General features: G+C 72.8%; 53 protein-coding genes and 1 pseudogene (2 of these 54 running past the window's edge). 29 read left to right on the plus strand and 25 right to left on the minus strand.

The features are described 5' to 3' along the window. Window positions 1-82, plus strand: the final stretch of a protein-coding gene (gene pip, locus AB0M30_RS17030; RefSeq protein WP_364584973.1) for a prolyl aminopeptidase. It extends 866 nt beyond the left edge of the window; 82 of the gene's 948 nt are visible here — the last part of the coding sequence; its start codon lies beyond the left edge, outside the window; its stop codon occupies window positions 80-82. On the opposite strand, the gene AB0M30_RS17035 is transcribed toward pip, so the two are convergent. Then, window positions 72-1,232, minus strand: a complete 1,161-nt coding sequence (locus tag AB0M30_RS17035) for a Glu/Leu/Phe/Val dehydrogenase dimerization domain-containing protein (RefSeq protein ID WP_364585158.1) — start codon at window positions 1,230-1,232, stop codon at window positions 72-74. The genes pip and AB0M30_RS17035 overlap by 11 nt on opposite strands. A gap of 140 nt (window positions 1,233-1,372) precedes the next feature. Here AB0M30_RS17035 and AB0M30_RS17040 point away from each other — a divergent pair, with 140 nt between their 5' ends. The 7 genes from AB0M30_RS17040 (at window position 1,373) to AB0M30_RS17070 (ending at window position 9,013) form a co-directional block, all read left to right on the plus strand. Next, window positions 1,373-2,299 (plus strand): LysR substrate-binding domain-containing protein, encoded by a 927-nt coding sequence (locus AB0M30_RS17040; protein WP_364584974.1) that lies wholly within the window; start codon window positions 1,373-1,375, stop codon window positions 2,297-2,299. A gap of 120 nt (window positions 2,300-2,419) precedes the next feature. Beyond that, window positions 2,420-3,682 carry a glutamate-cysteine ligase family protein gene (locus tag AB0M30_RS17045; protein WP_364584975.1) on the plus strand — a complete coding sequence of 421 codons (1,263 nt, stop codon included), beginning with the start codon at window positions 2,420-2,422 and terminating at the stop codon, window positions 3,680-3,682. Continuing rightward, window positions 3,679-5,016, plus strand: a complete 1,338-nt coding sequence (gene egtB, locus AB0M30_RS17050) for an ergothioneine biosynthesis protein EgtB (RefSeq protein ID WP_364584976.1) — start codon at window positions 3,679-3,681, stop codon at window positions 5,014-5,016. Before AB0M30_RS17045 ends, egtB begins: the two co-directional genes overlap by 4 nt. Window positions 5,017-5,020: 4 nt before the next feature. Continuing rightward, window positions 5,021-5,839 (plus strand): ergothioneine biosynthesis protein EgtC, encoded by an 819-nt coding sequence (gene egtC, locus AB0M30_RS17055; RefSeq protein ID WP_364584977.1) that lies wholly within the window; start codon window positions 5,021-5,023, stop codon window positions 5,837-5,839. Next, window positions 5,836-6,813 (plus strand): L-histidine N(alpha)-methyltransferase, encoded by a 978-nt coding sequence (gene egtD, locus AB0M30_RS17060; protein WP_364584978.1) that lies wholly within the window; start codon window positions 5,836-5,838, stop codon window positions 6,811-6,813. Before egtC ends, egtD begins: the two co-directional genes overlap by 4 nt. A 46-nt stretch (window positions 6,814-6,859) precedes the next feature. Beyond that, window positions 6,860-7,282, plus strand: a complete 423-nt coding sequence (locus AB0M30_RS17065; RefSeq protein ID WP_364585159.1) for a nitroreductase family deazaflavin-dependent oxidoreductase — start codon at window positions 6,860-6,862, stop codon at window positions 7,280-7,282. A 138-nt stretch (window positions 7,283-7,420) separates the two neighbouring features. Then, window positions 7,421-9,013: an alpha/beta hydrolase gene (locus tag AB0M30_RS17070; RefSeq protein ID WP_364585160.1), complete on the plus strand. Its 1,593-nt coding sequence runs from the start codon at window positions 7,421-7,423 to the stop codon at window positions 9,011-9,013. Between the two features lie 54 nt (window positions 9,014-9,067). On the opposite strand, the gene AB0M30_RS17075 is transcribed toward AB0M30_RS17070, so the two are convergent. Then, window positions 9,068-9,646, minus strand: a complete 579-nt coding sequence (locus tag AB0M30_RS17075) for a TetR/AcrR family transcriptional regulator (RefSeq protein ID WP_364584979.1) — start codon at window positions 9,644-9,646, stop codon at window positions 9,068-9,070. A 91-nt stretch (window positions 9,647-9,737) separates the two neighbouring features. Between AB0M30_RS17075 and AB0M30_RS17080 the strand changes: the two genes are divergently transcribed. Both AB0M30_RS17080 and AB0M30_RS17085 read left to right on the plus strand, forming a co-directional pair. Next, a complete protein-coding gene (locus AB0M30_RS17080) occupies window positions 9,738-10,592 on the plus strand; it encodes an alpha/beta hydrolase (protein WP_364584980.1) in 855 nt (284 codons plus the stop codon). A gap of 201 nt (window positions 10,593-10,793) precedes the next feature. Next, a complete protein-coding gene (locus AB0M30_RS17085; protein WP_103342629.1) occupies window positions 10,794-11,501 on the plus strand; it encodes an MgtC/SapB family protein in 708 nt (235 codons plus the stop codon). On the opposite strand, the gene AB0M30_RS17090 is transcribed toward AB0M30_RS17085, so the two are convergent. The 3 genes and pseudogenes from AB0M30_RS17090 to AB0M30_RS17100 all read right to left on the minus strand — a co-directional run bounded on the left by AB0M30_RS17090 (window position 11,498) and on the right by AB0M30_RS17100 (window position 15,202). Beyond that, complete coding sequence (locus AB0M30_RS17090) at window positions 11,498-12,079, minus strand: alpha/beta hydrolase (RefSeq protein ID WP_364584981.1); 582 nt, start codon at window positions 12,077-12,079, stop codon at window positions 11,498-11,500. The two genes, AB0M30_RS17085 and AB0M30_RS17090, sit on opposite strands and share 4 nt — an antisense overlap. A 61-nt stretch (window positions 12,080-12,140) precedes the next feature. Next, window positions 12,141-12,317: pseudogene (locus tag AB0M30_RS17095) on the minus strand (hypothetical protein); the annotation flags it as partial. Between the two features lie 71 nt (window positions 12,318-12,388). Continuing rightward, window positions 12,389-15,202 carry an aconitate hydratase gene (locus AB0M30_RS17100; protein WP_364584982.1) on the minus strand — a complete coding sequence of 938 codons (2,814 nt, stop codon included), beginning with the start codon at window positions 15,200-15,202 and terminating at the stop codon, window positions 12,389-12,391. Between the two features lie 344 nt (window positions 15,203-15,546). Here AB0M30_RS17100 and AB0M30_RS17105 point away from each other — a divergent pair, with 344 nt between their 5' ends. Genes AB0M30_RS17105 through AB0M30_RS17115 form a run of 3 tightly spaced genes read left to right on the plus strand, consistent with a single transcriptional unit; the run spans window position 15,547 to window position 18,188 of the window. Next, window positions 15,547-16,875 (plus strand): NlpC/P60 family protein, encoded by a 1,329-nt coding sequence (locus AB0M30_RS17105; RefSeq protein ID WP_364584983.1) that lies wholly within the window; start codon window positions 15,547-15,549, stop codon window positions 16,873-16,875. A gap of 44 nt (window positions 16,876-16,919) precedes the next feature. Next, on the plus strand, window positions 16,920-17,633 hold the full coding sequence (locus tag AB0M30_RS17110) for a class I SAM-dependent methyltransferase (RefSeq protein ID WP_364584984.1): 714 nt from the start codon (window positions 16,920-16,922) through the stop codon (window positions 17,631-17,633). Between the two features lie 9 nt (window positions 17,634-17,642). Beyond that, on the plus strand, window positions 17,643-18,188 hold the full coding sequence (locus tag AB0M30_RS17115; RefSeq protein ID WP_103342633.1) for an NTP transferase domain-containing protein: 546 nt from the start codon (window positions 17,643-17,645) through the stop codon (window positions 18,186-18,188). Window positions 18,189-18,776: 588 nt separating this feature from the next. Here the strand turns inward: AB0M30_RS17115 and AB0M30_RS17120 are convergent. Further along, window positions 18,777-19,379 carry a hypothetical protein gene (locus AB0M30_RS17120; protein ID WP_364584985.1) on the minus strand — a complete coding sequence of 201 codons (603 nt, stop codon included), beginning with the start codon at window positions 19,377-19,379 and terminating at the stop codon, window positions 18,777-18,779. Between the two features lie 200 nt (window positions 19,380-19,579). Here AB0M30_RS17120 and AB0M30_RS17125 point away from each other — a divergent pair, with 200 nt between their 5' ends. The 3 genes from AB0M30_RS17125 (at window position 19,580) to AB0M30_RS17135 (ending at window position 22,659) form a co-directional block, all read left to right on the plus strand. Next, window positions 19,580-20,653 (plus strand): AAA family ATPase, encoded by a 1,074-nt coding sequence (locus tag AB0M30_RS17125; protein ID WP_103342634.1) that lies wholly within the window; start codon window positions 19,580-19,582, stop codon window positions 20,651-20,653. Window positions 20,654-20,660: 7 nt separating this feature from the next. Beyond that, a complete protein-coding gene (locus AB0M30_RS17130; protein ID WP_103342635.1) occupies window positions 20,661-21,605 on the plus strand; it encodes a DUF58 domain-containing protein in 945 nt (314 codons plus the stop codon). Between the two features lie 73 nt (window positions 21,606-21,678). Beyond that, complete coding sequence (locus tag AB0M30_RS17135; protein WP_364584986.1) at window positions 21,679-22,659, plus strand: VWA domain-containing protein; 981 nt, start codon at window positions 21,679-21,681, stop codon at window positions 22,657-22,659. A gap of 1 nt (window position 22,660) precedes the next feature. On the opposite strand, the gene AB0M30_RS17140 is transcribed toward AB0M30_RS17135, so the two are convergent. The 7 genes from AB0M30_RS17140 to AB0M30_RS17170 form a co-directional block, all read right to left on the minus strand. Further along, complete coding sequence (locus tag AB0M30_RS17140; protein ID WP_364584987.1) at window positions 22,661-23,170, minus strand: hypothetical protein; 510 nt, start codon at window positions 23,168-23,170, stop codon at window positions 22,661-22,663. Window positions 23,171-23,179: 9 nt separating this feature from the next. Then, window positions 23,180-23,647: a tRNA (cytidine(34)-2'-O)-methyltransferase gene (locus AB0M30_RS17145; RefSeq protein WP_364584988.1), complete on the minus strand. Its 468-nt coding sequence runs from the start codon at window positions 23,645-23,647 to the stop codon at window positions 23,180-23,182. A 4-nt stretch (window positions 23,648-23,651) separates the two neighbouring features. Continuing rightward, on the minus strand, window positions 23,652-24,074 hold the full coding sequence (locus tag AB0M30_RS17150) for a thioesterase family protein (protein WP_364584989.1): 423 nt from the start codon (window positions 24,072-24,074) through the stop codon (window positions 23,652-23,654). A gap of 116 nt (window positions 24,075-24,190) precedes the next feature. Further along, the gene (locus tag AB0M30_RS17155; RefSeq protein WP_364584990.1) at window positions 24,191-25,135 is read right to left on the minus strand and encodes a TAXI family TRAP transporter solute-binding subunit; all 945 of its coding nucleotides are present in this window, start codon (window positions 25,133-25,135) and stop codon (window positions 24,191-24,193) included. Next, window positions 25,132-26,526, minus strand: a complete 1,395-nt coding sequence (locus AB0M30_RS17160) for a HAMP domain-containing sensor histidine kinase (RefSeq protein WP_364584991.1) — start codon at window positions 26,524-26,526, stop codon at window positions 25,132-25,134. Before AB0M30_RS17160 ends, AB0M30_RS17155 begins: the two co-directional genes overlap by 4 nt. 3 nt (window positions 26,527-26,529) lie before the next feature. Further along, window positions 26,530-27,207 (minus strand): response regulator transcription factor, encoded by a 678-nt coding sequence (locus tag AB0M30_RS17165; protein WP_364584992.1) that lies wholly within the window; start codon window positions 27,205-27,207, stop codon window positions 26,530-26,532. A 7-nt stretch (window positions 27,208-27,214) separates the two neighbouring features. Further along, window positions 27,215-28,537: an MFS transporter gene (locus AB0M30_RS17170; protein WP_364584993.1), complete on the minus strand. Its 1,323-nt coding sequence runs from the start codon at window positions 28,535-28,537 to the stop codon at window positions 27,215-27,217. A 322-nt stretch (window positions 28,538-28,859) separates the two neighbouring features. On the opposite strand from AB0M30_RS17170, the gene AB0M30_RS17175 reads away from it, so the two are divergent. Continuing rightward, a complete protein-coding gene (locus tag AB0M30_RS17175) occupies window positions 28,860-29,564 on the plus strand; it encodes a beta-ketoacyl-ACP reductase (protein WP_364584994.1) in 705 nt (234 codons plus the stop codon). Window positions 29,565-29,599: 35 nt separating this feature from the next. After that, window positions 29,600-30,367: an enoyl-ACP reductase FabI gene (gene fabI / locus AB0M30_RS17180; protein WP_103342645.1), complete on the plus strand. Its 768-nt coding sequence runs from the start codon at window positions 29,600-29,602 to the stop codon at window positions 30,365-30,367. A gap of 3 nt (window positions 30,368-30,370) precedes the next feature. On the opposite strand, the gene AB0M30_RS17185 is transcribed toward fabI, so the two are convergent. Together AB0M30_RS17185 and AB0M30_RS17190 are read right to left on the minus strand one after the other, a co-directional pair. Next, a complete protein-coding gene (locus tag AB0M30_RS17185; protein ID WP_364584995.1) occupies window positions 30,371-31,531 on the minus strand; it encodes a Cmx/CmrA family chloramphenicol efflux MFS transporter in 1,161 nt (386 codons plus the stop codon). Between the two features lie 73 nt (window positions 31,532-31,604). Beyond that, the gene (locus tag AB0M30_RS17190) at window positions 31,605-32,189 is read right to left on the minus strand and encodes a TetR/AcrR family transcriptional regulator (RefSeq protein WP_364584996.1); all 585 of its coding nucleotides are present in this window, start codon (window positions 32,187-32,189) and stop codon (window positions 31,605-31,607) included. A gap of 86 nt (window positions 32,190-32,275) precedes the next feature. Between AB0M30_RS17190 and AB0M30_RS17195 the strand changes: the two genes are divergently transcribed. Continuing rightward, a complete protein-coding gene (locus AB0M30_RS17195) occupies window positions 32,276-33,319 on the plus strand; it encodes a ferrochelatase (protein ID WP_364584997.1) in 1,044 nt (347 codons plus the stop codon). Here the strand turns inward: AB0M30_RS17195 and AB0M30_RS17200 are convergent. Both AB0M30_RS17200 and AB0M30_RS17205 read right to left on the minus strand, forming a co-directional pair. Continuing rightward, window positions 33,316-34,086 carry a methyltransferase gene (locus AB0M30_RS17200; RefSeq protein WP_364584998.1) on the minus strand — a complete coding sequence of 257 codons (771 nt, stop codon included), beginning with the start codon at window positions 34,084-34,086 and terminating at the stop codon, window positions 33,316-33,318. The genes AB0M30_RS17195 and AB0M30_RS17200 overlap by 4 nt on opposite strands. Before the next feature lie 11 nt (window positions 34,087-34,097). Next, complete coding sequence (locus AB0M30_RS17205) at window positions 34,098-34,895, minus strand: hypothetical protein (RefSeq protein WP_364584999.1); 798 nt, start codon at window positions 34,893-34,895, stop codon at window positions 34,098-34,100. 100 nt (window positions 34,896-34,995) lie between these two features. On the opposite strand from AB0M30_RS17205, the gene AB0M30_RS17210 reads away from it, so the two are divergent. Then, window positions 34,996-36,393, plus strand: coding sequence for an ATP-binding protein (locus AB0M30_RS17210; RefSeq protein WP_364585000.1), 1,398 nt, complete (start codon window positions 34,996-34,998; stop codon window positions 36,391-36,393). Beyond that, window positions 36,390-38,351: a VWA domain-containing protein gene (locus AB0M30_RS17215; protein WP_364585001.1), complete on the plus strand. Its 1,962-nt coding sequence runs from the start codon at window positions 36,390-36,392 to the stop codon at window positions 38,349-38,351. Before AB0M30_RS17210 ends, AB0M30_RS17215 begins: the two co-directional genes overlap by 4 nt. A gap of 31 nt (window positions 38,352-38,382) precedes the next feature. Here AB0M30_RS17215 and AB0M30_RS17220 read toward each other — a convergent pair whose 3' ends face one another. Beyond that, the gene (locus tag AB0M30_RS17220; protein ID WP_364585002.1) at window positions 38,383-38,730 is read right to left on the minus strand and encodes a hypothetical protein; all 348 of its coding nucleotides are present in this window, start codon (window positions 38,728-38,730) and stop codon (window positions 38,383-38,385) included. Further along, the gene (locus AB0M30_RS17225) at window positions 38,727-39,995 is read right to left on the minus strand and encodes an amidohydrolase family protein (protein WP_364585003.1); all 1,269 of its coding nucleotides are present in this window, start codon (window positions 39,993-39,995) and stop codon (window positions 38,727-38,729) included. The genes AB0M30_RS17220 and AB0M30_RS17225 overlap by 4 nt, the downstream gene beginning before the upstream one ends. A gap of 54 nt (window positions 39,996-40,049) precedes the next feature. Between AB0M30_RS17225 and AB0M30_RS17230 the strand changes: the two genes are divergently transcribed. Then, window positions 40,050-40,826: a MerR family transcriptional regulator gene (locus AB0M30_RS17230; protein ID WP_364585004.1), complete on the plus strand. Its 777-nt coding sequence runs from the start codon at window positions 40,050-40,052 to the stop codon at window positions 40,824-40,826. 24 nt (window positions 40,827-40,850) lie between these two features. Next, entirely contained in the window at window positions 40,851-42,089 is a 1,239-nt protein-coding gene (gene mshC, locus AB0M30_RS17235; protein WP_364585005.1) for a cysteine--1-D-myo-inosityl 2-amino-2-deoxy-alpha-D-glucopyranoside ligase, read from the plus strand. A gap of 51 nt (window positions 42,090-42,140) precedes the next feature. Here the strand turns inward: mshC and AB0M30_RS17240 are convergent, their stop codons facing one another. Both AB0M30_RS17240 and AB0M30_RS17245 read right to left on the minus strand, forming a co-directional pair. Beyond that, window positions 42,141-43,772 carry an ABC-F family ATP-binding cassette domain-containing protein gene (locus AB0M30_RS17240; protein WP_364585006.1) on the minus strand — a complete coding sequence of 544 codons (1,632 nt, stop codon included), beginning with the start codon at window positions 43,770-43,772 and terminating at the stop codon, window positions 42,141-42,143. A 155-nt stretch (window positions 43,773-43,927) separates the two neighbouring features. Continuing rightward, entirely contained in the window at window positions 43,928-44,404 is a 477-nt protein-coding gene (locus AB0M30_RS17245) for a MarR family transcriptional regulator (RefSeq protein WP_364585007.1), read from the minus strand. A gap of 146 nt (window positions 44,405-44,550) precedes the next feature. On the opposite strand from AB0M30_RS17245, the gene AB0M30_RS17250 reads away from it, so the two are divergent. Both AB0M30_RS17250 and AB0M30_RS17255 read left to right on the plus strand, forming a co-directional pair. Continuing rightward, window positions 44,551-45,138 (plus strand): helix-turn-helix domain-containing protein, encoded by a 588-nt coding sequence (locus AB0M30_RS17250; RefSeq protein ID WP_364585008.1) that lies wholly within the window; start codon window positions 44,551-44,553, stop codon window positions 45,136-45,138. Beyond that, on the plus strand, window positions 45,135-46,373 hold the full coding sequence (locus AB0M30_RS17255; RefSeq protein ID WP_364585009.1) for an MFS transporter: 1,239 nt from the start codon (window positions 45,135-45,137) through the stop codon (window positions 46,371-46,373). Before AB0M30_RS17250 ends, AB0M30_RS17255 begins: the two co-directional genes overlap by 4 nt. Here the strand turns inward: AB0M30_RS17255 and AB0M30_RS17260 are convergent. Together AB0M30_RS17260 and AB0M30_RS17265 are read right to left on the minus strand one after the other, a co-directional pair. Beyond that, window positions 46,277-47,665 (minus strand): serine hydrolase domain-containing protein, encoded by a 1,389-nt coding sequence (locus AB0M30_RS17260; RefSeq protein WP_364585010.1) that lies wholly within the window; start codon window positions 47,663-47,665, stop codon window positions 46,277-46,279. The two genes, AB0M30_RS17255 and AB0M30_RS17260, sit on opposite strands and share 97 nt — an antisense overlap. Continuing rightward, a complete protein-coding gene (locus AB0M30_RS17265) occupies window positions 47,662-47,934 on the minus strand; it encodes a hypothetical protein (protein ID WP_364585011.1) in 273 nt (90 codons plus the stop codon). Before AB0M30_RS17265 ends, AB0M30_RS17260 begins: the two co-directional genes overlap by 4 nt. Before the next feature lie 137 nt (window positions 47,935-48,071). Between AB0M30_RS17265 and AB0M30_RS17270 the strand changes: the two genes are divergently transcribed. Both AB0M30_RS17270 and AB0M30_RS17275 read left to right on the plus strand, forming a co-directional pair. Further along, the gene (locus AB0M30_RS17270; protein WP_364585012.1) at window positions 48,072-49,052 is read left to right on the plus strand and encodes a helix-turn-helix domain-containing protein; all 981 of its coding nucleotides are present in this window, start codon (window positions 48,072-48,074) and stop codon (window positions 49,050-49,052) included. Continuing rightward, the gene (locus AB0M30_RS17275; protein ID WP_364585013.1) at window positions 49,016-49,849 is read left to right on the plus strand and encodes a metallophosphoesterase; all 834 of its coding nucleotides are present in this window, start codon (window positions 49,016-49,018) and stop codon (window positions 49,847-49,849) included. The genes AB0M30_RS17270 and AB0M30_RS17275 overlap by 37 nt, the downstream gene beginning before the upstream one ends. 110 nt (window positions 49,850-49,959) lie before the next feature. Here AB0M30_RS17275 and AB0M30_RS17280 read toward each other — a convergent pair whose 3' ends face one another. Beyond that, on the minus strand, window positions 49,960-50,505 hold the full coding sequence (locus AB0M30_RS17280) for a CGNR zinc finger domain-containing protein (RefSeq protein WP_364585014.1): 546 nt from the start codon (window positions 50,503-50,505) through the stop codon (window positions 49,960-49,962). 38 nt (window positions 50,506-50,543) lie between these two features. Between AB0M30_RS17280 and AB0M30_RS17285 the strand changes: the two genes are divergently transcribed. Further along, window positions 50,544-51,476: a phosphotriesterase gene (locus AB0M30_RS17285; RefSeq protein ID WP_364585015.1), complete on the plus strand. Its 933-nt coding sequence runs from the start codon at window positions 50,544-50,546 to the stop codon at window positions 51,474-51,476. A gap of 17 nt (window positions 51,477-51,493) precedes the next feature. Here AB0M30_RS17285 and AB0M30_RS17290 read toward each other — a convergent pair whose 3' ends face one another. Further along, window positions 51,494-52,399, minus strand: coding sequence for a PAC2 family protein (locus tag AB0M30_RS17290; protein ID WP_103342666.1), 906 nt, complete (start codon window positions 52,397-52,399; stop codon window positions 51,494-51,496). Between the two features lie 38 nt (window positions 52,400-52,437). Between AB0M30_RS17290 and metH the strand changes: the two genes are divergently transcribed. Beyond that, on the plus strand, window positions 52,438-55,903 hold the 5' portion of the coding sequence (gene metH / locus AB0M30_RS17295) for a methionine synthase (protein ID WP_364585016.1). The gene runs 89 nt beyond the window's last position; the window shows 3,466 of its 3,555 coding nt (coding positions 1-3,466); it begins with the start codon at window positions 52,438-52,440; the stop codon falls past the right edge of the window.

Below are 55,903 nucleotides of genomic sequence, written 5' to 3' on the forward strand. Positions count from 1 at the left end.
CGACGTCGGGCACACGGTGTCGGCCGCGTCGATGCAGGAGGTCCTGCTCGGCGCGACCGACCGCTTCGCCCTCAGGGGATGAGCAGCGCCGGCTCGCTTTCCGGGGCGAGCGCGGGTGCGCGGTTCGCCTCGGCGAGCCGGAGCCCGGTCAGGCGCAGCGGCAACCGGTCCATGTTCCACTCCGCCAGCAGCAGGGCGATCTTCGCCTGCATTTCCGTGCGCAGCCGCAGGAACGAGTCGGCCGGGTCCGCCCCGACTTCGCCCAGCAGCAGCCACCACGCCCAGGCCGCGGCGCCCGCGTTGGCGACGAAGTCCGGCACCACCGCGACCCCGCGGGCCGACAGCGCGGCCTCCGCTTCCGGCGTCGTCGCCGCGTTGGCCGCTTCGACGACCACCTTGGCCTTCACGACGCTCTCGTTGTCCGGTCGCAGCGCGTAGGAGATCGCGGCCGGCACGAAGATGTCGGCGTCGATGCCGACGATCGTCTCGCGCGGCAGCGAACGGACTCCGGCGGGCAGCCGGGAGCGGTCCACCTCGCCGAAGCGGTCGCGCAGGTCGAGCAGCGCCGGGACGTCGAGGCCGGTGGGGTCGTACAGGGTGCCCGCGGCGTCGGCCACCGCGACCACCTTCACGCCGGCTTCGTGCAGGTACCAGGCCGCGCCGCCGCCCATGGTGCCGATGCCCTGGATGGCCACCGTCGTTGCGCGCACGTTCCAGTCCCACGCCGCCGCGACGCCCAGGCACGCCTGCGCCACGCCGTAGCCGCCAACGACGTCGCCGAGCAGCAACCCGCCGGGGACCGGTGCGTTGAGGCCCGCCTGCACCCGGCGCAGGGTCCGCGCCGGATCGGCCGAACGGCGGATCGCCGCGTGGTACGACTGTTCCAGCCCCAGCTCGGCGAACACCGAGTCGATCAGGTGCTGGGGCACGCCCAGGTCCTCGGCCGTCACCCAGTGCGCGTCCAGCCACGGCCGCAGGAACGCGCAGAAGCGCTTCAGCACGTCGAACGCGCGCGGGTCCTTCGGGTCGAAGTCGATGCCGCCCTTGGCCCCGCCGACGGGCAGGTTGAAGGTCGCGGTCTTGTTGGCCATGCCCCGGGCGAGGTCCTCGACCTCGGTCATCGTGCAGCCGGCCCGCATCCGGGTGCCGCCGGTGGCGACGCCGGAGACCAGGCTGTGCACGACCAGGTAGCCGGGCGCGCCGGTCACGGGATCGGTCCACGTGAGCCGCATCAGCGGCTGGACGGGGGTCACCGGGCCACTCACCTCCAGGGAAGTCCGGGGCGGCCTGGTGACCGCCACCACGAGCGTGCGCCCCGGGTGGCCCGCCCGTCCATTTAACGCTGCTGCACGATCTCGTTTAAGTTTTGTGTATGGAGCTTTCGCTGCACCGCTTGCGGATGCTGCGCGAGCTGCACCGCCGGGGCACCGTGACCGCGGCGGCCGCCGCGCTGCACTACACCGCTTCGGCGGTGTCGCAGCAGCTTGCGCAGCTCGAGCGGGACGTGGGCGCGAAGCTGTTCGAACGGCTCGGCCGGCGCGTCCAGCTGACCGAGCTGGGCACCTTGCTGACCGAGCACGCCGAAGAGATCCTCGGTTCGGTGGAGCGCGCGACCCTCGCGCTGGAGGAGGCCCAGGAAGCCCGCAAGGTCCGGTTGATCGCCGGGGTGTGGGCGTCGGTGGCCTCCGGGCTGCTGCCGACGGCGCTGACCGCACTGGCCGGCACGCATCCCGGCATCGAGGTGCGCACCCGCGAGCTGGCCCCGGAGGACACCGCCGACGCGGTCCGCGACGGCACGCTCGACCTCTCGTTCGTGATCGAGTACTCCGACGCGCCGACGACGTGGGACGCCGGGCTGGAACGCGCGGTCGTCGCCGTGGAGCGGCTGCACGCGGCGGTGCCGCGGGGCGCCGTGCCGTCGGGGGCGGCGGCGCTGGACGACCTCGCCGAGCACCCGTGGATCCTGGCCGGCGCCAAGTCGCACTTCGGCCGGGCGATGCGCACCGCCTGCCGGCGGCACGGCTTCGCGCCGAAGATCAACCACGAGGTCGAAGAGCAGTCGACGGCGATGGCGATGGTGGGCGCCGGGCTGGGCGTCACCCTCGTGTCCGACCTCGGCCTGCGCCTGCTGCGGCCGCCCGGGATCGACGTCGTCACGCTCACCACGCCGCTGCTGCGGACCGTGTCGATCGCCTACCGGCGCACCGCGTTCCGGCGCCCCGCGCTGCACCTCGTGATTGACGCCGTGCGGGCTTCCGCGGCCGAACTCGGACTCGGCACCGAACCGGCTTTGCCCTGATCAGGCACTTCTTACGGAGTGGTGACCGCCTCCCGGTGCGCAGGATCCACCCTGAATTTGTCGTACCCCGCGTGTAGCGTCCGAAGGCGAGAAGTTCCCTACACGGAACAGGAACGACACATGCAAGCGGTGCACGATTTTCCCGAAAAGTCGGGTAGTGCGTCGAACCGCACCGCGCGGGTCCTGGCGGACCGCGCGGCCGGCGAGGCGTACGTCGCATCGGTGTGTTTCAAGCACGGGCCACCCCGCCTGACCGGCGTGGAGCTGGAGTTCACCGTGCACCATGCCGACGACCCGGCCAGACCCCTCGATCCCGACGCCCTCGCCACGGCGCTGGGTCCGCACACCCCGCGGACGCTCCGCCCCGACAGTCCCGCCGCCCCGCTCCCGGCCGGCTCACCCGTGAGCCTCGAACCCGGGTGCCAGGTCGAGATCTCCGCCCTTCCCCAGGCCTCGCTGCGTGAGCTCGACGCAGTCGTCACGGCCGACCTCCACCACCTGCGTGACCGCCTCGCCCGGCACAGCCTCGTGCTGGGCGAATCGGGCATCGACGCGCACCGCGCGCCGCGGCGGCTCCTGCACACACCGCGGTACGCGGCCATGGAGCGCCGGTTCGCGCCGATCGGTCCCGGCGGTCTCACGATGATGTGCAGCACCGCCGGCCTGCAGGTCTGCCTCGACGCGGGGGAGCCCGAGCACTACGCCGCGCGGTGGGCGGCCGCGCACGCGATGGGCCCGCCGCTGCTCGCCCTCTTCGCCAATTCCCGCGTCCACGCCGGGCGCGACACCGGGCACGCCTCCGCCCGCTGGCTGGCGGTGCACGACACGGAAGCGGTGCGCACGCGCACGGCCGCCGTGGCGGGCCATGATCCCGCCGGCGCGTGGGCCGCGCGCCTGATGGACGTCCCCCTGATGGTGCTGCCGCGCGGCGAGCGGCCGTGGGACGCGCCGGAGGGGCTGACGTTCGCCGACTGGATCGACGGCCGGGGCGCGGGCGCCATGCTGCCGAGGCCGACGGTGGCGGACCTGGACTACCACCTCACGACCATGTTCACGCCGGTCCGCCCGCAGGGGTACCTGGAGATCCGGTACCTCGACGCGCAACGGCCGGACGAGTGGCTGGCTCCGGTGGCGCTGGTGTCCGCGCTGCTCGCCCGGCCGGCCACCGTCGACAAGGTGCGCGAAGTCTGCGCGCCGGTCGCGGACCGGTGGACCACGGCGGCGCGGCGCGGCCTGGCCGACCCGGCGCTGGCGGCCGTCGCGGCGGCCCTGGCCGACCTCGGCTGCGCCGAGCTGGGGGAGACCGGGCTGGCGGAGGAGTCGATCACCGAGATCAGCGAGAGCGTGCAGGGGCGCGCGTACCGATCGAGGAGCGAAGCATGAGCACAGAGGCACTGGGTGAACTGAGCGAGCAGGACCTGCGCGCCCGTGCGGCGGAGGCGCTGACGCGGGCCCGGGCGCGCAGCGTCGCGCTGACCGACGCGGTCGACGACGAAGACCTGGTCCGCCAGCACTCCAAGCTGATGTCGCCGCTGGTCTGGGACCTGGCGCACATCGGCGTCCAGGAGGAGCTGTGGCTGGTCCGCGACGTCGGCGGCCGGGAACCGCTGCGGCCGGACATCGACGACATCTACGACGCGTTCCAGCACGCCCGCGCCGACCGGCCGGAGCTGCCGCTGCTCGGGCCGGCCGAGGCGCGCGCGTACGTCAAGCAGGTCCGCGAAAAGGCCTTCGACGTGCTGGAGCGGGCGCCGATGACAGGCCGGCGGCTGACCGAGCAGGCGTTCGCCTTCGGCATGATCACCCAGCACGAGCAGCAGCACGACGAGACCATGCTGGCCACCCACCAGCTGCGCCGGGGCGAGCCGGTGCTGCACGCGCCGGAGCCGCCACCGGCGCGGTCGGGCACCCTGCCGGCCGAGGTGCTGGTGCCGGGCGGCGCGTTCACGATGGGCACGTCGGCCGAGCCGTGGGCGCTGGACAACGAACGCCCGGCGCACGAGATCGCCGTCGACGCGTTCTGGATGGACACCGTCCCCGTGACGGGCGGCGCTTACGCCGAGTTCCTCGACGGCGGCGGCTACGCCGACGAGCGCTGGTGGAGCCCGGCCGGCTGGGCCTACCGCACGGAGCACTCGATCACCGCGCCGCGGTTCTGGAAGCGGGAGCAGGACGGCTGGTGGCGGACCCGGTTCGGTGTCTACGAGCGGGTGCCCGCGGACGAACCGGTCGTGCACGTCTCCTACTACGAAGCCGAGGCGTACGCGGCCTGGGCCGGGCGGCGGCTGCCGACCGAGGCGGAGTGGGAGAAGGCGGCCCGGTTCGACCCGGCGACCGGCCGGTCGCGCCGGTTCCCCTGGGGCGACGAGGAACCGTCCGCCGAGCACGCCAACCTCGGCCAGCGGCACCTGCGCCCGGCGCCGGCGGGGGCGTACCCGGCCGGCGCGTCGCCGACCGGCGTGCACCAGCTGATCGGCGACGTCTGGGAGTGGACGAGCACCGACTTCCACGGCTACCCGGGCTTCGCGCCCTTCCCGTACCGGGAGTACTCGGAGGTGTTCTTCGGCCCCGAGCACAAGGTGCTGCGCGGCGGGTCGTTCGGCACGGACTCCGCGGCGATCCGGGGGACGTTCCGCAACTGGGACTACCCGATCCGGCGGCAGATCTTCGCCGGCTTCCGCACCGCCCGTGCCGCGGCGCCCGGCGAGGTGGGGTAGGCGCATGTGCCGCCACATCGGCTACCTCGGCGAGCCGCTTTCGCCCGCCGAGGTGCTTTTCCGTGCCCCGCATTCCCTGCTGGTGCAGTCGTACGCGCCGGCGGACATGCGCGGCGGCGGTTCGGTGAACGCCGACGGGTTCGGCCTGGGCTGGTACCCCGGCCCGGGCTCGCCGCCGCTGCGCCACCGGCGCTCGACTCCACTGTGGACGGACGAGACGCTGCCGCCGCTGGCCGCGGCGGTGACTTCGGGCGCGTTCGTCGCCGCGGTCCGCAACGGCACCACCGGCCTGCCGGTGACCGAGGCGGCCGCGGCGCCGTTCACCGCCGGGCGCTGGCTGTTCAGCCACAACGGCGTCGTCCGCGGTTTCCCGGGGTCGCTGGCCGAACTGGCCAAGACCCTGCCGGTCACCGAACTCCTGACGCTGGAGGCGCCGACGGACTCGGTGGTGCTCTGGGCCCTGCTGCGGGCCCGGCTGGCCACGGGGGAGGACCCGCTGACGGCGGTGGCGGCGCTGACCGCCGCCGTCGAGGCGGCCGCACCCGGCTCCCGGCTCAACTTCCTGCTCACCGACGGCGAAACCCTGATCGGCACGACCTGGACGCACGCGCTGTCCGTGCTGGAGACCCCGGCCGGCAGTGTTGTGCCGGGGCTTCGCCCCGGGCCGGGGGCTCCGCCACCCGGAACCCCCGGAAGCAACGTGTGGCTGGCGTCCGAACCCCTCGACGGCGACCCGCGCTGGCGGCCCGTCCCCGACCACCACGCCGTGCGCGCCACCGCGGCCGGCGTCGACCTGCTTCCCCTGACCCAGGAGCTGTCATGACCGAAGTCGATCTCGACCACCACCGCTCCGGCGACGCCGTCACCGCGGAACTGCGCGCCGACGTCGTCGCCGGGCTCACCGCGGCGCAGAAATGGCTGCCGCCCAAGTGGTTCTACGACGCCGACGGCAGCGAGCTGTTCGAGAAGATCACCCAGCTGCCGGAGTACTACCCGACCCGCAGCGAGCGCGAGGTGCTGGCCGCGCACGCCGGCGACGTCGCGGAGCTGACCGATGCGCACACGCTCGTCGAACTCGGCTCGGGGTCGAGCGAGAAGACCCGGCTGCTGCTCGACGCGCTCACCGCGCACGGCACCCTGGAGGCGTTCGTCCCGCTCGACGTGTCCGAATCCGCGCTGGCCGAGGCCGCCGAAGCGATCTCGAAGGACTACCCGGGACTGACCGTCCGCGGGGTCGTCGGCGACTTCACCCAGCACCTGGCCCTGCTGCCCGGCGGCCAGCCGCGGGTGGTGGCCTTCCTCGGCGGCACGATCGGCAACTTCCTGCCCGCCGAGCGCGCGGCCTTCCTCCGCTCGGTCCGGGAGGTCCTGGACGAGGGGGAGTGGCTGCTGCTCGGCACCGACCTGGTCAAGGACGCGGGCATTCTCGAACGGGCCTACGACGACGCGGCCGGCGTCACGGCGGAATTCGACAAGAACGTGCTGCGGGTGATCAACGCCCGCCTCGGCGCGAACTTCGACCCCGACGAGTTCGACCACGTCGCGCACTGGGACGCGGAGAACGAGTGGATCGAGATGCGCCTGCGGGCGCGCCGGGAGCTGATCGTCGAGATCCCCGGCGCGGACCGCACGGTGACCTTCGCCGCCGGCGAGCACATCCGGACGGAGATCTCGGCCAAGTTCCGCCCGAGCGGCGTCGAGGCCGAGCTGGCCGCGGCCGGGTTCGCCCTCGAGCACTGGTGGACCGACTCCCAGCAGCGGTTCGGGGTGAGCCTGGCAAGATCCGTGCGTGGCTAATCCTCTCCGGGCCCTCGCCCGGGCCGCCGGCACGAGACCGTGGCTGATGCGCACGGCTCGCTTCGTCGTGTGGGCGGACAAGAAACTGCACAAGGCGTTCGGCGGCCGGGTGAGCCTCGTGGCGCTCGCCGGGCTGCCGTCGCTGCGCCTGACCACCACCGGCCGCAAGAGCGGGCTGCCCCGCAGCACCAACCTGCTCTACTACCCGCGCGGCGCCGACTTCGTGCTGACGGCGTCCAACTGGGGCCGTCCGAACGACCCGGCGTGGGCGCTCAACCTGCGGGCGCACCCCCGCTGCGAGGTCGCGCTGGCGGGAAGGCCGGTCGACGTCCTCGCGCGGGAGCTGCACGCCGAGGAGTACGAGCGGATGTGGGGTGAGCTGCTCGCGTTCTGGCCGGGGTATGCGATGGAGCAGCGCGAGGCGGCCCGGCCGTTGCCGGTGTTCGTCCTCACGCGGGTGGCCGGATAAGTTCCGACCATCCGTTCGGCCGGTGCCGGGATTCACCGGTTTGTGCCAGTCTCCCCGGGTAAGGCGCCGTGACGGCGTGATCTCGCGGCGTAGTGCCTCACCTAGGGAGGAACCGTCTTGCCGAGAACTCAGAGCCGGGTGCGGTCGTTCGCGCTGGTGGGGGCGCTCGTGGCCGGCGTGGGGCTGGCCGGGCCGGCCGGCACCGCCGCCGCGACCGAAGACTCGGCGGTCAAGCCCGCCGTCGTCGGCGTGACCCCGGCCGTCGCCTGGGGGACCTGCTCGAGCGACACCCTCGCCGGCGTGCCCGCGGACCAGGTCCAGTTCTACAGTTGCGCGCGCTACCGCGTCCCGATCGACCACGACAACGCATCGCTGGGCACCATCGACATCGCCTTGCTCAAACGGGCCGCCCGCACGCCCGGCACCCGCGTCGGCTCGCTGTTCCTCAACCCCGGCGGCCCCGGCGGTCCCGGGCTGACGATGCCGATCTCCGGTCAGTACTACTTCCGGCCGCAGGTCCTCGACCGCTTCGACCTCATCGGCTTCGACCCGCGCGGGGTCGGCGAGAGCAACCCGCTGCGCTGCTTCACCACGCAGGAGGACGCGGACGAGGTGTTCGGCGCCCAGGTCGGGGTGCCGCTGTCGCGCGCCGAAATTTCGGGAACCCTGGCCGGCTACCGCGATTACGGCCGGTTCTGCAAGAACAACGCCGGTTCGCTGCTGAACCACATGTCCACCAAGGACGTCGTGCGCGACCTCGACACCCTGCGCGCGGCGGTCGGCGACCGGAAGCTGAACTACGTCGGCTTCTCGTACGGGACGCTGATCGGCTCGACGTACACGGCGATGTTCCCGAAGCAGTCGCGGGCGATCGTGATCGACGGCAACGTCGACCCGGCGCTGCGCACCGACGACGGCGTCGAATACGACCGCGAGCGAGCTCAGGGGTTCGAGATCTCCCTGGACGGGTTCCTGAAGCGCTGTGATCAGGTGGGCGCGAAGTGCGCGTTCGGCGACGGCGACCCGCGGGCGAAGTTCGACGAGCTCCGCGAGTACCTGCGCAAGCAGCCGATCACCCTGCCGGGCGCCGACCCGCTCGACATCAGCATGTTCACCGCCACCGTGGGCGGCATCCTCTACAGCCCGGGTGCGTTCGCCGCCCTGGCCGAATGGCTGCAGACGTACTACACCGCGATCCACCCGTCCGCGCAGGCACAGTCGCTGCAGGCCCGGCCGCTGAAGGCGCCCGCCATCGGGCACCGGGGCCTGGCCGACCTGAAGCCGGACAGCCCGTACACCAGCGACGACTCGTACTTCGCCGTCAACTGCTCGGACAAGCCGTTCCGGATCAGGCAGGAGCAGGTGCCGGACATCGCCGCGAAGTGGGAGCGCGAGTCGCGGACCTTCGGCCGGTCGCAGGCCTTCTCGGACACGGCGGCCTGCCCGGTGTGGCCGGCGAAGAAGCCGGACGCCTACCGCGGGCCGTGGCGGGCCAAGACCGACGTCCCGGTGATCGTGGTCGGCAACTACTACGACCCGGCAACGCGGTACCAGTTCGCCCAGCGGATGGCGGCCGAGCTCGGCAACAGCCGGCTGCTGTCGGTCGACGCGTTCGGTCACTGCATCCTGGGTGAAGCCCTCGGCGTCGACCAAGCGGTGGCGGACTACCTGACCGACCTGAAGGTGCCGCCGAGCGGGCAGGTGTTCCAGCCGAACGTCCAGCCCTTCTGAATCGCTTGGCAGGAAGGAAAACGGGCCGGGGCGGCACTGTCGCCCCGGCCCGTGCTACGTCCCCAGCAGCCGGTCCAGCACGTCCCCGGCCGCGGCCTCGGCTTCGGCGGACGCGCTCTCGTGGTCGTCCGCCCGGGCGACCAGCAACGCGATCTCGTTCATGCCGGCGAGCAGGACGTGCGCGAAGAGGTCCACCCGCCCGGCGGGGATCCGGCCGTCGCGCCGCAGCGCCGCCTTGATCCGGCCGAGGGTGCGCACCTCGTCGAGCTCCCGCCAGCGCTGCCAGCCCAGTACCGCCGGCGCGTCGATGAGCATCACCTGCCGCACCACGGGGTCCCGGGTGCTCCGGATCCACGCGAGACACGCGGCGCGCAGCGCTTCGACCGGGTCGGTCAGGCCCTCGACGGCCCGCGCCCCCTCGGCGCCGACCCGGTCGTAGACGGTGTCCAGGACGGCCGCGAACAGCGCGTCCTTGCCGGGGAAGTGGTGGTAGAGCGCGCCGCGGCTCACGTCGGCGGCCCGCAGGACGGCCTCGATCGACGTGCCGTCGTAGCCGTGCTCGGTGAACAGCCCGGTCGCGATGGCGACGAGGTGCTCGCGGGTCGCCTGACCCCGGTCGATCTTCTTGTTCATGCGGGTCGGCAGCCTCCGTCGTTGACAAACCGACTGTCGGTCTGTTGATACTAGACCGTCAGTCGGTTTACTTCTGGAGGGACCTTAGACCATGGACTTGCGCACCTGGGAGGACCAGCGCGGACGCGTGTCGGCTGCGTCCGGCGACGTGAGCTACGTCGATGTCGGCGAAGGGCCGGTCGCGCTCTTCGTGCACGGCGTGGGAACGAACAACCTGTTGTGGCGCAAGGTGATGGCCGAGCTGGCGGGGGAGCGGCGGTGCGTCGCGCCCGACCTGCCCGGGCACGGCGACTCGCCGGTGACGCCCGAGCAGGACCTCAGCCTGCACGGGCTGGCCCGGCTGCTCGAAGACTTCTGCGAGTCGCTGGAACTCGGCGCGGTCGACCTGGTCGCCAACGACACCGGCGGCGCGGTCGCGCAGGTCTTCGCCGCGCTCCACCCCGACCGGGTCCGGACGCTCACCCTGACCAACTGCGACACGCAGGGCAACCTGCCGCCGGAGTCGTTCCGCCCGGTCGTCGAGCTGGCCGAACGCGGGAAGCTCGCGCCGCTGCTGGTCCGGCTCGCCACGGACCCGGCGCAGGCGCGGACCGGTGCGCTGGGCGCGGGCTACGAACACCCCGAACAGCTGTCCGATGAGGTCCTGGCCGCGTTCGCCCGGCCGATCGGCGCCACGCTCGACGCGGCGCGGCAGTTCGAGCGCCTGCTGACGTCGGTCCGCGGCGAGGAACTGGACGCGATCGAGCCGCTGCTCAAGGAGTTCCGCGTGCCGACGCTGCTGGTCTGGGGGACCGGCGATCCGAACTTCGGTGTCGAGTGGGCGTACCGGTTCCGGGACGCGGTCCCCGGCGTCACCGAGATCGTCGAGGTGCCCGGCGCGAAGCTCTTCTTCCCCGACGAACGGCCCGGAGACCTCGTGCCGCACCTGCGCCGGCACTGGGCGTAGCGCTCATCACAGGTGCCGAGGCCGGGACCTGGCGCTACAGTGGGAGAGTTGATCAACCCCGAGCAACGGAAGCGAGGTGAGCGGCACATGCCAGCGGACAGTCTTCGGACGGCCGGGCGCGCGCTCACCGGGGGTTTCCGGCGGGGCTGAGTCCGGTCGCCCCCTGTCCGGCAGTGCGCGCACGCCGGAAAAGAGCCGGAAATGACCATCTTCGAAATGCTGCTGCGCGTCGGCGCCGGCGTCGGCCTGGGTGCCGTCATCGGGGTCGAGCGCCAGTTCCGCGCTCGGATGGCCGGGCTGCGCACCAACGCCCTCGTCGCCGTCGGCGCGACGCTGTTCGTGCTGCTGTCCGCCCACGGGTTCGGCGGGCTGGCCTCGAGCGGCGACGCCGACCCGACCCGGGTGGCCGCGCAGATCGTCTCGGGCATCGGGTTCCTCGGCGCCGGGGTCATCATGCGGGACGGCCTCAACGTCCGGGGCCTCAACACCGCGGCGACGCTCTGGTGCTCGGCGGCGGTCGGCGCCCTCGCCGGAGCCGGGCTGTACGCGGTCGCGGCGGCCGGGACCGCCGTCGTGGTCGGGGTGAACGTGGTGCTGCGCCCGCTCGGCCGCGTGGTGGACCGCCGTCCCGACGCGGGCGAGGAGACCCCGGCGCGGTACGAGTTCCAGGCGGTGACCCGCGACGAGGCCGAGGCCCACGTGCGGGCGCTGCTGGTGCAGGCGTTGACGCGCACGGACTTCCGGCTGCTGTCGGTGCTGAGCACGGACCGCCCGGAAGACCGCACGGTCGAGGTCCGCGCCGAGCTGATCGGCGACCAGCGCGACGACGCCCAGATGGAAGCGGCGGTTTCGCGGTTGTCGCTGGAGCCGTCGGTGTCGAGCGTCCGCTGGCTGGCCGTGCCCGCTTAGCAGGTGTGGAGGAACTCTCGAAGCAGTCCGTCGAACCGGGCGGGCTGCTCGAGGTTCACCATGTGGGCCGCGCCGGGCACCCGGGCTCGGCGCGCGTGCGGGGCCTTGCGGTCGACCAGCTCGGCGACCGTGAAGATGTCGGCCAAGTCGAGGTCGCCCGTCACCGCCAGCGCGCGGTCGCGGATCTCCGTGACGCGACGGATCGCGCCCAGCTCGATGCCCAGGTCGGGGGCGGTGTGGCGCTTCACGAAGTTCTCGACCACCATGTCGCGGCAGAACTTCCGGACCTCGGGGTCGACCTCGGCCGGCGAGCGGTGCGGGCCGTCGACCCACATGCGCAGCAGGCACTCCAGCACCCGCTCGCCATCGCCGGCCTGAGCCGCTTCTGCCTGCTCCGCCATCAGTTGCACGATGTACGGGTCGCGGAACTCCATCCCGCTGATCCCGGGCGAGCTGAGGAACAGCCCGGCGGCGCGGCCGGGATGGGCGACCGCGAAGTCCAGGAACACCCGGCTGCCGAACGAGCAGCCGACCAGCACCGGGCGCTCCACCTCGAGCGCGTCGAGGAGTTTCGTCAAAGTCCTCGTAGTGGGAGTACCGGTCCGGCTGCGTCGGCGGGTTCGAGGAGTCGCCGCTGCCGCGCGCGTCGTAGCGGATCACCCGGTGGTCGCGCGCGAAGCGGCTGAACTGCTCGTTCCACATCGCGCGGGTCATACCGCCCGCGTGCAGGAACACGAGTGGCCGGCCGCGGCCGCGTTCTTCGTAGGACAGAAAGCCTTCGTCGCCGAGGTCGACCCGGCCGGTGTGATCCCCCATGGCCTTCACGGTAGCGAAAAAAGAGGGCCTCCCCGTCGAACGACGGGGAGGCCCTCCGAATGCAGTAACCCTTACGCCTGCGTCATCTTCCGCAGCACGTACTGCAGGATGCCGCCGTTGCGGTAGTAGTCCGCCTCGCCCGGGGTGTCGATGCGGACGTCCGCGTCGAACTCCACCTTGGTGCCGTCGTTCTTGGTGGCGGTGACGTGCACCGTGCGGGGCGTGTCGCCGTCGTTCAGCGCCGTGATGCCCGCGATGTCGAACGTCTCGGTGCCGTCGAGGCCGAGCGACGAGGCCGACTCGCCCGCCGGGAACTGCAGCGGGATGACACCCATGCCGATCAGGTTCGAGCGGTGGATGCGCTCGAACGACTCGGTGATCACCGCGCGGACGCCCAGCAGCGAGGTGCCCTTGGCCGCCCAGTCACGCGACGAGCCCGAGCCGTACTCCTTGCCGCCCAGCACGACCAGCGGGGTGCCCGCCGCCGCGTAGTTCTGCGCCGCGTCGTAGATGAACGCCTGCGGGGCGCCCTCGACGGTGAAGTCGCGGGTGTAGCCGCCCTGCACGTCGTCCAGCAGCTGGTTGCGCAGCCGGATGTTCGCGAACGTGCCGCGGATCATCACCTCGTGGTTGCCGCGCCGGGAGCCGTAGGAGTTGAAGTCCTTCTTCTCCACGCCGTGCTCGGTCAGGTACTGCGCGGCCGGGGTGCCCGGCTTGATCGCGCCGGCGGGGGAGATGTGGTCGGTGGTGACCGAGTCGCCCAGCTTCGCCAGCACGCGCGCGCCGGTGATGTCGGTGACCGCCGCCGGCTCCGGCGTCATGCCCTCGAAGTACGGGGGCTTCCGGACGTAGGTGGACTCGAGGTCCCACTCGAAGGTCTTGCCCTCCGGCGTGGGCAGCGACTTCCAGCGCTCGCCGCCGTCGAAGACGTCCGCGTAGTCCTTGGTGAACATCTCCTGCGTGATCGCGTGGTCGATGGTCTCCTGGATTTCCTTGGCCGTCGGCCAGATGTCCTTCAGGAAGACGTCGTCGCCGTTCGTGTCCTGGCCCAGCGGCTGGTTCGCGAAGTCGAAGTCCATCGTGCCGGCCAGCGCGTAGGCGATGACCAGCGGCGGCGACGCGAGGTAGTTCATCTTCACGTCGGGGTTGATCCGGCCTTCGAAGTTCCGGTTGCCCGAGAGCACCGACACCGCGGTGAGGTCGTTCTCCTGGATCGCCGCGGAGATCTCGTCCGAGAGCGGGCCGGAGTTGCCGATGCACGTGGTGCAGCCGTAGCCGACCAGGTGGTAGCCCAGCTTCTCCAGGTACGGCCACAGGTTGGCCTTGGTGTAGTAGTCGGTGACGACCTGCGAGCCCGGCGCCATCGACGTCTTCACCCACGGCTTCACCGCGAGGCCCTTGTCCACGGCGTTGCGCGCGAGCAGCGCGGCGCCGAGCATGACCGACGGGTTCGAGGTGTTGGTGCACGAGGTGATCGAGGCGATCACGACGGCGCCGTGGTCGAGCACGAACTCGCCGCGGTCCGCCGTCGAGACCTTGACCGGCTTGCTCGGGCGGCCCGACGCGCCGTTCGCGGCCGAGCTGGTGACCGGGGCGGCGTCGTCCTCGGCGAACGACAGCGAGGGAGCGTCGCTGGCCGGGAAGGACTCCTCCGAAGCCTCGTCCATCTTGGTGTGCGGGGTGTTGTCCTCGCCGTCCACGTAGTCGTGGATCGACTTGCGGAACGACGACTTCGCGTCGGTCAGCTCGATGCGGTCCTGCGGGCGCTTCGGGCCGGCGATCGACGGGACGACCGTCGACAGGTCCAGCTCGAGGTACTCGGAGTAGGCCGCCTCGCGCGACGGGTCGTGCCAGAGGCCCTGCTCCTTGGCGTAGGCCTCGACCAGCGCGACCTGCTCGGCCGAACGCCCGGTCAGCTTGAGGTAGCGGACGGTCTCCTCGTCGATCGGGAAGATCGCCGCGGTGGAGCCGAATTCCGGGCTCATGTTGCCGATGGTGGCGCGGTTGGCCAGCGGCACCTCGGCGACGCTCTCGCCGTAGAACTCGACGAACTTGCCGACGACGCCGTGGCGGCGCAGCATCTCGGTGATGGTCAGCACGACGTCGGTGGCGGTGACGCCGGCCGGGATCTCGCCGGTCAGCTTGAAGCCGACGACGCGCGGGATGAGCATCGACACCGGCTGGCCCAGCATGGCCGCCTCGGCCTCGATGCCGCCGACGCCCCAGCCCAGCACGCCGAGGCCGTTGACCATGGTGGTGTGCGAGTCGGTGCCGACGCAGGAGTCGGGGTAGGCCTGGCCGCCCCGGGACATCACCGTGCGGGCGAGGTGCTCGATGTTGACCTGGTGCACGATGCCGGTGCCCGGCGGGACGACCTTGAACTCGTCGAAGGCGCCCTGGCCCCAGCGCAGGAACTGGTAGCGCTCGCGGTTGCGCTCGTACTCGATCTCGACGTTGCGCTCGAAGGCGTCCGGGCGGCCGAAGACGTCGATGATCACCGAGTGGTCGATGACCAGCTCGGCCGGGGCCAGCGGGTTGACCTTGTCGGGGTCGCCGCCCAGGTCGGTGACCGCTTCGCGCATGGTGGCGAGGTCGACGACGCAGGGGACGCCGGTGAAGTCCTGCATGATCACGCGGGCCGGCGTGAACTGGATCTCGATCGACGGGTCGGCGTTCGGGTCCCAGGAGCCGAGCGCGCGGATGTGGTCGGCGGTGATGTTCGCGCCGTCCTCGGTGCGCAGCAGGTTCTCGAGCAGGATCTTCAGGCTGTAGGGCAGCAGCTCGGCGCCCTCGACCTTGTTCAGGCGGAACACCTCGTACGAGGCGTCGCCGACCTTCAGCGTGTCTTTGGCGCCGAAGCTGTCCTTGCTGGCGGGTGAGGTCACGTCTAACTCCAGTGGCGGGGACGCCGCTCCGTCGCGGCAGAGGAGTCCCGGGTCAGTTCGGTCGGTTCGGTGGGGCGAGTCTTGCGCACCCCCACCGTAGGACCGGATGCGGGATGGCACACCTCGCGGTGGTTCAAACAGTACGCCTGTCCTGTTTAGCGGACAAGACGACACGCGGTGTGGGCTGCGCCATCCGACGCCGGGGTCCCTCAATGAGGGGAATTGGTGCCTACGTTGTGTAAGTTTCGGCTGAGGCTTGTGATAGTGGTGTGACTGCAGTGACACGGGGTGTGCGCTGGTGAGCGGAGGTGGCGGTCTTGTCAGGACGGTGCGGGGGTCCGAGGGTGCCGCGCGTCCGCCGGGGACTCAGCGTGAGCACGCTCACGCTGGTGATCTTGTTCGGCGCCGGGGGCACGGGGCTCGCGGCACCCCCGCCGCCGCCGAACCCCAGCGATTCCGACATCCAGGCCGGCAAGGCCGACGCGAACGCGAAGGCCGGCGAGGTCGGCCGGCTGACCAACCAGCTGGCCCAGGCCGAGCAGAAGCTCACGCAGCTGCAGGACGACGTCGAGCTCAAGCAGGAACAAGCCAACAAGGCGCTGGTCGACCTGCAGATCGCGCAGGACGACGCGGCGCAGGCGGAGAACGACGCGAAGGCCGCTCGCACCGAAGCCGACGCGGCCGCGTCGGCCATCGAGCAGGCCCGGGCGGACCTGAAGACCTTCGCCGCCGCCAGCTTCCAGCAGGGCAGCACGGTCGGCTCCCTCTCGGCGTACCTGAGCGCGGACAGCCCGAAGGACATGCTCGCCCGCGCGCAGCTGCTCGACGCCGTGGGCGGCGACCGGCTCAACGCCCTCGACCGGCTCCAGCAGGCGCAGACCGAGAAGTCCAACAAGGACGCCGCCGCCCGCAAGGCCGCCGAGATCGCCCAGCAGAAGCAGGACGCGGCGCGCCGGGCGAAGAACAGCGCCGACGCCGCGCAGACCACCGCCGAGCGCGCCCAGGACGGCCAGGCCGCCCAGAACTCCCAGCTCGAGAAGAACAAGACCGACGTCGAGCAGCAGCTCTACGCCGCCCAGGCCAAGGTCAGCGGCCTGCAGGGACAGCGGCAGCGCTACCAGGACTGGCTCGCCCAGAAGCAGCGCGAGGACGAGGAACGCGCGCGTCAGGCCGCGCTCGCCGCCGCTGCCGCCGCTGCGGCGGCCGGGGGTGGCCGTCCGTCGGGCGGACCGGCGCCGTCGGCCCCGGCCGGCTCGTCGATCGAGGCGGTGATCGCGCGGGCGATGTCCACGCTCGGGATGCCCTACGCGTGGGGCGGCGGCAACGCGAGCGGCGCGACCCGCGGCATCCGCGACGGCGGCATCGCCGACCGCTACGGCGACTACAACAAGATCGGCTTCGACTGCTCCGGCCTGATGATCTACGCCTTCGCCGGGGTCCGCTCGCTGCCGCACTACAGCGGCTACCAGTACTCGTCGGGACGGCAGGTGCCGCTGTCCCAGATGCGCCGCGGCGACCTGCTGTTCTGGGGTGGCCCGGGCGGCATCCACCACGTCGCGCTCTACCTCGGCGGCGGGCAGATGGTCGAGGCGCCGCAGTCCGGCCTGCGGGTCCGGGTGGCCCCGGTGCGCTACGGCGGGATCATGCCGTACGCGACGCGGCTGGTCGGCTGAAAACTCGCTCGACGGCGGCCCGGGACGTCGCGAAGATCGGCCGCGTGGACGACGAACTGAACGCGCTGCGGCGCACCCGGATGCGCTGGAACACGCCGCTGTCCGAGCCGCACGCGGAACTGCTGCTCGACCGGATGGCCCTGGGCGAGGGCCGGCTCGTCGACCTCGGCTGCGGCTGGGGTGAGCTGCTGCTCCGCGCGGCCGCCCGGGCCCCCGGCCTGCGCGCGACCGGTGTCGACACCGACGTGACCGGCCTCGACCGTGGCCGGGCGGCGGCCGCGTCCCGTGGCTTGGCGGTGGAGTTCGCCGAGGCGGACGCCGCGACCTGGGACGATCCGGCCGAGCGGGTGTTCTGCGTCGGGGCCGCCCACATCTTCGGCTCGACCACGGCCGCGCTGGCAGCGCTCGCCCGGGTGGTGCGGCCGTCCGGCCGGCTGCTCTACGGCGACGGCTTCTGGGCGGCGCCGCCCGGCCCGGCGGCGCGGGAGATCTTCGGCCCGGACCTGCTGACCCTGCCGGACCTGCTCGACGCCGCGGCCGGCGCCGGCTGGCGCGTGCTGCACTTCAGCACCGCCGACCAGCTGGAATGGGACGACTTCGAGTCGACCTCGCGGGCCGGCTGGGCGGAGTGGCTGGTGGCGCACCCGGCCGACCCGCGGGCGGAGCGGGTGCGGGAGTGGCTCGACGGGCGGCTGCGTCAGTATGTCCGGGACTACCGGGGGGTGCTGGGCTTCACCTACCTCGTGCTGGGCCGCTAGGGTGCCTCGGTGCGCTACGCGGGGATCGTGGTGGCCGGTGGCTCGGCCCGCCGGCTGTCCGGTGTGGACAAGCCGGCGCTGTCGGTGGGCGGGAAACCGTTGCTGGCCCGCGCGATCCACGCCCTCGACGGCGCCGAGCGGGTGATCGCGGTCGGCCCGCGCCGCCCGGGCTTCGACGTCGTGTGGACGCGCGAACCGGTGCCGGGCACCGGCCCGGTGGCGGCGCTGGCGGCGGGCCTGGTCTTCGTGCCCGACGACGTCGAGGCGGTCGTGCTGCTGGCCGCCGACCTCCCGGGCGTCCGCCGCTCCACAGTGGACAGGCTGGTGGCGGCCGTCGGCGACGGCGACGGCGCGGTCCTGGTGGACGCGGCGGGGGAGCGCCAGTGGCTCCTGGGCGCCTGGCGGTTGCCGTCGCTGCGGGCGGCGGTGCCGGAGCAGGCGGAGAACGCGGCCCTGCGCCGGGTCCTGGGCGGGCTGGCGGTGGCCGAGGTCCCGGCGGAGCGGGGCGAAGCCGACGACATCGACACGCCCGAGGACCTCGAGCGGCATCGGTGAGCTGAGCGACGCGGCCATCGTGGAGGCCGCGGTCGCGCTGCCGGGCTGCGTGCTTGCGCCGGCCGCGCTGCGTCGGGGAGCGACGGTCGGGTGGGGTGGGCGGCAGCGGCCCACCGAGGGGCTCGGGCCGCGCTGGTGGGGCGGGCGGCGGTTCAGCGGGGCACCTCGGGCGAGGCCGCCGAGCCGCGCCGGTCAGCCGCCGCGCTCCGAGCCGAGCTGCGCAGCCGAGCGTAGTTGCGCCGCCGAGCCATGCCGGTCAGCCGCAGCGAGCCGCGCCGCGGGCCGGGCCGAGCTGCGCCCGCTGAGCCGCGCCGGTCAGCCGCAGCGCGCGGCGTTGAGCTGCCGCGTTGTGCCGCCGAGCCGCGCCGGTCAGCCAAGGTGCGCGGCATTAGGCCGCCGCGCCGAGCTGCCGAGCCGGGCCGGGCAGCCACAGCGCGCCGCGTTGTGCCGCCGCGTTGTGCCGCCGCGCCGAGCTGCGTCGCCGAGCCGGGCCGAGCCGCCGAGTCGCGCCGCCGCGCGGAGCCGAGCCGGGTCAGGCGGGCTCGCCGGTGGCCGGGTCGATGACCGCCGCCACCTCGCGGATCGTGGTCACCGGAAGCCTCCGCAGTCCGCGTGCTCCTGGACCGCTTCGGCGTCGGCGAGCTGGACCAGCCGCATCGCCAGGGCGAGTTCGTCGCCGCCGGCCAGCCCCGGCACCCCGCGGCCGTCCCAGCGCTCGAAAGCCTGCAGCAGGGGGCGGCAGACGTCGTCGCCGAGCCGCAGCCGGTCCGCGAGTTCGCTGGCGCCCTGGCAGTGCGCCTGCATCACCCGCTGCACCGACTTCCCGGCCGTGGCGAGGAACCGGCACACCAGCCCGGCCCGCCGCAGCCGCGAGCCGCCGCCGCCCAGGTGGCGCGCGATGAACAGCGCCATCGTGACCCCGGCCAGGTCCTCGTCGTGGGTGTCGGCGTAGAGCTGCGTCTCGTCCCCGAACAGCTCGGCCAGTTCGCTGGTGTCCGCCGCGCACCCGATCCACGTCAGCAACGACGTGTAGTAGGCCGCGGCCCGGATCCCGGGCTCGACACCGGCCGCGTCGGCCAGCCGGAGCGTGATCACCGTCTGGCGCAGGACCCGCTCCATGGGGCGGCCCATGCCGAGGTCGGCCACCAGCGACAGGGTGGCGACCAGCTCCGCGAGCCTGACACGGGTCACCTTCGCATCCTCGCCCAGCCCGGTCCCGCTGTCCTGTCGAAGAGGTGCTTCACAGGTGTCACACCACTGACCGTGTTGGCTGATCGTGAGCCGGGTGCGTTCGTCCGCGTGCCGGATGAGACGGCCGACCGGGGGCGCAGTACGGTCGCACCGCGTGATCACCGTCGCGGGGGCGGCGCACGAGATTTCGAGGAGGCAGAGTGACCGAGCCCGGCTACGCCGAGGGCGGGAACGGGCAGCAGCCCGCAACGCCGGCGCGGGACGCCCAGTTGCTGGAGCGGACCGTGTTCGAGGTCAAGCGGATCATCGTCGGCCAGGACCGCCTGGTCGAGCGGATGCTGGTCGGCCTGCTGGCCAAGGGCCACCTGCTGCTCGAAGGCGTGCCCGGCGTGGCGAAGACCCTCGCGGTGGAGACGTTCGCCCGGGTCGTCGGCGGCTCGTTCTCCCGCGTGCAGTTCACTCCCGACCTGGTGCCCGCCGACATCCTCGGCACCCGCATCTACCGCCAGGGCGCCGAGCGCTTCGACGTCGAGCTCGGCCCGGTCGTGGCGAACTTCGTGCTCGCCGACGAGATCAACCGCGCGCCCGCCAAGGTCCAGTCGGCGATGCTCGAGGTGATGGCCGAGCGGCACGTGTCGATCGGCGGCCAGACGTTCCCGATGCCGGACCCGTTCCTCGTGCTCGCCACGCAGAACCCGATCGAGAACGAGGGCGTGTACCCGCTGCCGGAGGCGCAGCGCGACCGGTTCCTGTTCAAGATCCTCGTCGAGTACCCCTCCGCCGAGGAGGAGCGCGAGATCATCTACCGGATGGGCGTCACCCCGCCGACCCCGCACGAAGTGCTCAGCCCGGGCGAGCTCGTCCGGCTGCAGGGTGTCGCGTCGCAGGTGTTCGTGCACCACGCCCTCGTCGACTACGTCGTGCGGCTGGTGCTGACCACCCGGACGCCGAACGAGCACGGCCTCGCCGACGTCGCCGGCTGGGTGTCCTACGGCGCTTCGCCGCGCGCGAGCCTCGGCATCATCGCCGCCGCGCGGGCGCTGGCCCTGGTCCGTGGCCGCGACTACGTGCTGCCGCAGGACGTCGTCGACGTCGTCCCGGACGTGCTGCGCCACCGGCTCGTGCTGTCCTACGACGCCCTGGCCGACGGCGTGCCGATCGACCACATCATCACGCGCGTGCTGCAGACCGTGCCGCTGCCGCAGGTCTCGGCCCGGCCGCAGGGCGGGGCCGGCCAGGGCGGCCCGGTCCCGGCGGGCGCGCCGGTCAGGTAACCCGGCGATGGCGAAGAACGAGAAGGGCCAGCGCCCTTCGTGGGCGCCGCCGGTCCTGCGCGGCGACCGCCTGGAGGCCGGGCTCCGCACGCTGGAGCTCGACGTCCGCCGCCGGCTCGACGGGCTGCTGCAGGGCAACCACCTCGGCCTGGTGCCGGGGCCGGGGTCCGAGCCCGGCGAGGCGCGCCCGTACCAGCCCGGCGACGACGTGCGCCGGATGGACTGGGCGGTCACCGCCCGCACCACGACCCCGCACATCCGCGAGACCGTGGCCGACCGCGAGCTGGAGACGTGGGTCGTCGCCGACCTTTCGGCGAGCCTCGACTTCGGTACCGCGTTGTGCGAGAAGCGCGATCTGGTGGTCTGCGCCGTCGCGGCGGTCGCCCACCTCACCGGCGGCGGCGGCAACCGGATCGGCGGCCTGATCTCCACCGGCGCCGCCACGACCCGCATCCCGGCGCGCGGCGGCCTGGCGCACGCCCGCGGGCTGGTGCGCAAGCTCGCCGAGACACCGCGCGCGGCCGAGGGCACCCGGGGCGACTTCGCCGAGGCTCTCGAAGCGCTGCGCCGCCCGCCGCGCCGGCGGGGCCTGGCCGTGGTGATCTCCGACTTCCTGGGCGACACGTCCTGGGAGCGGCCGCTGCGGGCACTGGGCGGGCGCCACGAACTGATCGCGATCGAAGTCCTCGACCCGCGCGACATCGACCTGCCCGAGGTGGGCACCGTCGTGCTGGCCGACCCGGAGACAGGGAAACAGCGCGAAGTGCACGCTTCGGCCTTGCTGCGCAAGGAGTTCGGGGCCGCGGCCCACGCCCACCGGCAACGGGTGGCGGCGGGCCTGCGGCGCGCGGGTGCGGCCCACCTGACGCTGCGCACGGACGCCGACTGGATCGCCGACATGGTGCGGTTCGTCGTCGCCCGGAAGCGCCGCTGGTCGGGGGGTGTCGCATGAGGGAACTGGCGACCGAACCATTCAACACAGCGCTGCCGACTCAGGCGGCACCGAGCGTCAGCGAGGTGTGCGCATGAGTTTGACGGGGTTCGCGGCGCCTTGGTGGTTCCTGCTGCTGATCGCGGTCGCCGCGGTGGCCATCGGGTACGTGCTCGCGCAGCGGGCGCGCCGGAAGCGGACCATGCGGTTCGCGAACCTGGACCTGCTCGAAAAGGTCGCGCCGAAGAGCCAGGGCTGGGTGCGGCACCTGCCGGCGGTGCTGATCGTGCTGTCGCTGCTGCTGCTCACGGTGGCGCTGGCCGGCCCGACCGCCGAGCAGAAGGTGCCGCGCAACCGGGCGACCGTGATGCTGGTGATCGACGTGTCGCTGTCGATGGAAGCCACCGACGTCCTTCCGACGCGGCTGCAGGCCGCCCAGGAAGCGGCGACGAGCTTCGCGCGGAACATGACGCCGGGGATCAACCTGGGGCTGATCTCGTTCGCGGGCACGGCGACGGTGCTGGTCAACCCGACCACCGACCGCAACGGCGTGATCAAGGCGATCGAAAACCTGAAGCTGGCCCAGTCGACGGCGACCGGGGAAGGCATCTTCGCGGCGTTGCAGTCGGTGGAGAGCTTCTCGAGCGTCGTCGGCGGGGCGGACGGGCCACCGCCGGCGCGGATCGTGCTGATGTCCGACGGGAAGCAGACCGTGCCCGAGGACCTGTACGCGGCGCGCGGCGGCTACACCGCGGCGCAGGCGGCGAAGCAGGCCGGGGTGCCGATCTCGTCGATCTCCTTCGGCACCACCCACGGTTCGGTCACCATCGACGACAAACCGCAGCCGGTCAGCGTGGACGACGAGTCGCTGCGCGAAATCGCGCGGCTTTCGGGCGGCGACTTCTACAAGGCGGCCAGCGCCGAGGAGCTGAAGAAGGTCTACGCCGACCTCGGCGAGCAGATCGGCTACGAGCTCAAGGACGCCGACGCGAGCAAGCCGTGGCTGGTGGCGGGGACGTTGATCCTCATGCTGGGCGCGGCGGCCAGCCTGTTCTTCGGGCAACGGCTGCCCTGACTCAGGCTCGGCGGACGCCGTACAGGCTTCCGCCGAGCAGGGTCACCCCGGACAGGACGCCGCTGACGAACGGCACCCACTCCGCGGCGCTCCCGAGCAGGACGAGGCCGGCGACGCCGAGCACGGTCAGGACCGCGCCGACGACGAGGATCGAGCGGGCCTGCCACGCCGACGCGAGGGCGACGAAGTGCAGGCCGACGACCGTGGCGATCCACGCGACGTTCGCCTGGACCGGCGCGTCCAGCAGGCTCAGCACGAAGAACCCGGCGACGAGCAGCACCACTTCGCCGATGACGATCATCCGGTAGCTCGGCCCGAACACCGGCCGGTCGTCGAGCGTCGGCCGCCCGCCCGCGCGGACGCCGAGGACCACCACCGCCACCAGGGCGAGCACGGCGAGGGCGCGCAGCACCCAGCCGAGTGCCGCGGGGACGGGAGCACCGGAGTTGACCAGGACGAAGACGGTGCCGAACGCGGCGCCGATGAGCGCCCCCAGAAACTGCTGTCGCATCCGGCGAACCTACCGGAGGGTGCTCGCGAAGCCGTTCTGGCGCCAGGCCTCGTAGACCGTGATCGCCGCGGTGTTCGCGAGGTTGAGCGACCGGCTCGTCGGCAGCATCGGCAGCCGCACGCGGTCGGTCACCTCCGGCGCTTCCTGCACCGCCTCGGGCAATCCCACCGACTCCGGCCCGAACATCAGGACGTCGCCCGGTGTGTAGGCGACCTCGGTGTACAGCCGCGTCGCCGAGGCGCTGAAGGCGTAGACCTTCGCCGGCAGCAGCACTTCCCAAGCCGCGGCCAGCGAAGCGTGGACGTGGACGCGGGCCAGGTCGTGGTAATCGAGCCCGGCCCGGCGCAGCTGCTTGTCCTCCAAGGTGAAGCCGAGCGGCTCGACCAGGTGCAGTTCGCAGCCGGTGTTGGCGGCCAGCCGGATCGCGTTGCCGGTGTTGGGCGGGATTTCCGGCTGGTAGAAGAGAACGCGGAACACGGGCTCAGTCCCCGAGCAAGGCGGCGTAGACCTTGCGGACCGCGTCCGGCGGCGGTGTGGGCCGCAGGCTCGCCGGGTCGATGAAGACGTACCGGACGGTGGCCGCCGCCACGAGGGTCTCGCCGCGGCGGATCTCGAAGTCGAAGATCAGCGACGTCGTGCCGAGGTGGTTCGGGTACTGCGAAACGACCAGTTCGTCGTCGTAGCGGGCCGGCGCGCGGAACTTCAGGTTCGCCTCCGCGACCACGACGTCGGTGCCGTGTGCCAAGAACTCGTCGTGGGAGCCGAACAGGGCCTTCTCCGCCTCGAAGGAGCACATGTCCACATAGGCCAGGTAGTGGGCGTTGAAGACGATGCCCTGGCCGTCGCACTCGTGGTAGCGCACGCGCAGCGGCAGCTCGGCGATCGGGCGGCGAGGTGCGGTCACGCACTTAATCTAGTTCCCGATCCGGCTCGAGGCAGGCCGACCCCCGCGCGGCACGCAACCCGTTTCCGCCAAGCCATCGGCCGTGGCCGAGGTCGGATCGGGAACGATCAGCACAGTCAGCCATGTAAGGCCCGGTACGCGGCCGCCGCGCCCGGCTGCAGCGGGACCGGCTGGGTCCCGATCAGCGTCCGTACGTCGAGGAACTGCGTCCCCACGGCTTCGGCGGGCACCAGCGCGGTGGCGCGCTCGACGAGCAGCCGGACCACCGCCGCGGCGACGTCGTCGGGCAGCGAAGGCGCGCACACCAGCAGGTTCGCCACCCCGATCGTGCTCAGCGCCCCGACGCCGCGGTACGCGCCGTCCGGGACCTGGACCTGGTCGTACACCGGGCCGTACGCCGTGCGCAGCGCGGGCACCACCGAGTCCAGGGGCAGCAGCGCGATCGGGGTCGTCCGGGTCAGCTCGGCGAGCTTCGGCGTCGGGATCCCGCCCGACCACAGCATGGCGTCGATGCGGCGGCCGGCCAGCGCGCGGACCGCGTCGTCGAACAGCAGGTGCCGGGCGTCCACCGCGACGCCCGCCTTGGCGAACAGGCGCTCGCCGAGCTGTGCCGCCCCGGAGCCGCCCGCGCCCAGGGACACCGCGCGCCCGGCGAGGTCGGGCAGGCGGCGCACCGGGCCGTCCGCGCGCACGACGAGCTGCAGGTAGTTCTCGTAGACGCGGCCGAGCGCGAGCAGCGGGACCGTCCCGGCGAACGGCGGCCCACCGCCGAGCGCGGTCTGGGCGACGTCGGCGAGCACCAGCCCGAGGTCGGCCTGCCCCCGCTGCACGAGCCCGACGTTGGCCACACTTGCCTCGGTCGGCACGGCGGTGGCGTGCAGCAGCGGTTCCGCCCGGTTCAGTTCGGCCGAGAGGAGCTCGGCGAAGGCCAGGTAGAAGCCGCCGCGCTCGCCGGCGGCGATGGTGAGGGGGCGTTCCGGGCCGCGGTAGCCGGCTGTCGAACACCCGGCCAGCGCGAGGCCGAGGCCGCCGAGCAGGGCCGTGCGGCGGGGGAGCGTCATCCCGGCACCTCCCGCAGCGGCAGCGTGACGCGGACTTCGAGGCCGTGGGGGCGGCCCTGCCGCAGCTCCAGGACCCCGCCGCGGGTGCGCACCTGCTGGTGGGCGATGGCCAGGCCGAGGCCGGTGCCGCGCGGGGCGCCTTCGCCGCCGGCGCGCCAGAACCGTTCGGTCGCCCGCGCTCTGTCCTGTTCGGACAGTCCCGGCCCGTCGTCGGCCACGACGAGTGTCGCGGTTTCCCCGCCGCTTCCCCACTCGGTCGTGATCTTCGCGCCCCGGCCGGCGTAGTGGACGGCGTTGTCCAGCAGCACATCGAGGATCTGCGCGAGCTCGCCTTCCGGGCAGCGCACGGTCACCGGCTCGTCGTGGCCCGGCGGGGGAACGAGCGTCGAACCGGCGTCCTCGGCGGCCGGGCGCCAGGCGTCGACGCGTTCGGCCAGCACGGACGCGAGGTCGCAGGACTCGTCCGCACCCCCGGCGGCGACCCGGGTGGCCGTGCTCTCGGCCAGCGCGAGTGCCAGCAAACCGTCCAGGAGCTTCTCCAGGCGTTCGACTTCGGCGACGGTCGCCCGGTAGGTGGTGTCGTCGCCGTCGATCCGCCCGGCCAGGGAGTCGACCCGCAGCCGCAGCGCCGCCATCGGGTTCCGCAGCTGGTGCGAGGCGTCGGCGACCAGCCGGTGCTGCTGCTCGGCGGCTTCGAGCACGGCCTCGGACATCCGGTTGACCTCGGCGGCCAGCGACCGCAGCTCGCGCGGCCCGGTGCGTTCGGGGACGTGCGCGCGGTGGCCGCCCGCCACGGCCAGCACCCCGGTCTCGAGTTCGTGCAGCGGCCGCACCATCCACCGGGCCAGCACCACGGCGAGCAGCACGAACACCATCGCGACCAGCACCGCGCCGGCGCCGATGGTGCCCCACAGGGTGGCGACGTCGGAGGCCGCCGCCGTCACCGACGCACGCAGCACGACCACGCCCGACACGCGGGTTCCGGTGCCGACCGGGCGGGCGAAGTAGGCCGGTTCGGCCGACCACGGGTCCAGCCGGTCCACCCGCGGGGCCGGTTCGTTGCGCATGGTCGCCTCCACCAGCGCGCGCACCGCCGGCTCGCCTGCGGTCAGGCCGCCCGCCTGCACCAGCGGCAGGCGCCGGCCGTCGACGATGACGACGCCTTCGCCGTACAGCCCGGCGTAGCGCTCCGCATCGGCCTCGAGGGCCGCCGGGTCGTGGGCGTCGACGGCCTGCTGGGCGAGCACGACGAACCGGTCGACGTCGGCGGTGCGGGAGATGACCAGCTGCTGCGTGCGCTGCTCGGCGGTGGCGGTCAGCAGCGGCCCGGCGAACGCGGCGACCACCGCGAGGGCGAGGGCGACCAGGACCACCAGCAGCCGGGTGCGCACGGGTCAGCCCCGGCCGAGCCGGTAGCCGAAGCCGCGGATGGTGGTGAGCAGGCCCGGCCGGTCCAGCTTGGCGCGCAGCCCGGTCAGGTGGACGTCGAGCGAGCGCGACACCGCGAGGTAGGCGTCGCCCCAGACCTCGTCCATGAGCTGCTGGCGGCTGACCGCGGTGCCGGGGCGGACGGCGAGCACGGCCAGGATCTCGAACTCCTTGGTGGTGAGCCCGACGTCGTGCCCGGCGACGAGGACCCGGCGGGCGCCGAGGTCGATCTCGACGTCTTCGACGCGCATGACGTCACCGGCACTGCCGGCCGGGGCGGCGCGGGCCACCGCCCGCCGCACGACGGCGTCCATCCGCGCCAGCAGCTCGGCCAGCCGGACCGGCTTGGTGAGGTAGTCGTCGGCGCCGAGCCGCAGCCCGCGGACGACCGAGCGCTCGTCGCCGCGGGCGGTCAGCACGATCACCGGGACCGGCGAGACGGCCCGGATCTTGCGGAGGACGTCGAGGCCGTCCAGGTCGGGCAGGCCCAGGTCGAGCAGGACGAGGTCGGCCGTGCGGTGGTGGTGCAGCGCGTCGGCCCCGCGGGCGACGCTGGTGACGGGATGACCGCGCGCGTGAAGCGACTCGGCGAGCGCGCCGGCGACACCCGCGTCGTCTTCGACGAGGAGTACGCGCACGGCCATCCCCCTGTCAGTGGTCGTCTTCCCGGCGCTCTTCCAGCTCGGAGGTCTTCGAGGTTTCCCGCATTGTGCCGTAGACGATGAGGGACACCAGGACACAGCCCGCGACGTACCAGAAGAACACCGGTTCGTGCCCGGCGCTCTTCAGCGCCTGCGCGATCAGCTCGGCGGTGCCGCCGAAGATCGCCACGGTCAGCGCGTAGGGCAGCCCGACACCGAGGGCGCGGATCTTCGTCGGGAACAGCTCGGCCTTCACGATGGCGTTGATCGAGGTGTACCCGGCGACGACCACCAGCCCGGCGAGCACGAGGAAGAACGCGCCGACGGGGTTGCGGGTCGAGCCCATGATCGTCATCAGCGGGACGGTGAGCAGCGTGCCGCCGATGCCGAAGAACAGCAGCAGCGGCCGGCGGCCGATCCGGTCGGACAGGCGCCCGAACACCGGCTGCAGGACCGCGGCGACCAGGATCGCGCAGAACAGCACGATGGTGACCTGCCGCCGGGGGAGGTGCGCGGTGTTCTCCAGGAACTTCTGGCTGTAGGTGGCGAAGGTGTAGAAGCCGACCGTGCCGCCGAGGGTCAGGCCGACGACGAGCGCGATCTCCTTGGGGTACTTGGCCAGCGCGCGCAGCGTGCCGCGTTCGCCGTGGGTTTGGCCCGCCTCGCGCTGGTAGCTCTCGGACTCGTCCATGCCGCGCCGCAGCCACATCACGGTGAGCGCGGCGACCGTGCCGACGCCGAACGCGATCCGCCAGCCCCAGGACGTCAGCTGCTGTTCGGTGAGCAGCGCCTGCAGGATCAGCTGGAGACCCAGCGCCAGCAGCTGGCCGCCGTAGAGGGTCACGTACTGGAAGCTCGAGTAGAAGCCGCGCTTGCCGGGAGTGGCCACTTCGGACAGGTAGGTCGCCGAGGTGGAGTACTCGCCGCCGACCGAGAGGCCCTGGATCAGCCGGGCGGTGAGCAGCAGGATCGGCGCGGCGATCCCGATGCTGTGGTAGCTCGGCGTGACGGCGATGAGCAGCGAGCCGCCCGCCATCAGCGTCACCGAGAGCACCAGCGCGCGGCGGCGGCCGAACCGGTCGGCGAACCGCCCCAGCATCCACCCGCCCAGCGGCCGCATGAGGAACCCGACGGCGAACACGGCCGCGGTCCCCAGGAACGCGGCCGTGGTGTCGGACGTCGGGAAGAAGGATTTGGCGAAGTAGGTGGTGAACGCCGCGTAGGCGTACCAGTCGTACCACTCGATCAAGTTGCCGATCGAGCCGCGCAGCACGTTGCCGATCACGCGCTTTTCGCTGACGGCCGGGGCGGCACCGCTGAGCCGGGTTGTCATCGTCGACCTCCTGTGTTGCGACTCACGGTGACCACCCGGCGGATGCCCGGCAAGGCCGGGAGGCAGTTCCTAACACGGGCTTAGGACGGTGCCGGTCCCTCGCCGGACAGCCGCGATCGGGGGACCCGCCGGAGGGCGGCCCCGACCTGCTGTGTTGCGACTCACGGTGACCAACCAGCGGGTAACCAGCAAGGTCGGGAGGCAGGTCCGGACAGCCGTTCAGGACGGCCGCGGCGAGCCCGGGCGCGGGTGCGCGACCCGGAGGCGCTGCCGATAGCCTCGTGCGCGGCAGCAGCGCACAGCGAAGAAGAGGGAGAACACAGTGGGACGGTCGGTTCTGGTCACCGGGGGCAACCGGGGCATCGGTCTGGCGATCGCCCGGGACCTCGCCGAGCAGGGGCACCGGGTCGCCGTCACGCACCGTGGTTCGGGGGCGCCCGAAGGGCTCTTCGGGGTCCAGGCGGACGTCACCGACACCGAGCAGGTCGACGCCGCCTTCAAGCTCGTCGAGGAGCACCAGGGGCCGGTCGAGGTGCTGGTGTCCAACGCCGGGCTGACCGACGACACGCTGCTGATGCGGATGAGCGAGGAGCAGTTCGAGCGCGTCGTCAACGCCAACCTGACCGGCGCTTTCCGCGTCGCCAAGCGGGCCTCGCGCGGCATGCTGCGCGGCAAGTGGGGCCGGTTCGTCTTCATCTCCTCGGTCGTCGGCCTCTCCGGCTCGGCCGGCCAGGCCAACTACGCCGCGTCGAAGGCCGGGCTGGTCGGCTTCGCGCGGTCGCTGGCCCGTGAGCTCGGCTCGCGCAACATCACTTCGAACGTCGTCGCGCCCGGGTTCGTCCACACGGACATGACCGACGAACTGCCCGAGGACCGCAAGAAGGAGATCCTCGCGCAGGTGCCTTCCGGCCGGTACGCCGAGCCGTCGGAGATCGCCGCCGCCGTGCGCTACCTGGCTTCCGACGAGGCCGGCTACGTCAACGGCGCGGTGCTGCCCGTCGACGGCGGCCTCGGCCTCGGCCACTGACCCCCCACCACCCCGAACCAAGACCTGGAGGACCCGTGCCCGGACTGCTCGAAGGCAAGCGCCTGCTGATCACCGGCATCATCACCGACGCCTCGCTCGCCTTCCACGCGGCCAAGATCGCGCAGCAGGAGGGGGCGAAGGTGGTGCTGACCGGCTTCGGCCGCATGTCGCTGGTCGAGCGCATCGCGAAGCGGCTGCCCGAAGAGGCGCCGGTGATCGAACTCGACGTCACCAACCAGGAGCACCTCGACGGCCTGGCCGGCAAGGTCCGCGAGCACGTCGACGGCCTCGACGGCGTGCTGCACTCGATCGGCTTCGCCCCGCAGACCTGCCTCGGTGCGCCGTTCCTCGACGCGCCCGCCGAAGACGTCAAGACCGCGATCGAGATCTCGACGTACTCGTACATGTCGCTGGCCAAGGCGTGCCTGCCGCTGATGGGGCGCGGCGCGTCGTACGTCGGCATGGACTTCGACGCGCGCGTCGCGTGGCCGGTCTACAACTGGATGGGCGTCGCGAAGGCCGGGCTCGAGTCGGTCAACCGGTACCTGGCCAAGGAGCTGGGGCCGCAGGGCATCCGCGTCAACCTGGTCAGCGCGGGCCCGATGAAGACGATGGCGGCGAAGTCCATCCCGGGCTTCGTCGACCTGGAGGACGGCTGGGGCGAGCGCGCGCCGCTCGGCTGGGACAGCACGGACCCGGACCCGGTGGCGAAGAGCGTCTGCGCGGTGCTCTCGGACTGGCTCCCCGCCACCACCGGCTCGATGATCATGGTCGACGGCGGGGTCCACTTCCTCGGGATCTGAGCCTCACACGAAGGCCGGCTCACGGTCGTCGCCGCGCTGGACGGCGGCGGCGACCGTGAGCGCGGCCAGGGTCGCCACGCCGAGGGCGATCCCGGTCCAGGCGACGCTCGGGAAGCCGAGCCCGGCGCCGATCGCGACACCGCCCAGCCACGGGCCGGCGGTGTTGCCGACGTTGAACGCCGCGGTCGTGCTGGCGCCCACGAGCGTGGGCGCGTCGCCGGCGACCTGGTAGGCACGCAGGTTCAACGCCGGGTTCACGCCGAACCCGGCCACGCCGAAGACGAGCACGGCCCCGACGGCGACGACCGCGTCGGTGGTCAGGGCGAGCACGAGCAACGCGGCCAGCGCGAGCGCGAGAAAGCCGTAGAGCGTCGCGAACGGCCGCCGGTCGGCGAACCGGCCGCCCACGCTGATCCCGATCAGCGCGCCGACGCCGAACAGCGCCAGGACACCGGGCACCCAGCCCTCGGAGAGGCCGTCGGTCTCGGTCAGCAGGGGCGCGAGGTAGCTGAACGCGGCGAAGATCATGGCCTGCGCCAGCGCGATCACGCCGAGGGCGAGCCAGACCCGGCCGCGCCGGTACAGCCGCAGTTCGCCGAGGACGCTCACCGCGTCACCGGTCGTCTCCGGCACCAGCAGCGCCACGCCCGCCACGGCGACCACGGTCACCACCGCCACGGCCCAGAACGCCGTGCGCCAGCCGGCGTGCTGGCCGAGGAACGTCCCCGCGGGCACCCCGGCGATGTTCGCCACGGTCAGGCCGCCGACCAGGACCGCCATCGCGCGGCCGCGCCGGGCGGCGGGCACGAGCGCGATGGTCGTCGCCAGGGCGACGGCCCAGAACCCGGCGCACGCGAACGCCGCGACCACCCGCGTGGCGAAGAGGACCGCGTAGCTCCCGGCGAGGGCGCCGACGACGTGCGCCCCGACGAACACGACGAGCAGCGCCAGCAGCGTCCGGCGGCGGGGGAGCCGGAGGGTGCCGATCGCCAGCAGTGGCGCGCCGACGACCATGCCGATGGCGAACGCCGAGATCAGCAGCCCGGCGTCGGGGATGCTCACGTGCAGGTCGGCGGCCATGCCGGGGAGCAGGCCGGTGATCATGAACTCGGACGTGCCCAGCGCGAACACGCTGAGCCCGAGGACGAAGACGGCCAGGGGCATGAGATCTCCTCCGGATTGTGTATCGATCAGTTCAAAACTGCGGCGGCGTGAGCGCCCGCTTCGGACGTGCTCGTCAGCGGGCGACGATCGCCGAAAGCGCGATGTCGGCGACGGCGTGCATGCCGGCGGGGCTCGTGCCGCGGCGGGCCATCACGCGCAGCCCCGAGGTGGTGCTGAGCAGGAACTCCGCCACCTCGGCGGGGTCCAGGCCGTCCCGGAGGCTGCCGTCGAGCGCGCCTTCCCGGACGCATTCGGCGAACATGGTCAGGTTCCGGTCGGTGTCGTGGCGCAGCGCGGCGCCCACCTCGTCTTCGGGCAGGCCGAGTTCGGCCAGGGTGTTGACCACGAAGCAGCCGCGGCGGCGGTCCTCGAGGTCGGCCTCGATGGCGCTGTCGAGCACCGCGGCGAGCCGCTCGGCCGCGGTGCCCGGGCCGTCGAGGATCGCTTGCCGCTTGTCCAGCTGGGTGCTGGTGTAGTGCGCCAGCGAACGCCGGAAGAGGGCCCGCTTGCTGGTGAACGTGTTGTAGACGCTGCTGCGGCCGAGCCCGGTCGCTTCGCACAGATCCTGCGTCGTCGTCGCTTCGTAGCCGTGTGCCCAGAACGCGTGCATCGCCTTCTCGACGGCGGCGGCTTCGTCGAACTCCCGTGGCCTGGCCATGAAGGTACCGTACCAGAGTTTTGTACTGATCGATTCATAACCGGCCCGGCTCAGCGTGCGGACCGCCACATCGGCAAGATGGCGGGGTGGGATACGACGCGTTGCTGTGGCTTTCGTTCGGCGGCCCGGAAGGGCCCGACGAGGTCATGCCGTTCCTCGAGAACGTCACCAGGGGCCGGGGGGTGCCGCGCGAGCGGCTCCTGGAGGTCGCCGAGCACTACCAGCACTTCGGTGGCGTCTCGCCGATCAACAAGCTGAACCGCGACGCGATGGCCGCGGTCGAGAAGCAGCTCGCGGCGGCCGGCATGGAGCTGCCGGTGCGCTTCGGCAACCGCAACTGGCACCCGATGGTCGAGGAAACCTTGGCCACGCTGACGTCGGACGGCGCGAAGCGGGTCCTGGTGTTCCCCACGAGCGCGTACGGCGGCTACTCGGCGTGCCGCCAGTACGACGAGGACATCGAGCGCGCCCGCGCGGCGGTCGGCGAGGGCGCTCCCGAACTGGCGAAGATCCGCCAGTTCTTCGATCACCCGCTGTTCGTCTCGGCGGTCGCCGACGCCGTGCGCGCCGCCCACGCGTCGCTGGGGAACGAGCCGGGGATCCGCACGGTGTTCACGGCCCACTCGGTGCCGGAGAGCGCGGATCGCGCTTCGGGGCCGCCGTCGGAGGGCGGCCGCCGCTACTCGCGGCAGATCGCGGAGGCGGCGCGCCTGGTGGCGGCCGAGGCGGGCATCGCGGAGTACGACGTCGTGTGGCAGTCGCGGTCCGGGCCGCCGCAGGTGCCGTGGCTGGAGCCGGACATCGTCGACCACCTCGACGCGCTGCACGCGGATGGGGTGCGGGGCGTGGTCGTGTCGCCGATCGGGTTCGTGTCGGACCACCTCGAGGTGATCTGGGACCTGGACAACGAGGCCGCGGAACGCGCGGCGGAGCACGGGATGGCCTTCGCCCGCGCGGCGACCGCCGGTGCGGACCCGAGGTTCGCGGAGCTGGTCGTGGAGCTGATCCGCGAGCACACGCACGGGGTCGAGCCGCGGAAGCTGTCGTCGTTCCCGGCGGCGGGCTGCACGGTCAACGGCGCGCCCTGCGCGATCGGCTGCTGCGAACCGGCGAAGCGCCCCGCCCGTTAGGTCCTGCGCCCCACCAGGTGGAAAACGCGGCTGAGCCGGCGGTAGGGATCCCGCCGGCCGGCTTCGAACTCGACGGCCGCCACGCGCTCGGCTTCGGCCGGGTCCGGTCCGGCGCCGCTGAGGTCGAGCCAGTCGACGAACAGCCAGACTCCGTACCACGCAAGGGGTTCCACGCCGCGGCCGCGGAGGGCCTCGCTCAGTTCCGCCACCGTGTCGGCGCGCGTCGGCAGGCCCAGCACCCCGATTTCGGTCCGGGCGCCGAACGCCGCCAGGGCGTCCTCCCAGCGTCCCTCCATCGCCGGGCGCACCGCCGCCGCGTCGGCGTTGCCCGTCATGATCGAGACGAGGCCGCCGGGCGCGGCGCACCGGCACAGCTGGTCGAGGACGGGCTCCGGCCGCTCCAGGTACCCGAGCACGCCGTGGCACAGGACGGCGTCGAAGCGACGGCCGCCGACCGCCTCTTCGGCGTCCGCGCCGTCGGCTTCCACGAAGGTCAACCGGTCCCGCACGGCCGCCGGCAGCCGCTGCCGGGCTTTGGCCAGCATCGCCGCCGACGAGTCGAGCAGGGTGACGTCGTAGCCGGCGCGGGCCAGCGGGAACGACTGGTGGCCGGCGCCGCCGCCGACGTCGAGCACCGAAGCCGGCGGGGCGGGCAGGTGCTCCAGCAGCTGCCGGTGCATCACGTAAGTGCGCACGCGCCCCTTCACGGACGCGTAGGCGCCGTCGGCGAAATCGCCGGCCACCGCGGCCCAGGTGTCCTCGCTCATCGCGCGGGACCTCAGCCTTCGCGGGCCGTCTGCTCCGCGAACGCGCGCACCGCCTCGTCGACCGCCGCGCAGCGGGCCGTCCGGACCGCGTCCGACAGCGGCCGCAACGCCTGGGCCCGCAACGTCGAAGCCGAAGCCGACAACGCCCCGCCCGGCTCGTCCGAAGACGCGATCGCCAGGATCGCCGCGATCTCCTCGGCCCGCTGGAGCACTCGCAACGCGCGCCCGGGTGTCCCGGCCGGCCAGTCGACGTCCGGGCGCGACCGCAGGTGAGCCGACAGCTCCGCGCGCACGCCCGGCCGGTCGGAGGCCACGTCCAGGGTCTGCAACGCCCCCGCGCTGGCCCGGATCGCGTCCGTCAGCCCGTGCTCGGCCTCGCCCAGCGGTACGTACTCGGGGGTGGTAGGCGAAGGCAGCGAATAGACGGTCCAGCGCACCAGGCCCTCGGCGATCGGCTCCGGCACCAGGCCGAACCCGAGGTCGGGGAGCACCAGCGCGTCGCCCGCGCGCAACGCCGCTTCGGTGAACGGGCCGCCGCCGCCGAGGCCGCGCACGTCGCCGGGGACGGGCAGCACCAGGTGCAGCGATTTCGCTCCTTGCGAACGCAGCGCCATCAGCAGCTGCACCGGCGTGGCCGCCCGGTTGAACGCCAGCGGGAGCGCGAAAGCGTCGGCCGCGGCGGTGTCGGCGGCCACGACGTCGTGGGCCTCACCCCACGCGAGCAGGGCATCGAGGACATCGTCGGACGCGGCGGCCCCGTTGAGCCACGCGCTCGACCAGACGGCGAAAGTCGCACTGGGACGGCACACGACGCCCTATTTTACCCGGTCGGCGGACAACACAGCAGCGCGCCCACGCTGGAGCCGCTCCACATCGACGGGCCGCCGATCCGGCAGTAGCGTCGAACGGGTGAACGCTGTTCCAGACGCTCTTCCCCGCACCGCCGGGGCCCTGCGCGCGGCGGGGTACGAGCCGCGCCCCATCGCGCAAGAGATCCACGACAACCTGCTGAGCGCCCTCAAGAACGGCGAGGACCCCTGGCCCGGCATCGTCGGGTTCTCCCGCACCGTGCTGCCGCAGCTCGAACGCGCGCTGCTGGCCGGCCACGACGTCGTCCTGCTCGGCGAACGCGGCCAGGGCAAGACCCGCCTGCTGCGCACCCTCGCCGGCCTGCTCGACGAGTGGACGCCCGTCATCGAGGGCGCCGAGCTGGGCGAACACCCGCTGCAGCCGATCACGCCCGCGTCGATCCGGCGGGCCGCCGAGCTCGGCGACGACCTGCCGGTGGCCTGGCGCCACCGCTCCGAGCGCTACACCGAAAAGCTCGCCACGCCGGACACCTCCGTCGGCGACCTGATCGGCGACGTCGACCCGGTGAAGGTCGCCGAAGGCCGCAGCCTCGGTGACCCGGAGACGATCCACTTCGGGCTCGTCCCGCGCGCCCACCGCGGGATCGTCGCCATCAACGAGCTGCCCGACCTGGCCGAACGCATCCAGGTCGCGCTGCTCAACGTGATGGAGGAGCGCGACATCCAGGTCCGTGGCTACACGCTGCGGCTGCCCTTGGACGTCCTGCTCGTCGCCACCGCGAACCCCGAGGACTACACCAACCGCGGCCGGATCATCACCCCGCTGAAGGACCGCTTCGGCGCCGAGATCCGCACCCACTACCCGCTGGACGTCGAGTCCGAGGTCGCCGTCGTCAAGCAGGAGGCGAACCTCGTCGCCGAAGTCGGCGAGCCGCTGCTGGAGGTGCTCGCCCGGTTCGTCCGGAACCTCCGCGAGTCGACGGTGATCGACCAGCGCTCCGGCGTGTCGGCCCGGTTCGCCGTCGCCGCGGCGGAGACCGTGGCGGCCGCGGCCCTGCGGCGCTCGGCGCTGACGGGGGAGGAGCCCGCGGTGGCCCGCCCGGTCGACCTCGACGCCGTGCCGTCGGTGCTGCGCGGCAAGATCGAGTTCGAGCCCGGCGAAGAGGGCCGCGAGATCGAGCACCTCGTGCACCTGCTGCGCCTGGCGATCGCCGAGACCGCGCGCGACCGGTTCGCCGGTCTCGACCTGCGGCCGCTGGCCGACGCGGTCGCCGACGGCCACCTGGTGTCCACCGGCGAGCGGGTGCCGGGCAAGGACGTCCTCGAAGCCCTGCCGGAGCTGCCGGTGCTGCACGAGGTCGCCCGGCGCGCCGGGGTCTCCGCCGACGAGCCCGCCGGCCGGATCGCGGCCGCCGTCGAACTGGCCCTCGAATCGCTGTTCCTGTCGCGAAGGCTCGCCAAGGACTCCGACGACACGACGACCGTCTACGGCCGATGACCGCGGTCCCGCTTCCCGACGGCTACTCCTACGGCCCGTGGCACGACGGTCCGGACCCCTTGGCGCCGCCGGCCGACCTGCGCGACGCGCTCGACGAGATCGGTCGCGACGTCATGGCCGGGGCCTCGCCGCGGGCCGCGCTGGAGGAGATGCTCCGGCGCGGCACCGAGCGCACCGCGGGCCTCGACGAGCTGACCCGGCGGCTCTGGCAGCGCCGTTCGCAGATCCAGCGGCGCAACAACCTCGACGGCACCCTCCAGGAGGTCCAGCGCCTGCTGCAGGAGGCCCTCGACGCCGAGCGGCGCGAGCTGTTCCCGGACCCGGACGACGACGCCCGGTTCCGGGAGGCCCAGCTCGACGCACTGCCGCCGGGCACGGCCGCGGCCGTCAACGAGCTGGCGGACTACGACTGGCGCTCCGAACAGGGCCGGGAGAACTACCAGCAGATCCGGGACCTGCTCGGCCAGGAGCTGATGGAGTCCCGGTTCCAGGGCATGAAGCAGGCGCTGCAGAACGCCGGGCCCGAGGACGTCGAGCGGATCAACGAGATGCTCTCCGACCTCAACGACCTCCTCGCGGCACACGCCCGCGGCGCCGAGGACATCCAGCAGCGCTTCGAAGACTTCATGGGCAAGCACGGCGAGTTCTTCCCCGAGAACCCGCGGAACGTCGAGGAGCTGATCGACGCGCTGGCCGAGCGGTCGGCGGCCGCGCAGCGCATGCTCAACTCGATGTCGGCCGAGCAGCGCGCGGAACTCGCCGAGCTGACCCAGCAGGCGTTCGGCGACCCGCGGCTGGCGCAGCAGCTGTCCCAATTGGACAGTCAGCTGCGGGCGGCGCGCCCGGGCGAGGACTGGACCGGCTCGGCGCGCTTCCGCGGCAACAACCCGCTGGGCATGGGCGAAGGCGCCCAGGCCATGCAGGATCTCGCCGAACTGGACGCGCTGGCCGAGCAGCTGGGCCAGTCCTATCCCGGCGCGCGGCTGGAGGACATCGACCTGGAGGCCCTGGAAGCCCAGCTCGGCAAGGACGCGGGCGTCGATGCCCGCCGGCTGGCCGAACTGGAGCGTGAACTGCGCCGCCAGGGCCTGTTCGAGCGGGCCGCCGACGGCTCGCTCCGGTTGTCGCCCAAGGCGTTGCGGCGCCTCGGCGAGACAGCGCTGTCCGACATCGTGAACGCGCTGCGCGGCAAGACCGGCGAGCGCGAGACCGAGTCGGCGGGCGCGGCCGGCGAGCCCACCGGCGCGTCGCGGCCGTGGCGGTTCGGGGACATGCAGCCCTGGGACGTGCCGCGGACCATCCGCAACGCCGTGCTGCGTTCGGTGTCGGTGGGGGAGCGGCAGGTCCGCCTCGACGTCGAGGACGTCGAAGTGGTCGAGACCGAGCACCGGTCCCGCGCGGCGGTGGCGCTGCTGGTCGACACGTCGTGGTCGATGGTGCAGGAAGACCGCTGGCTGCCGATGAAGCGCACCGCGCTGGCCCTGCACCAGCTGATCAGCACCCGCTTCCGCAACGACGCCCTGCAGCTGATCACGTTCGGCCGCTACGCGCAGTCGGTGGAGCTGCCGGAGCTGGTCGGCCTGGAAGGTGCGTGGGAGCAGGGCACCAACGCCCACCACGGGCTGCTGCTCGCCGGGCAGCACCTGCGGCGGCACCCGGACGCCCAGCCGGTGGTCCTGATGGTCACCGATGGCGAGCCGACGGCCCACCTGGAACCCGACGGCGAGGCGGTCTTCGACTACCCGCCCCAGCCCCGGACCCTCCTCAAGACACTGTCCGAAGTGGACCGACTGGCGAAGCTGGGTGCCTCGATTTCGGTGTTCCGCCTCGGCGACGACCCGCGGCTGACGTCGTTCGTGGACCTGATCGCCCGGCGCTCGGGCGGCCGGGTGATCGCCCCGGACCTCGACGGTCTCGGCGCCGCGGTGGTGGGCGACTACCTGCGCATGCGGCGGTGACGTGAGCGGGTGCTCCCGCGGGAGCACCCGCTCACCGGCGTCCGGGGTGGTACCGCCGGAGGCGCACCTCCCGCGGGTCAATCCACCGGCCGTGCGCGGGCTGCTCGGCCAGGGGGTCCGCCCACCGCACCCGCAGCCGGTCCGGGTGCGCTTCCTGGATGCGCACCTCCGTCCACCGGCCCGGCCTCTCCTCGGCCCACCACGGTTCGGCCAGGCTGGACAGGCCGTCGCGGCGGACCACCTCCTCGGCTTCGTCACGCCCGGACGGTTCGGCCAGCACTCCGTGGAACACCGTGCCCGGCTCCCAGCCCGCCTCCACCCGCCGGAGGTGGCCGAGGAGCTCGCCGTCCTCCTCACGCCGGACCTCGATCGGGCTCACAGCTCCACGCCCAGGCGGTCGCGGACGGCGGCGATGACCTGTTCGGTCTGGGTCCGCAAGGCGGCCAGACCCGCCTGCTCGTCGGCCGAGCCGGCGTAGCCGCTCAAGTCCGCCCGGACTCCCTGCTTCCAGACGGCCGTGACCTGCTGAGTCGCGGTGATGTCCTCGTCCGGGCGCCCGTCGACCAGGACGAGGTCAGCGCGCAGTCCCGGCCGGATCCGGCCGCGGTCGGCCAGCCGGAACACGTCGGCGGGGCGCGCGGTCGCGGCGGTGAGCGCCGCCGATGGCGAGAACCCCGCCTTCACCAGGTGCCCCAGCTCCCGGTGCAGGCTCGCGCCGTGGACGGTGCCCGGGTTGGGCGCGTCCGTTCCGGCCGGCACCGGTACGCCGGCCTCGAGCAGCAGCCGGGCGTTGGCCCGCGCGGCCGTGAAGTCCGGCAGCTGCGGTGGCAGCCACCGCTGCGCTTGCCGTTCGAGGACCGTGCACCACGCCGGTCCCAGCCTGGGCACCAGGGCCGGTTCGCCGAGCAGCCCGCCGTCGCCGGGGAAGCCGTCGGCCACCGACAGCGTCGAGATCACCGCGACACCCGCCGAGGCGATCGCGTCGGCCTGCCGGCCGGTGAGCGCGTCGAACGGGATGTGCGCGAGCACGTCGACCCCGGTGGGCAGCAAGTCCATCGCCGCGCGGGCGGTCGACACGTGCGCGGCGACGACCAGGCCGGCCGCGTGCGCGGCTTCGGTCAGCGCGGCGATCGTCGGCACGTCCAGCGACGGCATCGGCATCGGGCCGCCGCCGGTGCCGTCGTCGTAGAGCACCTTCAGGTGCGCCGCGTCTTCGGCGACGCGGTCGGCGACGAACCGCCCGGCGTCCCGCGGTCCGGTCACGGTCGGGAACGGCGCGTACATCATGCTCGGGTGCCCGCCGGGTGCCGTGGCCCCGACGCTCGAGGAGCGCACGTCGGCGCAGTCCGGCCCGGCGGCGCGGGCCAGGGCGTCCCGGACCGTGTCCGGCTTGCTGAACATGTCGAGCAGGGTCGTGACGCCGAAGGTGAGGGCCTGCCGGGGCGCGCCGGGCAGCAGGTGCACGTGCGCGTCGATCAGCCCGGGCAGCAGGGTGCCGCCGCGGGCGTCGACGTGCTCGTCGCCGGGGCGGAGCAGGGTGTCGTCACCGATCGCGGCGATGCGGCCGCCGGTGAGCCGGACGGCGGTGTGGTCGGTGCGGCGCTCGCCGTCGAAGACGCGGGCGCCGGTGATGGTCGTGGTCACGAGCGTCACGGTAGAAGTTGACACCGTGTGAAGGTCAACTTCTAAGCTGGAGGCATGCGGTACTCGATCAGCCAGGTCGCGAAGGCGTCCGGCGTCTCGGCGCGGATGCTCCGCCACTACGACGCGATCGGCCTGCTCACGCCGTCGTCGGTGGCGGCGAACGGCTACCGCTGGTACGGGCGGCCCGAACTGCTGCGCCTGCAGCGCATCCTGCTGCTGCGGCGGCTCGGTCTCGGCCTGGCCGACATCGGGGCCGTGCTGGGCGACCAGGCCGACGAGACGGCCGCGCTGCGCGGGCACCTGAGCCAGCTCGAGCAGGAGCGGCGCCGCCTCGACCGCGTCATCGCCACCGTCGAGGAGACGATCGCCGACCTCGCCCGCGCCCGGATCGACGACCCGGACCGGTTCTTCGCCGGGCTGCGCAAGGACGGCGCCGCCATGCGGCAGAGCTACCGCGAGACGTTCGGCGAAGGCGCCGCGGTGGCCTTCGACACCGCCCAGGCCGCCCAGGCCGGGCTCACCGCCGCGGGCTACGAGCACGCCGCCGCCCGCAGCGCCGCGCTGTTCCGGCGGCTGGCCGCCGTCATGCGCTCCGGCGCCGCGCCGGAAGACCCCGCCGCCCTCGACGCCGTCGCCGAGCACTACGAGTCCGTGAGCCACTTCTGGCAGCCGACCGCCCCCGCCTACGCCGCGATGGGCGGGCTGTACCTCAACGATCCCCGGCAGCGGGAGCTGGCCGAGCGGGCCGATCCGGAGCTGCCGGCGTGGCTCGCGCGCGCCATCGAAGCCTACGCGCGAGTACGGCTCGTCCCACCGCTCGGGAAGGCCTGACGGCCCGGCAATTACAGTCGGGGTATGCAGACTTGGTCATCGGTCGACGTGCCCCGCATCCCCGGCACCCCCCGCCCGCTGCGGCTCCACGACACGGCCACCGGGCAGATCCGCCCGACCGCGCCCGGCGCCACCGCCCGGATGTACGTCTGCGGCATCACGCCCTACGACGCGACGCATCTGGGGCACGCCGCGACGTACCTCGCCTTCGACCTGGTGAACCGCGTCTGGCGGGACAACGGGCACGACGTCCACTACGTGCAGAACGTCACGGACATCGACGAGCCGCTGCTGGAGCGCGCGCAGCGCGACCAGGACGACTGGGTCGTGCTGGGCATGCGGGAGACGGCGCTGTTCCGCGAGGACATGACCGCGCTGCGGGTCGTCCCCCCGCGGCAGTTCGTCGGCGCCGTCGAGAGCATCCCGGAGATCGTCGAGGTCATCGCCAAGCTGCTGGCCAACGGCAGCGCCTACCGCGCGGACGACCCGGAGTTCCCCGACGTCTACTTCGACCACACGGCGACCGGGAAGTTCGGCTACGAGTCGAACTACGACGCCGAAACGATGACGAAGTTCTTCGCCGAGCGCGGCGGCGACCCCGACCGGGCCGGCAAGCGCCACCCGCTGGACGCGCTGCTGTGGCGCGTGGCCCGCGAGGGCGAGCCGTCGTGGGAGTCCGAGCTGGGTGCGGGCCGCCCGGGCTGGCACATCGAGTGCAGCGCGATCGCGGTCAACCGGCTGGGCCTCGGCTTCGACCTCCAGGGCGGCGGCTCGGACCTGATCTTCCCGCACCACGAGTACAGCGCGGCGCACGCCGAAGCCGTCGCGAAGGACGGTCAGTTCGCCCGGCACTACGTGCACGCCGGGATGATCGGCCTCGACGGCGAGAAGATGTCGAAGTCGCGCGGGAACCTCGTGTTCGTCTCCCGGCTGCGCGCCGACAAGGTCGACCCGGGCGCGATCCGGCTGGCGCTGTTCACCGGCCACTACCGCGACGACCGCCCCTGGACGGACCGCCTGCTGGCCGACGCTGAAACCCGGCTCGCGCGCTGGCGGGAGGCCGTCTCGCTGGCCACGGGCCCGGCCGCGGAGGACACCGTCACCCGGCTGCGCGACCACCTGTCCGACGACCTCGACACGCCGAAGGCCCTGGCGGCGATCGACGCGTGGGCGAACGAGGCCCTCCGCCGCGACGGCACCGACCCGGCGGCCCCCGGCCTGATCCGCGACGCCGTCGACGCCCTCCTCGGCATCGCGCTCTGAGCACGGCGAAGGGCCCGGCAGTGCGCCGGGCCCTTCGCCGCGTATAACGACCTATTCGGCCACGGGACGGCCGGCGGCCAGCTCCAGCCGGGCACCCGCCCAATCCCGGCGCAGCCACCGGTCGTGGGACGCGATGACGACGGCGCCCGGGGCGGTCTCCAGTGCCGCGAACAGCTCTTCGGCCAGGGTCAGCGAAATGTGGTTCGTCGGCTCGTCCAGCAGGAGGACGTCCGGCGGTTCGGCGAGCAGGATCGCCAGCGCGAGCCGCCGCCGCTGACCGACCGACAGCGCCCCCACCGGCTGCCGCAGGTCCCGCGACGCCAGCAGGCCCAGCCGGCTCAGCGGGGGAGCGTCCTCGCCGAGCGCGTCCCGGTACACCCGGGCCGCGTTCCGCTCCGGCCCGGCGAACACGACGTCCTGCTCCAGCAACCCGACCCGCACGCCGTGTCCGAAGTGGACCGTCCCGGCCGCGGGTGCGAGCCGGCCGGCCAGTACCGACAGCAGCGTCGACTTCCCGGCGCCGTTCCCGCCGGTGACGAGCAGCCGGGCCGAACCGCCGACGTCCAGCCGTGGCAGCGCCAACCGGCCCGGCACTTCGAGCGAGCGCACCGAGATCGCCGGGCCGTCGCCGGTCGCGCGCCCGGTGAGTTCCGCCTTGAACCGCAACGGCGCCGGGGGTTTGCGCACCTGGTCGCGTTCCAGGTGCTCCAGGCGCTGCTCGGCGTCGCGCACCCGCCGCGAGATCGTCTTCTGGACGCGGGCGCCCTTGAAGGCGTGGATGAACTTGTCGTTGTCGCGCGGGGCGCGGCCGTAGGCGACGTTGCGCGCCGTGACCGCGACGGTTTCCCGCAGCTCCTTCAGTTCCTCCTGTTCCTCCGCGTAGCGCTGCTCCCACCGCGCCCGCTCGGCCTTCTTGTGGCCGAGGTAGTCGCGGTAGCTGCCGCCGTAGCGGACGGCGCCGCCGGCCTGCCGGTCGGCGGCGGCCGGGTCGAGGTCGACGATGTCGGTGCAGACGGCGTCGAGGAACACCCGGTCGTGCGAGGACAGCACCACGATCCCGGTGAGCTCGGTGAGGTGCCGTTCCAGGAACGCCATCGCGGAGTCGTCGAGGTGGTTGGTCGGCTCGTCGAGCAGGAGCGTCTCCGGTTGCCGGATCAGCAGCGCGGCCAGGCCGAGCCGCGAGCGCTGTCCGCCCGACAGCGTGCCGAGCCGCCGGTCCGGGGCGACGCCGCCGAGGCCGAGCCCGTCGCAGACGAGCTTGGCGCGGCGGTCGGCGTCCCAGAGGTCGTGGGTCTGGGCCCACTCCAGCACCCGGCCGTACTCCTCGAGCACGCCACCGTCGTCGGGCCGGTCGGTCATGGCCGCGGTCAGGTCGTCGAGGCGGGCCGCGGCGGCCCGGATCTCGGCGAGCGCGCCGTCGAGCACGTCGGCGAAGGTCGCGTCCAGCGGATACGGCAGTTCCTGCAGCAGGAACCCGACGTCCGGGCCGCGCAGCACCTCGCCGGAGCGCGGTTCTTCGAGCCCGGCGAGCAGGCGCAGCAGGGTGGACTTGCCGGTGCCGTTCTCGCCGACCAGGCCGAGCCGCTGCCCGGCCGACGCGGTGAGGGAAACGCCGTCGAGGACGAGGCGGGTGCCGTAGCCGAAGACGACGTCCTTGGCCTGCACCGGAAAAAGGGTGGACATGTGCGTTCACCGAGCCCTGGGGGAAGAAAGCGGAGATCCCGGCCGGGCGTCGTGGCACGCGGGAGCGTCGGCTCGACCGGTGCCGCCTCAGGCGGGATGGGCGCGGTTCAGTTCCTCATAGTGGAACCAGGTTAACGCAACAGCAGTAGAGTTAGTCAACCGGTTATGGCCTGGGTCACACCCGGTAGTCCGGTCGTCAACCGTTCGGCCGCGGCGGTGCCGTCGGTGAGGAACTCCAGCAACGCGGTCAGCTGGCGGCGGTCGAAGCGGGCGAGGCGTTCGCCGACGAACCGGGCCATCGGCGCGTACAGCTCGGCGAGCTCGGCCATCCGGTCGGGGAGTGGCCGCACGACGAGCCGGCGCCGGTCGGCGGGATCGGGGGCGCGCTCGGCGAGCCGGTGCTGTTCCATCCGGTCGAGCAGCCGGGTGAACGCGCCCGTGCTCATCCTCAGCAGCCGGGCGAGCTCGGTCGGGGAGTCGCTGACCCGGCCGTGGAGCAGGTGCAGGCAGTGCAGCTCGGTCGGGGTGACGGTCATCCGCTCGGCGACCGCCGCGTGGAAGAGCGCGGTCGAGCCCACGAAGCGGGGCAGGGCGAGAGCGGCGGCGGTGGCGAGTTCGCGCTGGTCGGGCAACGTCCATCCAAGGTCGGGTCACGACGCAGTCACTGCTTCGTGCAGTCACTGCGTCGCGAACGATAGCGGAGCCGGTTGACAAACCCGCAGGCGGGACCAACTATGAAAGAACACTTTCGAAATGCTTCTTTCAGATAGGACGGCCGATGGCCGAGCTGCCGCCGCGCAAGCGGATCGAAGACGTCGAGCTGCTGCGCGCGCTGGCGCACCCGCTCCGCTCGGCGCTGCTGAACCACCTCACCGCCGTCGGCCCGCGCACCGCGAGCGAGTGCGCCGAGGCGGTCGGCTCGACGGCGTCCAACTGCAGCTGGCACCTGCGGCAGCTCGCCCAGTACGGCCTGGTCGAGCGGGCCGACGCCGAGGACGGCCGCGAACGCCCGTGGCGCGCCCGGCAGGTCGGGCTGGAGATGGGGGCGCTCGCGGACGACCCGGCACACCGGGCCGCGCAGCTGGGGGTGGTCGGCGCGACGCTGAGCCACGAGCAGGAGCTGACCCAGCGGTACCTGGACTCCCTCGAGGACCTCGACCCGGCCTGGCGCGCGGCGACCGGGCTGAGCACCTACGCGCTGCGCGTCACCCCGGCGGAGCTGACGCGGCTGACCGAAGCGATCGACGCGCTGATCCGCCCGTACGTCGGCGCGATCCGGACCGACGCACCCGCCGGTGCGCGTTCGGTGCACGTCGGCCTGCGGGCGTTCCCGCGCATCGAACACTCGGGGAAGGCGGAGGAATGAAGCAGCTGCTGGGGGTACCGGCGTTCGCGCGGCTGTGGGTGGCCGCGTTCTTCGGCGAGACGGCCGAGTGGATGCTGCAGGTGGCGTTGCCGATCTACGTCTTCCAGCGCACCGGCTCCGCCGCGACGACGGCGCTGAGCATCGTGCTCGGCCTGCTGCCCACGGTGCTGCTGAGCCCGGTGGCCGGCGTCGTCGCCGACCGGTGGAACCGCCGCGCGGTGCTGTTCGGCGTCTGCTGCGGGCTCGCCGTCGTGGCGCTTCCGCTCCTGGCCGAGCCCGGCGTCACCGTGGTGTACGCGGTGATGGCCGCCCAGGCGGCGTGCGCGTCGGTGTTCGAACCCGCGCGCAACGCGCTGGTGCCGGAGCTCGTCGGTGTCGCGGAGGTGACCGCGGCGAACGGGCTGATGAGCGTGAACGGCAGCGTCGCCCGGCTGGCCGGCGGCTGGGCCGGCGGTGCCCTGCTGGGCTTCGGCGGGCTCACCGACGTCATCACCGGCTACCTGGCCGTCCTCGTGGTCGCCGCGGCCCTGCTGGCCAAGCCGTTCCGCCGGGTCGCCGCGCCCGCGCCGGCGGCCCCGCGGGAACCGGTGGTGCGGGCCTGGCTGGACGGCCTGCGCGAACTGACGCACAACCGGCGGCTCGCGCGGCCCGGCCTCGCGCTCGTGCTCACCTCCTTGGCCCAGGGCATGTTCCTGGTGCTGTTCGTGGTGTACGTGCTGGACGTCCTGGGCGGCAGCGAAGCCGACGCGGGCCTGCTGCGCGGGGTGCAGGCGATCGGCGGGCTGGCCGCCGGGTTCGCCGTCGCCACCGTGGCCCGGCGGGTCGCGCCGGTCGCCCTGCTCGGCTGGGGTGCGCTCGGGCTGGGCCTGCTGTCCGCGGTGATCTGGAACCTGGCCCCGGTGACGACGGCGCTGGGGGTGTACGCCGGGCTGTTCGCCCTGGCGGGGGCCCCGGGCGTGGCCGTCGGCGCCGGGACGCTCTCTGAGGTCCAGCGGGCGGTCGCCCCCGAGCGGGCTGGGCGCGTGCTGAGCACGACGTTCGCCGCGATGGCGACGTTCACGACGGTCGGTGCGCTGCTCGCCGGGGCGCTGGTGGCGACGACCGGGGCGGCGGTGCTGCTGGACGTCCAGGCCGGTGTCTACGTCGTCGCCGGGCTGCTGATGCTGCTCCCGCGCCGGGGGTGGACCCGGCAGTTGGTGTGGAGGAACCGGGCCGCCCCCTCGGTGAAGTCGTAGATCGCCACCGTCCGGGTGTCCTCCAGGGGATCGGCCGAGGGCATCAGGAAGTGCGTCCGGCTCACCGGAAGCAGCTCGTCGGTCAGGCGGGCGGGCTTGCCCAGGAACTCCGCGCGCATCGGGTCGAGGTCCAGCGTCACGTGCAGAACGCCGCCCTCGGCGGACACCTCGTACCGGGCGCCGGGCCGCTCGTAGACCCCCTCGTACCTCGGCAGATCGAGCCGCAGGGCCCGGTCCGGCTTCGGTAGTTCCGGCGGGACGACGGCGCCGAGGTCGCCCAGGATCTCGGTGAACACCTGGCGCGCGAAGCTTTCGCGCGGGCCACCGTTGGTCAGCACGGCCACGGCGGTGTCCGAGTCCGGCAGGATCCGCAGCCGGGCGTTCTGGCCGATCGTGTTGCCGTCGGTGGCGTAGACGGTTTCCCCTTGCCAGTCGCAGACGATCAGGCCAAGGGCCCACTCCGGCCCGAACAGATAGGGATCCGGGACCGGCACCCGCGATCGCAGCATCTCCCGGGTGCTCGCGGCCGACACGATCCGCCTGCCGTCCGGCGCGGTGCCCGCGTTGAGCAGGACGTGGGCCATCGTCAGCACGTCGCGGACCGTCGAGGTGATGCCCCCGCCGGGGCCGAACTCCCGGGGCAGATAGGCCATCGGCGTGACGATGGGACCCTCGGCCAGGGAACGGAGGAGGTGCCCGGTCGCGGCCCGCGTCTCGTCCACCTGCTCGCGGCGGCTGTTCGTGCCGGTCAGGCCCAGAGGCGTGAAGAGCCGGTCCCGCAGGACGTCGTCCCAGCGCTTGCCGTCGAGGACCTCCATGATCCGCGCGAGGACCGCGTAACCGAGCGCCGCGCTGTAGCCGTGGGTGTGGCCCAGCGGGAAGACCTGCGGTGCGTCGGCGATGTTCGCGACCATGCGCTCGTGGATGTCGTCGCCTTCGCCGGGGTCGCCGAAGGCTTCTTCGATGCCGTTCGTGTGGTTGAGCAGGTGCCGCGCGGTGACCTTCGCGGTCGTTTCCGGATCGGCCACCTTGAACTCCGGGAGGTAGGTCCGCACGGGCTCGTCCAGATCGGCCTTGCCCTCGTCGACCAGCTGCAGGAAGGCCAGGGCGGTCCACGTCTTCGTCATCGAACCGCACTGGTAGACCGTGTCCGGCGTCGCCGGTTCGGCGGTTTCGACGTCCTTGATGCCGACGGCGAACTCGGAGATCTCGCCGTCGCGGAGCACGCCGACCGCGGCGCTCGGGATGCCGTACTCGGCCAGCAGCGCCGACACCCGGTCCCGGATCGTCATCGGGCGAGCCCCACCGCGTTCGCGGCGTCCGCTTCGAAGCACTCCGTCGTGGCGTGCGCACCGGCGTGGGTCTCGAAGAACTCGCGGATGACGTCGGCGGAGTCGTGGGCGATGACGTTCACCGCGCGGGTGCCGTCCGTGCTCGCGACCGCCAGCTGCCACACCGCGCCCGGCGGAAGCCGGCCGTGGGCCTTCTTCAAGCCGGTCCAGAACTTGCTTCCGTCCGAGACGGCCGAGATGGCGAGAACGTGTGTCTTGGCTTTCGTCATGCGGAAAAGCTACGTTGCGTTTCGCCACGGTTCAAAGAAGATGCCGGTTCAACCAGCGAATCATTGCAACCGGACTGTCCATGAACGCAACCGTCGTTGCACTGTATTGTCCGTGAACGCACCGCGAGGAGGAGTCCGTGCCCGGAGGCAGGCTGACGCTCGACGACCGCCGCCACATCGCGGGCTGGCTCGCCGACGGGCTCGGGTACGCCGAAATCGGACGGCGGCTCGGCCGCCCGACCTCCACCGTCAGCCGGGAGGTGGCCCGCAACAGCACGTCGGGCGAGTACCGGCCCGCCCGCGCGCAGGAGGCCGCCGGCCAGCGCGCCCGGCGATGCCGGCGCCGGCCGGGCGGCGAGCCGGCCGAGGTCGTGCGCGGCTTCGTGGACGGGTTCGCGGCCCTGCTGGCCGCCACCGGCCTGCCGCGGATGACCGCCCGGGTGTTCACCTGCCTGCTCACCGCCGAGGCCGGCGGCCTCACCTCGGCCGAGCTGGTGCGGCTGCTGCAGGTCAGCCCGGCTTCGGTGTCGAAATCCATCGGTGCCCTCGAAGCGATGGAGCTGGTCGCGCGCCGGCCGGACCCCGGCGGCCGGCGCGAGCGCTACCGCGTCGACGACGACGTGTGGCTCCGGGCGTGGCAGGCCGACACCGGCGCCCACGGCCGGCTGGCCGCCGCCGCGCACCAGGGCAGCGAGCTCTTCGGCCCGGACACGACCGCCGGCGCCCGGCTCGCCCGGATGGGGCAGTTCTTCGGGCAGCTCAGCGAGCAGATGGGCGGCAGCACCGTCGCGGAGGCCGCCGGCCACGACGCCTTGACCGTGGTCGCCGCCCTGGTGCACGCCCGCCGTCCGCTGACCGTGGCCGAGCTCGCCACCGCGTTGGGCTGGTCAGAGGACCGTGCGGCGGCCGGGCTGGACGCGCTCCGTCACCGTCCGGCCCTCGCCGATCCCCTCGCCCTGCACGACGCAGGCACCGGGACGGTCACCGTCACGGCGAGGCCGGATCGCCTGAGCCCGGCCCAGCGCGAAGGGATCAACCGGTTTCGCGCGGATTTCCCGGCCGCGGTGGCTACGGTGGAGGGGTGCCGCACCTCTTCGCCACCAGCGACCTCCACGTGACCCACGAGGGCAATGGCCCGATCCTCGACTCGGTCGTGCCGGAAACCCCCGAAGACTGGCTGCTCGTCGCCGGCGACGTCGCCGAGCTGGCCGAAGTCACCATCGGGACGCTGAAGACGCTGCGCAGCCGGTTCGCGAAGGTCGTGTGGGTGCCGGGCAACCACGAACTGTGGACGACGAAGAACGACGAGTGCCAGCTGCGGGGCCAGGCCCGGTACGAGCACCTGGTCGAACGGTGCCGCGAGATCGGCGTGCTGACGCCGGAGGACGAGTTCCCGGTCTGGCGGCACGGCCCGCGGCCGCTGACGATCGCGCCGCTGTTCCTGCTCTACGACTACAGCTGGCGGACCCCGGACGCGGAGGGCAAGCCCCTGGAGGAGGCCCTGCGCCAGGCACGCGAGGCCGGGGTGGTCTGCACGGACGAGTACTTCCTGCACCCGGACCCGTACCCCAGCCGCCAGGCGTGGTGCGAGGACCGGCTGAAGATCAGCACCGAGCGCCTCGACACGATCCCCGGCGACCACGGCACGATCCTGATGTCGCACTGGCCGCTGCACCGCCACCCGACGGCGCCGCTGTACTGGCCGGAGTTCGCGATGTGGTGCGGCACGACGAAGACCGAGGACTGGCACGTCCGCTACCGCGCGGAGATCGCCGTCTACGGCCACCTGCACATCCCGCGCAGCACCGAGGCCGACGGCGTCCGGTTCGAAGAGGTCTCGCTGGGCTACCCGCGCGAGTGGCGGAAGCGGGCGCGGGGTGCGGTGCCGATGCGCCGGATCCTCTGGCCGTCCTGATCCCGCGGGGTGCGCCGTAGTTGCCGGCGTCGATCCGGTTGGCCGCGGACGGCCGAACACGCCCAGCTCGCCGCCTGAGCCGCTGCTGACGGCTCGGGCGCCTCTTGCCGTCATGATTCCGCGCGCCGCCGTTCCCTGAGCGCGCGGACCCGGCCCCGGCTGGCGCAGGCCGGCGACGGGCACCAGCGCCGCCGTCCGCCCGGGTCGGCGAACACGCCGCGGCAGTCCTGCTCGGGGCAGGCCCGCAAGTCGTGCCGCAAGGGGCCGGTGAGCCAGTCCGCGGCCTGGTGCGCCAGCCGTGCGAAGGCGGCCTGCGCGGTCGGCGGGGCGCTGCGGTGCAGCCGGTCGAGTGCGGCCAGGTGCACCGGCTCGGTCGTGAGGAACGCCGTCAGCGGGCTGACCTGGCCGGCTTTCGGCGGAATTCCGCCGACCGCGACCAAGGCGAGTTCGCGCAGGACCTCGCGCAGCCGATGGGCCTCGCGCAGGTCGGCGTGCGTGACCGGCGCGAGCGGGGTCAGCTCGGAGCGGGCCAGCCAGTCGCGCAGCCGGTCCACGGCCGGCAGGCGCTCGACCGGCTGGGACCCGAAGTGGCGGCCGCGGGTGGCGAGCAGGTTCAGCCAAGGGGCGCCCATGTCGAGGCGGAAGTCTTCGGACACCTCGCCATCGTAACGGTTGAGACGTTACACTCGCGCTCGTGACTGGGGAACTCAAGGTCCGCACGGTGCTGGGCGACATCGATCCGGCCGAACTCGGCGTGACCGACGCGCACGACCACCTCTTCTTCGCCTCGAAGCTGCTGCCGGGCCAGGAGCTGGACGACCCGACCGCCGCCGCCCACGCGCTGCTCGAGTTCAAGGTGCGGGGCGGGGCGGCGCTCGTCCAGTGGACGCCGTACGGCCTGACCCGGCGCACCCGCGACCTCGCCTGGATGTCGGAGGAGGTCGGCGTGCACGTGGTCGCGGCCACCGGCCTGCACCGCGTGGAGCACTACGCCCCGGTGATCCTCGGCCGCGTCATCGACGGCCTGGTCAAGGAGTTCGTCGCCGACCTCACCGAGGGGACCCAGCCCGCCGACCTGCCCGGCGAGCCGCGGACCGGCCCGCGGGCCGGGCTGGTCAAGGTGGCCGGCGCGTTCCACACGATCGACTCCCACGCCCGGCTGACGATGACCGCCGCCGCGGTCGCCCACCAGGAGACCGGCGCGCCGATCGCCGTGCACCTCGAACTCGGCACGGCGGGCCTGGAGACGGTCGAACTGCTCTGCGGGAAGCTGGACGTTCCGCCGGACAAGGTGATCCTCGGGCACGTCAACCGGAACCCGGACCCGCGGCTGCAGCGGGAGATCGCCGGGACCGGCGTGTTCCTCGGGTTCGACGGCCCGTCGCGGGCCAACCACGCCACCGACTGGCGGCTCTTCGACGGCCTCGAAGCGCTCGTCGAGGCCGGCCACGGCGGGCAGCTCCTGCTCGGCGGCGACACGACCACCGCCGCCGCCCGCGACCAGCCGGGCGCGTCCTACCTGCTCACGACCCTGGCCCCGCGGCTGACCGAGCGGCTCGGCGGCGACGTCGTCACGGCCATGCTGGTGGCGAACCCCGCGCGGGCGTTCGCCACCAGCTGGCGGTGACGTTCAAGCGTGGTGACTCAGCGCAGGCCGAAGCCTTCCTGCCCGCCGCCACGGCCGCGGCGGCGCAGGTAGCGCTCGAACTCGGCGGCGATCTTGTCGCCGCTGACGTCCTGCTCGGCGACCTCGCTCTGCGCGTCGCCGCGCTCTTCGAGGCTGCGGACGTACTCGCTGATCTCTTCGTCCTCGTCGGCCATCTCGCTGACCGTGCGCTGCCACTCCTCGGACTGCTCCGGCAGCGCGCCCAGCGGGATCTCGACGTCGAGGATGTCCTCCAGCTTGTGCAGCAGCGCCAGCGTCGCCTTGGGGGACGGCGGGTGCGACACGTAGTGCGGCACCGCGGCCCAGATCGAGACGGCCGGGATGCCCGCCTGCACGCAGTAGTCCTGCAGGATGCCGACGATGCCGCTCGGGCCTTGGTAGTTGTTCAGGTCGAGGCCGTACAGGGACGCGGTGTCCTTGTCGTAGGCCGTCCCGGTCACCGGGACCGGCCGGGTGTGCGCGGTGTCGGCCAGCAGCGCGCCCAGCGTCACCACCGTCGCGACGTCCAGCTGCTTGATGTGGTCGAGCAGCTCGGCGCAGAAGGCGCGCCAGCGCATGTTCGGCTCGGGACCCTGCACGAGGACGACGTCGCGGTCGAACCCGTCGGGGCGGCACACCGACAGCGTTGTCGTCGGCCAGTCCACCCGTCGAGTGACGCCGTCCACCATCCGGACGGTCGGGCGGCTGACCTGGAAGTCGTAGTAGTCGTCGGGCTCCAGCTCGGCCAGCGGCGTGGCGTCCCAGTTCAGCTGCAGGTGCTCGACCGCCCGGCTGGCCGCGTCACCTGCGTCGTTCCAGCCTTCGAAGGCGACCACCATCAAAGGCCGGGTGGGTTCGGTGCGGTCGCCGGGCGGCCGCGGGGTCTCGTCGACGGGCTCACTCACCGGACCAGCCTACGACCACCGGCCTTACCCTGTTCAGCATGTCCGACCGCCTGTCGTCGCCCTTCCTCGACGCCCTTCGCTCGCGCGTTCTGGTGGCGGACGGCGCGATGGGCACCGCCCTGCAGGCCCACGACCTCAGCCTGGCCGACTTCGACGGCCTCGAAGGCTGCAACGAGATCCTCAACGTCACCCGGCCGGACGTGGTCCGCTCGGTGCACCGGGGCTACCTGGAGGCGGGCGCGGACGCCGTCGAAACGAACACTTTCGGGGCCAATTTCGCCAACTTCGCCGAGTACGGCATCACCGGGCGGATCTTCGAACTCGCCGAGGCCGGCGCCCGATTGGCCCGCGAGACCGCCGACGAGTTCGCGACGCCGGACCGCCCGCGGTTCGTGCTGGGCTCGATCGGGCCGGGCACGAAGCTCCCGACGCTCGGCCACGCACCGTTCACCACGCTGCGTGACGCCTACCGCGAGGAAGTCCGGGGCCTGCTGGCCGGCGGCGCCGACGCGGTGATCGTCGAGACCACCCAGGACATCCTCCAGACGAAGGCGTCGGTCATCGGCGCGAAGCGGGCGATGGCCGCCGAGGGCCGATCCGTGCCGATCCTCGTTTCGATCACCGTCGAAACGACCGGCACGATGCTGCTCGGCACCGAGGTCGGTGCCGCGCTGGCCGCCCTGGAGCCGCTCGGCATCGACGTCATCGGGCTCAACTGCGCCACCGGGCCCGCCGAGATGAGCGAGCACCTGCGGCAGCTGGCCAAGCACGCCCGGGTGCCGCTGTCGGTGATGCCCAACGCCGGCCTGCCGGAACTGGGCCCGGACGGCGCGGTCTACCCGCTCGGCCCGGAAGCGCTGGTGGCGGCCCTGACCGGGTTCGTGCGCGAGTTCGGCGCCGGCCTGGTGGGCGGCTGCTGCGGCACGACCGGCGAGCACATCCGGCAGCTCGCCGCGGCGGTCGCCGGCACCGCGCCGGTCCCGCGGCGGCCGCGGCCCGAGCCGGGCGTGTCGTCGCTGTACCAGGCGGTGCCGTTCAAGCAGGACGCCAGCGTGCTGATGATCGGCGAGCGGACCAACGCCAACGGCTCGAAGGCCTTCCGCACCGCGATGCTGGAGGGCCGCTGGGACGACTGCGTCGAGATCGCCCGCGAGCAGACCCGCGACGGCGCCCACCTGCTCGACCTGTGCGTCGACTACGTCGGCCGCGACGGCACCGCGGACATGGCCGAGCTCGCCGGGCGCCTGGCCACCGCCTCGACGTTGCCGATCATGCTCGACTCCACCGAGGCGCCCGTGCTGCGCGCGGGCCTGCAGCGGCTCGGCGGCCGGTGCGCGGTCAACTCCGTCAACTACGAGGACGGCGACGGCCCGGAATCCCGCTTCACCCAGGTCATGGACCTGGTCGGGGAATACGGCGCCGCCGTCGTCGCCCTGACCATCGACGAAGAAGGCCAGGCGCGCACCGCCGCGAAGAAGGCCGACATCGCGTCGCGGCTGATCGCGGACATCACCGGCAAGTGGGGCCTGCGCACCTCCGACGTCATCATCGACGCGCTCACCTTCACCATCGCCACCGGCCAGGAAGAGTCGCGCCGCGACGGCATCGAAACGATCGAAGCCATCCGCGAGATCAAGCGCCGCCACCCCGAGGTGCAGACCACACTCGGCCTGTCCAACATCTCCTTCGGCCTCAACCCCGCCGCGCGGCAGGTGCTCAACTCGGTGTTCCTGCACGAGTGCGTCCAAGCCGGGCTCGACACCGCCATCGTGCACGCGTCGAAGATCCTCCCGATGGCGCGGATCCCGGACGACCGGCGCGCGGTCGCCCTGGACCTCGTCTACGACCGCCGCCGCGAGGGCTACGACCCTCTGCAGGAGCTGATGGCCCTGTTCGAGGGCGTCAGCGCGGCGTCGTCGAAGGCGTCGCGCGCCGAAGAGCTGGCCGCGCTGCCGCTGTTCGAACGCCTGGAACGCCGGATCGTCGACGGCGAACGCACCGGCCTCACCGACGACCTCGACGCGGCCCTGGAGCAGCGGCCGGCCCTCCAGATCATCAACGACACGCTGCTGTCCGGCATGAAGACCGTCGGCGAGCTGTTCGGCTCCGGGCAGATGCAGCTGCCGTTCGTGCTGCAGTCCGCCGAGGTGATGAAGGCAGCCGTCGCCCACCTCGAGCCGCACATGGAGACCGGCGACGACTCCGGCAAGGGCCGGATCGTGCTCGCCACCGTGCGCGGCGACGTGCACGACATCGGCAAGAACCTCGTCGACATCATCCTCTCCAACAACGGCTACGAGGTCGTCAACCTCGGCATCAAGCAGCCGATCACGACCATTCTCGACGCGGCCGACGAGCACGGCGCCGACGCCATCGGGATGTCCGGGCTGCTGGTGAAGTCCACGGTGATCATGAAGGAGAACCTCCAGGAGATGAACTCCCGGGGCGTCGGGGCGCGCTGGCCGGTGCTGCTCGGCGGCGCGGCGCTGACCCGGTCCTACGTGGAGAACGACCTGAGCGAGCTGTACCTCGGCGACGTCCGCTACGCGCGGGACGCCTTCGAAGGCCTGCGGCTGATGGACGCGATCATGGCCGCCAAGCGCGGGGAATCGCCGCTGGTGGACGCCGACGCGGAGAAGAAGCGTCAGGAGCGCAAGGAACGCCGCGAACGTTCGCTGCGGATCGCCGAGGCGCGCAAAGCCCGCAAGGCCGACGAGGAAGCCCTCGAAGGGCCGCCGCCCGCGCGCTCGGACGTCGCCACCGACGTCCCGCTGCCGGTCCCGCCGTTCTGGGGTTCGCGGGTGGTCAAGGGCGTCGCGCTCGCCGACTACGCCGCCCTGCTCGACGAGCGCGCGACCTTCATGGGGCAGTGGGGGCTCAAGGGCGCCCGCGGCGGCGCCGGGCCGACGTACGACGAACTCGTCGAGTCCGAAGGCCGGCCGCGGCTGCGGTACTGGCTCGACCGGCTGACCGCCGACGGCGTCCTCGCCCACGCGGCCGTCGTCTACGGCTACTTCCCGTGCGTCGCCGAGGGCGACGACCTCGTCGTGCTCACCGAGCCGTCCCTCGACGCGCCGGAGCGAGTGCGGTTCACCTTCCCGCGCCAGCGCCGCGACCGGCGGCTCTGCCTGGCCGACTTCTACCGGCCACGCGAAGCCGGTGAAGTGGACGTAGTGCCGTTCACCGTCGTGACCATGGGCCAGCCGATCGCCGACTACGCGAACGAGCTCTTCGCGGCCGACGCCTACCGCGACTACCTGGAGGTCCACGGCCTCGGCGTCCAGCTGACCGAGGCACTGGCCGAGTACTGGCACTGCCGCATCCGCCAGGAGCTGACCCTCCCCGGCGGTGTGGCGGTCGCCTCAGAGGACCCCGACGACGTCGAGGACTTCTTCAAGCTCGGCTACCGTGGGGCGAGGTTCTCCCTGGGCTATGGCGCCTGTCCCGACCTCGAAGACCGGGCGAAGATCGTCGCCCTCCTCGAACCGGGCCGGATCGGCGTGA

The organism is Amycolatopsis sp. NPDC051716 (assembly GCF_040681595.1).
In the GTDB taxonomy this organism is placed as follows: Bacteria; Actinomycetota; Actinomycetes; order Mycobacteriales; family Pseudonocardiaceae; genus Amycolatopsis.

What these genes read in the sequence shown, in the direction of transcription:
- egtC (WP_364584977.1), top strand. Translation starts at nt 5,021, where the DNA reads ATGTGCCGCCACATCGGCTACCTCGGCGAGCCGCTTTCGCCCGCCGAG.
- AB0M30_RS17170 (WP_364584993.1), bottom strand. Translation starts at nt 28,537, where the DNA reads ATGACAACCCGGCTCAGCGGTGCCGCCCCGGCCGTCAGCGAAAAGCGC.
- egtD (WP_364584978.1), top strand. Translation starts at nt 5,836, where the DNA reads ATGACCGAAGTCGATCTCGACCACCACCGCTCCGGCGACGCCGTCACC.
- mshC (WP_364585005.1), top strand. Translation starts at nt 40,851, where the DNA reads ATGCAGACTTGGTCATCGGTCGACGTGCCCCGCATCCCCGGCACCCCC.
- AB0M30_RS17190 (WP_364584996.1), bottom strand. Translation starts at nt 32,189, where the DNA reads ATGGCCAGGCCACGGGAGTTCGACGAAGCCGCCGCCGTCGAGAAGGCG.
- AB0M30_RS17135 (WP_364584986.1), top strand. Translation starts at nt 21,679, where the DNA reads ATGAGTTTGACGGGGTTCGCGGCGCCTTGGTGGTTCCTGCTGCTGATC.
- AB0M30_RS17215 (WP_364585001.1), top strand. Translation starts at nt 36,390, where the DNA reads ATGACCGCGGTCCCGCTTCCCGACGGCTACTCCTACGGCCCGTGGCAC.
- AB0M30_RS17240 (WP_364585006.1), bottom strand. Translation starts at nt 43,772, where the DNA reads ATGTCCACCCTTTTTCCGGTGCAGGCCAAGGACGTCGTCTTCGGCTAC.
- AB0M30_RS17185 (WP_364584995.1), bottom strand. Translation starts at nt 31,531, where the DNA reads ATGCCCCTGGCCGTCTTCGTCCTCGGGCTCAGCGTGTTCGCGCTGGGC.
- AB0M30_RS17155 (WP_364584990.1), bottom strand. Translation starts at nt 25,135, where the DNA reads ATGACGCTCCCCCGCCGCACGGCCCTGCTCGGCGGCCTCGGCCTCGCG.
- AB0M30_RS17130 (WP_103342635.1), top strand. Translation starts at nt 20,661, where the DNA reads ATGGCGAAGAACGAGAAGGGCCAGCGCCCTTCGTGGGCGCCGCCGGTC.
- AB0M30_RS17165 (WP_364584992.1), bottom strand. Translation starts at nt 27,207, where the DNA reads ATGGCCGTGCGCGTACTCCTCGTCGAAGACGACGCGGGTGTCGCCGGC.
- egtB (WP_364584976.1), top strand. Translation starts at nt 3,679, where the DNA reads ATGAGCACAGAGGCACTGGGTGAACTGAGCGAGCAGGACCTGCGCGCC.
- AB0M30_RS17080 (WP_364584980.1), top strand. Translation starts at nt 9,738, where the DNA reads ATGGACTTGCGCACCTGGGAGGACCAGCGCGGACGCGTGTCGGCTGCG.
- AB0M30_RS17065 (WP_364585159.1), top strand. Translation starts at nt 6,860, where the DNA reads ATGCGCACGGCTCGCTTCGTCGTGTGGGCGGACAAGAAACTGCACAAG.
- AB0M30_RS17230 (WP_364585004.1), top strand. Translation starts at nt 40,050, where the DNA reads ATGCGGTACTCGATCAGCCAGGTCGCGAAGGCGTCCGGCGTCTCGGCG.
- AB0M30_RS17250 (WP_364585008.1), top strand. Translation starts at nt 44,551, where the DNA reads ATGGCCGAGCTGCCGCCGCGCAAGCGGATCGAAGACGTCGAGCTGCTG.
- AB0M30_RS17035 (WP_364585158.1), bottom strand. Translation starts at nt 1,232, where the DNA reads ATGCGGCTCACGTGGACCGATCCCGTGACCGGCGCGCCCGGCTACCTG.
- AB0M30_RS17260 (WP_364585010.1), bottom strand. Translation starts at nt 47,665, where the DNA reads ATGACGATCCGGGACCGGGTGTCGGCGCTGCTGGCCGAGTACGGCATC.
- AB0M30_RS17265 (WP_364585011.1), bottom strand. Translation starts at nt 47,934, where the DNA reads ATGACGAAAGCCAAGACACACGTTCTCGCCATCTCGGCCGTCTCGGAC.
- AB0M30_RS17200 (WP_364584998.1), bottom strand. Translation starts at nt 34,086, where the DNA reads ATGAGCGAGGACACCTGGGCCGCGGTGGCCGGCGATTTCGCCGACGGC.
- AB0M30_RS17040 (WP_364584974.1), top strand. Translation starts at nt 1,373, where the DNA reads ATGGAGCTTTCGCTGCACCGCTTGCGGATGCTGCGCGAGCTGCACCGC.
- AB0M30_RS17255 (WP_364585009.1), top strand. Translation starts at nt 45,135, where the DNA reads ATGAAGCAGCTGCTGGGGGTACCGGCGTTCGCGCGGCTGTGGGTGGCC.
- AB0M30_RS17085 (WP_103342629.1), top strand. Translation starts at nt 10,794, where the DNA reads ATGACCATCTTCGAAATGCTGCTGCGCGTCGGCGCCGGCGTCGGCCTG.
- AB0M30_RS17075 (WP_364584979.1), bottom strand. Translation starts at nt 9,646, where the DNA reads ATGAACAAGAAGATCGACCGGGGTCAGGCGACCCGCGAGCACCTCGTC.
- AB0M30_RS17140 (WP_364584987.1), bottom strand. Translation starts at nt 23,170, where the DNA reads ATGCGACAGCAGTTTCTGGGGGCGCTCATCGGCGCCGCGTTCGGCACC.
- AB0M30_RS17045 (WP_364584975.1), top strand. Translation starts at nt 2,420, where the DNA reads ATGCAAGCGGTGCACGATTTTCCCGAAAAGTCGGGTAGTGCGTCGAAC.